56 protein-coding genes (2 of these 56 cut by a window edge) are annotated in these 56,054 nt (G+C 63.4%); 31 read left to right on the top strand and 25 right to left on the bottom strand.

Going from position 1 to position 56,054, the window contains the following annotated elements; translation table 11 throughout:
- The 3 genes from KQI17_RS06585 to KQI17_RS06575 form a co-directional block, all read right to left on the bottom strand.
- Positions 1-342, bottom strand: partial view of a sulfide/dihydroorotate dehydrogenase-like FAD/NAD-binding protein gene (locus tag KQI17_RS06585; RefSeq protein WP_022018501.1) — the 5' end (the start) only. It extends 501 nt beyond the left edge of the window; the window shows 342 of its 843 coding nt (coding positions 1-342); its start codon is at positions 340-342; its stop codon lies beyond the left edge, outside the window.
- A gap of 122 nt (positions 343-464) precedes the next feature.
- Entirely contained in the window at positions 465-1,112 is a 648-nt protein-coding gene (locus KQI17_RS06580) for a Crp/Fnr family transcriptional regulator (protein WP_216495413.1), read from the bottom strand.
- 124 nt (positions 1,113-1,236) lie between these two features.
- A complete protein-coding gene (locus KQI17_RS06575) occupies positions 1,237-2,172 on the bottom strand; it encodes a selenium metabolism-associated LysR family transcriptional regulator (RefSeq protein ID WP_216495412.1) in 936 nt (311 codons plus the stop codon).
- A gap of 161 nt (positions 2,173-2,333) precedes the next feature.
- On the opposite strand from KQI17_RS06575, the gene KQI17_RS06570 reads away from it, so the two are divergent.
- Positions 2,334-3,008 carry a GTP pyrophosphokinase family protein gene (locus tag KQI17_RS06570; protein ID WP_216495411.1) on the top strand — a complete coding sequence of 225 codons (675 nt, stop codon included), beginning with the start codon at positions 2,334-2,336 and terminating at the stop codon, positions 3,006-3,008.
- Between the two features lie 107 nt (positions 3,009-3,115).
- Here the strand turns inward: KQI17_RS06570 and KQI17_RS06565 are convergent, their stop codons facing one another.
- Together KQI17_RS06565 and KQI17_RS06560 are read right to left on the bottom strand one after the other, a co-directional pair.
- On the bottom strand, positions 3,116-3,382 hold the full coding sequence (locus KQI17_RS06565) for a TIGR03905 family TSCPD domain-containing protein (RefSeq protein ID WP_216495410.1): 267 nt from the start codon (positions 3,380-3,382) through the stop codon (positions 3,116-3,118).
- 9 nt (positions 3,383-3,391) lie between these two features.
- A complete protein-coding gene (locus tag KQI17_RS06560) occupies positions 3,392-3,739 on the bottom strand; it encodes a cupin domain-containing protein (RefSeq protein ID WP_216495409.1) in 348 nt (115 codons plus the stop codon).
- A 170-nt stretch (positions 3,740-3,909) separates the two neighbouring features.
- On the opposite strand from KQI17_RS06560, the gene KQI17_RS06555 reads away from it, so the two are divergent.
- The 6 genes from KQI17_RS06555 to KQI17_RS06530 all read left to right on the top strand — a co-directional run bounded on the left by KQI17_RS06555 (position 3,910) and on the right by KQI17_RS06530 (position 10,241).
- Complete coding sequence (locus tag KQI17_RS06555) at positions 3,910-4,290, top strand: RidA family protein (RefSeq protein WP_022018507.1); 381 nt, start codon at positions 3,910-3,912, stop codon at positions 4,288-4,290.
- A gap of 1 nt (position 4,291) precedes the next feature.
- Positions 4,292-4,870 carry a DNA-3-methyladenine glycosylase I gene (locus KQI17_RS06550; RefSeq protein WP_216495408.1) on the top strand — a complete coding sequence of 193 codons (579 nt, stop codon included), beginning with the start codon at positions 4,292-4,294 and terminating at the stop codon, positions 4,868-4,870.
- Between the two features lie 118 nt (positions 4,871-4,988).
- Positions 4,989-5,981 carry a choloylglycine hydrolase gene (bsh, locus tag KQI17_RS06545; RefSeq protein ID WP_022018509.1) on the top strand — a complete coding sequence of 331 codons (993 nt, stop codon included), beginning with the start codon at positions 4,989-4,991 and terminating at the stop codon, positions 5,979-5,981.
- Between the two features lie 231 nt (positions 5,982-6,212).
- Complete coding sequence (locus tag KQI17_RS06540; RefSeq protein ID WP_216495407.1) at positions 6,213-7,343, top strand: ABC transporter substrate-binding protein; 1,131 nt, start codon at positions 6,213-6,215, stop codon at positions 7,341-7,343.
- A gap of 108 nt (positions 7,344-7,451) precedes the next feature.
- Positions 7,452-9,161 (top strand): iron ABC transporter permease, encoded by a 1,710-nt coding sequence (locus tag KQI17_RS06535; protein WP_216495406.1) that lies wholly within the window; start codon positions 7,452-7,454, stop codon positions 9,159-9,161.
- Between the two features lie 3 nt (positions 9,162-9,164).
- On the top strand, positions 9,165-10,241 hold the full coding sequence (locus tag KQI17_RS06530; RefSeq protein ID WP_216495405.1) for an ABC transporter ATP-binding protein: 1,077 nt from the start codon (positions 9,165-9,167) through the stop codon (positions 10,239-10,241).
- An 87-nt stretch (positions 10,242-10,328) separates the two neighbouring features.
- Here KQI17_RS06530 and KQI17_RS06525 read toward each other — a convergent pair whose 3' ends face one another.
- Entirely contained in the window at positions 10,329-12,005 is a 1,677-nt protein-coding gene (locus KQI17_RS06525; protein WP_216495404.1) for a phospho-sugar mutase, read from the bottom strand.
- Positions 12,006-12,103: 98 nt separating this feature from the next.
- Between KQI17_RS06525 and KQI17_RS06520 the strand changes: the two genes are divergently transcribed.
- The 8 genes from KQI17_RS06520 (at position 12,104) to KQI17_RS06485 (ending at position 21,691) form a co-directional block, all read left to right on the top strand.
- Positions 12,104-13,141: an extracellular solute-binding protein gene (locus tag KQI17_RS06520; protein ID WP_216495403.1), complete on the top strand. Its 1,038-nt coding sequence runs from the start codon at positions 12,104-12,106 to the stop codon at positions 13,139-13,141.
- Positions 13,138-14,835, top strand: coding sequence for a sensor histidine kinase (locus tag KQI17_RS06515; protein ID WP_216495402.1), 1,698 nt, complete (start codon positions 13,138-13,140; stop codon positions 14,833-14,835). Before KQI17_RS06520 ends, KQI17_RS06515 begins: the two co-directional genes overlap by 4 nt.
- Positions 14,813-15,562: a response regulator gene (locus KQI17_RS06510; protein ID WP_216495401.1), complete on the top strand. Its 750-nt coding sequence runs from the start codon at positions 14,813-14,815 to the stop codon at positions 15,560-15,562. Before KQI17_RS06515 ends, KQI17_RS06510 begins: the two co-directional genes overlap by 23 nt.
- Before the next feature lie 178 nt (positions 15,563-15,740).
- Positions 15,741-17,000 carry an extracellular solute-binding protein gene (locus KQI17_RS06505; protein ID WP_216495400.1) on the top strand — a complete coding sequence of 420 codons (1,260 nt, stop codon included), beginning with the start codon at positions 15,741-15,743 and terminating at the stop codon, positions 16,998-17,000.
- A 132-nt stretch (positions 17,001-17,132) separates the two neighbouring features.
- A complete protein-coding gene (locus KQI17_RS06500) occupies positions 17,133-18,164 on the top strand; it encodes an ABC transporter ATP-binding protein (protein WP_216495399.1) in 1,032 nt (343 codons plus the stop codon).
- Positions 18,164-20,131 carry an iron ABC transporter permease gene (locus tag KQI17_RS06495; protein ID WP_216495398.1) on the top strand — a complete coding sequence of 656 codons (1,968 nt, stop codon included), beginning with the start codon at positions 18,164-18,166 and terminating at the stop codon, positions 20,129-20,131. The genes KQI17_RS06500 and KQI17_RS06495 overlap by 1 nt, the downstream gene beginning before the upstream one ends.
- The gene (locus KQI17_RS06490; protein WP_216495397.1) at positions 20,131-20,736 is read left to right on the top strand and encodes an HAD family phosphatase; all 606 of its coding nucleotides are present in this window, start codon (positions 20,131-20,133) and stop codon (positions 20,734-20,736) included. Before KQI17_RS06495 ends, KQI17_RS06490 begins: the two co-directional genes overlap by 1 nt.
- A gap of 34 nt (positions 20,737-20,770) precedes the next feature.
- Positions 20,771-21,691 carry a type I phosphomannose isomerase catalytic subunit gene (locus KQI17_RS06485; protein ID WP_216495396.1) on the top strand — a complete coding sequence of 307 codons (921 nt, stop codon included), beginning with the start codon at positions 20,771-20,773 and terminating at the stop codon, positions 21,689-21,691.
- Positions 21,692-21,745: 54 nt separating this feature from the next.
- Here KQI17_RS06485 and KQI17_RS06480 read toward each other — a convergent pair whose 3' ends face one another.
- The 11 genes from KQI17_RS06480 to KQI17_RS06430 form a co-directional block, all read right to left on the bottom strand.
- Positions 21,746-22,315, bottom strand: coding sequence for a hypothetical protein (locus KQI17_RS06480; protein WP_216495395.1), 570 nt, complete (start codon positions 22,313-22,315; stop codon positions 21,746-21,748).
- Positions 22,316-22,351: 36 nt separating this feature from the next.
- Positions 22,352-22,792: a cell wall hydrolase gene (locus tag KQI17_RS06475; RefSeq protein ID WP_022018801.1), complete on the bottom strand. Its 441-nt coding sequence runs from the start codon at positions 22,790-22,792 to the stop codon at positions 22,352-22,354.
- A gap of 193 nt (positions 22,793-22,985) precedes the next feature.
- On the bottom strand, positions 22,986-25,595 hold the full coding sequence (locus KQI17_RS06470) for a DNA translocase FtsK (RefSeq protein WP_216495394.1): 2,610 nt from the start codon (positions 25,593-25,595) through the stop codon (positions 22,986-22,988).
- Positions 25,596-25,606: 11 nt separating this feature from the next.
- Positions 25,607-26,437, bottom strand: coding sequence for an undecaprenyl-diphosphate phosphatase (locus KQI17_RS06465; RefSeq protein ID WP_216495393.1), 831 nt, complete (start codon positions 26,435-26,437; stop codon positions 25,607-25,609).
- 128 nt (positions 26,438-26,565) lie between these two features.
- Positions 26,566-27,243, bottom strand: coding sequence for a ribonuclease III (rnc, locus tag KQI17_RS06460; RefSeq protein WP_022018123.1), 678 nt, complete (start codon positions 27,241-27,243; stop codon positions 26,566-26,568).
- Between the two features lie 60 nt (positions 27,244-27,303).
- The gene (acpP, locus tag KQI17_RS06455) at positions 27,304-27,549 is read right to left on the bottom strand and encodes an acyl carrier protein (RefSeq protein ID WP_022018122.1); all 246 of its coding nucleotides are present in this window, start codon (positions 27,547-27,549) and stop codon (positions 27,304-27,306) included.
- 80 nt (positions 27,550-27,629) lie between these two features.
- On the bottom strand, positions 27,630-28,658 hold the full coding sequence (gene plsX / locus KQI17_RS06450) for a phosphate acyltransferase PlsX (RefSeq protein ID WP_216495392.1): 1,029 nt from the start codon (positions 28,656-28,658) through the stop codon (positions 27,630-27,632).
- Positions 28,642-29,985, bottom strand: coding sequence for a methylenetetrahydrofolate--tRNA-(uracil(54)-C(5))-methyltransferase (FADH(2)-oxidizing) TrmFO (gene trmFO / locus KQI17_RS06445; protein WP_216495391.1), 1,344 nt, complete (start codon positions 29,983-29,985; stop codon positions 28,642-28,644). The genes plsX and trmFO overlap by 17 nt, the downstream gene beginning before the upstream one ends.
- Entirely contained in the window at positions 29,985-32,348 is a 2,364-nt protein-coding gene (gene topA / locus KQI17_RS06440; RefSeq protein WP_216495390.1) for a type I DNA topoisomerase, read from the bottom strand. Before topA ends, trmFO begins: the two co-directional genes overlap by 1 nt.
- 13 nt (positions 32,349-32,361) lie before the next feature.
- Positions 32,362-33,570 (bottom strand): DNA-processing protein DprA, encoded by a 1,209-nt coding sequence (dprA, locus tag KQI17_RS06435; protein WP_216495389.1) that lies wholly within the window; start codon positions 33,568-33,570, stop codon positions 32,362-32,364.
- A gap of 16 nt (positions 33,571-33,586) precedes the next feature.
- On the bottom strand, positions 33,587-34,342 hold the full coding sequence (locus tag KQI17_RS06430) for an RNA methyltransferase (RefSeq protein WP_216495388.1): 756 nt from the start codon (positions 34,340-34,342) through the stop codon (positions 33,587-33,589).
- A gap of 221 nt (positions 34,343-34,563) precedes the next feature.
- Here KQI17_RS06430 and KQI17_RS06425 point away from each other — a divergent pair, with 221 nt between their 5' ends.
- From KQI17_RS06425 to KQI17_RS06405, 5 genes are all read left to right on the top strand, one after another.
- A complete protein-coding gene (locus tag KQI17_RS06425) occupies positions 34,564-34,893 on the top strand; it encodes a cupin domain-containing protein (protein WP_022017781.1) in 330 nt (109 codons plus the stop codon).
- Between the two features lie 232 nt (positions 34,894-35,125).
- Entirely contained in the window at positions 35,126-35,398 is a 273-nt protein-coding gene (locus KQI17_RS06420; RefSeq protein ID WP_216495387.1) for a TM1266 family iron-only hydrogenase system putative regulator, read from the top strand.
- Complete coding sequence (locus KQI17_RS06415; RefSeq protein WP_216495386.1) at positions 35,395-36,429, top strand: ABC transporter substrate-binding protein; 1,035 nt, start codon at positions 35,395-35,397, stop codon at positions 36,427-36,429. The genes KQI17_RS06420 and KQI17_RS06415 overlap by 4 nt, the downstream gene beginning before the upstream one ends.
- Positions 36,430-36,496: 67 nt before the next feature.
- Positions 36,497-37,270, top strand: coding sequence for an ABC transporter permease (locus tag KQI17_RS06410; protein WP_216495385.1), 774 nt, complete (start codon positions 36,497-36,499; stop codon positions 37,268-37,270).
- Positions 37,270-37,830 carry an ATP-binding cassette domain-containing protein gene (locus KQI17_RS06405; RefSeq protein WP_216495384.1) on the top strand — a complete coding sequence of 187 codons (561 nt, stop codon included), beginning with the start codon at positions 37,270-37,272 and terminating at the stop codon, positions 37,828-37,830. Before KQI17_RS06410 ends, KQI17_RS06405 begins: the two co-directional genes overlap by 1 nt.
- Before the next feature lie 53 nt (positions 37,831-37,883).
- Here the strand turns inward: KQI17_RS06405 and KQI17_RS06400 are convergent, their stop codons facing one another.
- From KQI17_RS06400 to KQI17_RS06390, 3 genes are all read right to left on the bottom strand, one after another.
- Positions 37,884-38,171 (bottom strand): hypothetical protein, encoded by a 288-nt coding sequence (locus KQI17_RS06400; protein WP_216495383.1) that lies wholly within the window; start codon positions 38,169-38,171, stop codon positions 37,884-37,886.
- Positions 38,172-38,184: 13 nt separating this feature from the next.
- Positions 38,185-39,135: a 3'-5' exoribonuclease YhaM family protein gene (locus tag KQI17_RS06395; protein ID WP_216495382.1), complete on the bottom strand. Its 951-nt coding sequence runs from the start codon at positions 39,133-39,135 to the stop codon at positions 38,185-38,187.
- 65 nt (positions 39,136-39,200) lie between these two features.
- Positions 39,201-39,524, bottom strand: coding sequence for a TfoX/Sxy family protein (locus KQI17_RS06390; protein ID WP_216495381.1), 324 nt, complete (start codon positions 39,522-39,524; stop codon positions 39,201-39,203).
- Positions 39,525-39,709: 185 nt separating this feature from the next.
- On the opposite strand from KQI17_RS06390, the gene sufC reads away from it, so the two are divergent.
- From sufC to KQI17_RS06340, 10 genes are all read left to right on the top strand, one after another.
- Complete coding sequence (sufC, locus tag KQI17_RS06385; RefSeq protein WP_216495380.1) at positions 39,710-40,459, top strand: Fe-S cluster assembly ATPase SufC; 750 nt, start codon at positions 39,710-39,712, stop codon at positions 40,457-40,459.
- A 15-nt stretch (positions 40,460-40,474) separates the two neighbouring features.
- Positions 40,475-41,890: a Fe-S cluster assembly protein SufB gene (sufB, locus tag KQI17_RS06380; protein WP_216495379.1), complete on the top strand. Its 1,416-nt coding sequence runs from the start codon at positions 40,475-40,477 to the stop codon at positions 41,888-41,890.
- 18 nt (positions 41,891-41,908) lie between these two features.
- A complete protein-coding gene (locus KQI17_RS06375; protein ID WP_216495378.1) occupies positions 41,909-42,853 on the top strand; it encodes a SufD family Fe-S cluster assembly protein in 945 nt (314 codons plus the stop codon).
- On the top strand, positions 42,850-44,064 hold the full coding sequence (locus KQI17_RS06370) for a SufS family cysteine desulfurase (RefSeq protein ID WP_216495377.1): 1,215 nt from the start codon (positions 42,850-42,852) through the stop codon (positions 44,062-44,064). Before KQI17_RS06375 ends, KQI17_RS06370 begins: the two co-directional genes overlap by 4 nt.
- On the top strand, positions 44,054-44,488 hold the full coding sequence (gene sufU / locus KQI17_RS06365; RefSeq protein WP_216495376.1) for a Fe-S cluster assembly sulfur transfer protein SufU: 435 nt from the start codon (positions 44,054-44,056) through the stop codon (positions 44,486-44,488). Before KQI17_RS06370 ends, sufU begins: the two co-directional genes overlap by 11 nt.
- A gap of 133 nt (positions 44,489-44,621) precedes the next feature.
- Complete coding sequence (locus KQI17_RS06360) at positions 44,622-45,647, top strand: BMP family ABC transporter substrate-binding protein (RefSeq protein ID WP_216495375.1); 1,026 nt, start codon at positions 44,622-44,624, stop codon at positions 45,645-45,647.
- A gap of 75 nt (positions 45,648-45,722) precedes the next feature.
- Positions 45,723-47,264 carry an ABC transporter ATP-binding protein gene (locus tag KQI17_RS06355; protein WP_253285718.1) on the top strand — a complete coding sequence of 514 codons (1,542 nt, stop codon included), beginning with the start codon at positions 45,723-45,725 and terminating at the stop codon, positions 47,262-47,264.
- On the top strand, positions 47,261-48,361 hold the full coding sequence (locus KQI17_RS06350; RefSeq protein ID WP_216495374.1) for an ABC transporter permease: 1,101 nt from the start codon (positions 47,261-47,263) through the stop codon (positions 48,359-48,361). The genes KQI17_RS06355 and KQI17_RS06350 overlap by 4 nt, the downstream gene beginning before the upstream one ends.
- On the top strand, positions 48,354-49,304 hold the full coding sequence (locus tag KQI17_RS06345) for an ABC transporter permease (RefSeq protein WP_253285717.1): 951 nt from the start codon (positions 48,354-48,356) through the stop codon (positions 49,302-49,304). The genes KQI17_RS06350 and KQI17_RS06345 overlap by 8 nt, the downstream gene beginning before the upstream one ends.
- A gap of 19 nt (positions 49,305-49,323) precedes the next feature.
- Positions 49,324-50,061 carry an acyl-[acyl-carrier-protein] thioesterase gene (locus KQI17_RS06340; protein ID WP_216495373.1) on the top strand — a complete coding sequence of 246 codons (738 nt, stop codon included), beginning with the start codon at positions 49,324-49,326 and terminating at the stop codon, positions 50,059-50,061.
- Between the two features lie 60 nt (positions 50,062-50,121).
- Here KQI17_RS06340 and KQI17_RS06335 read toward each other — a convergent pair whose 3' ends face one another.
- From KQI17_RS06335 to KQI17_RS06315, 5 genes are read right to left on the bottom strand one after another with little or no spacing between them, the layout of a single operon-like run.
- Entirely contained in the window at positions 50,122-51,792 is a 1,671-nt protein-coding gene (locus KQI17_RS06335; protein WP_216495372.1) for a dihydroxy-acid dehydratase, read from the bottom strand.
- A gap of 6 nt (positions 51,793-51,798) precedes the next feature.
- The gene (locus tag KQI17_RS06330) at positions 51,799-52,590 is read right to left on the bottom strand and encodes an SDR family oxidoreductase (RefSeq protein WP_216495371.1); all 792 of its coding nucleotides are present in this window, start codon (positions 52,588-52,590) and stop codon (positions 51,799-51,801) included.
- A gap of 39 nt (positions 52,591-52,629) precedes the next feature.
- Positions 52,630-53,544 (bottom strand): fumarylacetoacetate hydrolase family protein, encoded by a 915-nt coding sequence (locus KQI17_RS06325; RefSeq protein ID WP_216495370.1) that lies wholly within the window; start codon positions 53,542-53,544, stop codon positions 52,630-52,632.
- 25 nt (positions 53,545-53,569) lie between these two features.
- Complete coding sequence (locus KQI17_RS06320; RefSeq protein WP_216495369.1) at positions 53,570-54,505, bottom strand: hydroxyacid dehydrogenase; 936 nt, start codon at positions 54,503-54,505, stop codon at positions 53,570-53,572.
- A gap of 13 nt (positions 54,506-54,518) precedes the next feature.
- Positions 54,519-55,550, bottom strand: a complete 1,032-nt coding sequence (locus KQI17_RS06315) for an Ldh family oxidoreductase (RefSeq protein WP_216495368.1) — start codon at positions 55,548-55,550, stop codon at positions 54,519-54,521.
- A gap of 173 nt (positions 55,551-55,723) precedes the next feature.
- On the opposite strand from KQI17_RS06315, the gene KQI17_RS06310 reads away from it, so the two are divergent.
- Positions 55,724-56,054: the 5' end (the start) of a LysR family transcriptional regulator gene (locus KQI17_RS06310; RefSeq protein ID WP_253285720.1), read on the top strand. 638 nt of this gene lie beyond the right edge of the window; 331 of the gene's 969 nt are visible here — the first part of the coding sequence; its start codon is at positions 55,724-55,726; its stop codon lies off the right edge, out of view.

Below are 56,054 nucleotides of genomic sequence, written 5' to 3'. Positions count from 1 at the left end.
ATAGGCGATGGCGCAGCCGACGCCGCCGCCGACCACGCAGACCTTCTTCTTGCCCTCGGTCTCAGTCGGACGGCCGAGCGGGCCGACGAAGTCCTGAATGAACTCGCCCTGCTGCTTGTGGCTGAGCTTCTCGGTGGTCGCGCCGACGGTCTGCACGATGATGGTAACGGTGCCCTTCTCGCGATCGTAGTCATGGATCGTGATGGGGATGCGTTCGCCGTTTTCATCGACGCGCAGGATGATGAACTGGCCGGGCTCGGCCTTCTTTGCCACCATCGGCGCCTCGATCTCATACAGGATGACGGTCGGCTTGAGCGCTTCTTTTCTGACGATGCGATACATAGCGTAACCTCTTTTCTCCAAATTAGCGTTATGGATATGAAATGGTGGGTTGATTATATCATGAAGGATTCCTTGCGTCAATCATATAGTTTAATAATTTTGATGCAAGGTATCCTGCATTTCTACTGCATGATGGTGATTTTGCGATTCTCTGTCTGCACGAGACCCTCCTCCTTGAGCTTTTTCAGCTCGCGCATCATGGCGCTGCGGTCGGCGCTGATGTACTCTGCCAGCGCGCTGAGGGAAAATGGCAGCGTGATGGTGTCCGACTTCTCCCGCCGCGCAAGCTGCTCGAAGTAGCACAGCAGCTTTTCGCGGATGGAGCGGCGCGAGAGCACCTCCACCCGCTCGCTCAGGCGCAGCGTCTTGGTCGAGAGCAGGCGGAACAGGTTCTGCACCAGAATGCTGTGGTGCAGGCAGGCGTTTTCGCAGCGCTTGGTGATCTGGTCGTAGTCGAGATAGAGCACGCGGCAGTCCCGCCGGCACTCCAAAAAAATCGAGTCGCCGCCCGCGCCGGAGAACGCCAGCACCTCGCCGAACACACCGCCCTCCTCCAGCGTTTCGAGGATGGTGCGGTTGCCGTCGGCATCCAGCCGGACGAGGTCCGCGCTGCCGGAGAGCAGCACGCCCACGGCATTCTGTTCCCCGTCGAACTCGCTGATGAGCGCGCCGGCCTCATAGCCCGCCTCGCGCGCGCCGAAGCATTGGAACATCCGCGCGCACTCCTCGTTCGTGATGCCCTCAAAGAGCTGTGAGCGCACCGTCTGCATCGTATCTCTCCCCGCCTTCCCGCCGTGCCGTTTGTACGGCCTCTTTAACTTTTTTATTGTAACCTGTCGCGCGCAAAAAGTAAATCACTATTTTTCTATGCCTGCTATAAAAGGAAAAGCGCCCTCACTCGGGCGCTTTTTCCGGATGCTTTTCGTAATATTTCCGCGCGTAGTCGTAAAAGACCTGCGCAATGGGCGAGAGAATGCTGTTTTTGTGCTTGACGATGTAAAGCCTGCGCCGGAGCTCCTCTTCCTCAAAGGGAAAGGCGAGCACCTTTTCAAACTGCACATAATCACGTGCGGCGGAGAGGGAGATCAATCCGATGCCCAGCCCCTCGCCCACCATCTGCTTCACGCTCTCGCTCGAGCGGACCTCGATGGCCGTGCGCAGCTGCGCGATGTCAACGCCCATGCGCTCTAAAATTTCCCTGCCGGCCTGATAGGTGCCGCTGGATTTCTCGCGGCTGATGAAGGTCTCGCTCAGCAGAAGCTCCTTCGGGAGATGCCTGCCGGCATAGGCGCGGAATTTTTCCGTGTTCGGGGTGATGACCGCCATGCAGTCGCCGGCAAACTCCTGCGAGATGCACTTGTGGTTTTCCACCCGTGTGCCGCTGAAGCCGATCTCCACAGCGCGCGTCGCGACCATCTCGATGACCTTGGGGCTGTCCTCCATCTGAATGTTGAAGGCAATGTCGGGATATTTCTCGTGGAAATTCTGCAAAAGGTGCGGCAGATAATACTGGCTCGGCACCGTGGAGGCCGCGAGCGTGATGGTGCCGCGCATCTCCTGCGAAAAGCTCTTGATCGCCGCGGCGGCGTTCTCGCGCACCTGCAGGATCTCCTTGGCGTAGCGGTAGAGGAGCTTGCCCGCGTCGGAGGGGTAGGTCTCCTTCGTCGTGCGCACGACGAGCTTGATGCCGAGCTTACGCTCGAGCGCGGAGATGTGGGAGGAGATGGTCGGCTGCGTCAGGTGCAGCAGCTCGGCCGCGCGGGAAAAGCTGCAGTTTTCGACCACATAGACGAATGCCTCCAGCTCCTTGATGTCCATATCAATGTCCATTCCCCCGGCCTCCCTTCGCGCCTCTGTCAACAAAATCACAGCTTACAGTATATCCGCTTCCCGCCCGTTTGTCCAGTTCTTTTTCCCGCAAATTTGCCCTTGCGCGCACGCGCCGATGTGGTATACTGAGAGAAAGAGATCAACCGCTCAGGGAGGCCGCCATGGACAAGACCTTTGTCCCCATCCGCACGGACGTCGTGCTGCAGAATGAGACCGCACAGCTCTATCGCAGCTATCAGGATTTTCTGCAATTTGAACATCTCTACAGCTCTGCCGTGCGCGAGATCCAGACGCGGCTGGAGGTGCTGAACGAGGAGTTCAGCGTCCGCTACGACCACAACCCCATTCACCACGTCGAAAGCCGCCTGAAGTCCACCGGCAGCATCATCGAGAAGCTGCGGCGCAAGGGGCTGGAGATCTCGATGGAGTCCGCCAAGAAAAACATCAACGACATTGCCGGCATCCGCGTGGTATGCTGCTATATCGACGACGTTTACCGCGTGGAGGAGATGCTCCTGCGCCAGAGCGACATGGAGCTCGTCAAGCGGCAGGACTACATCGAAACGCCGAACTACAACGGCTATCGCTCGCTCCACCTCGACCTGCGCGTGCCCATCTATCTCTCCGACCGCACGGAGTCCGTGCTCGTGGAGGTGCAGCTCCGCACGGTGGCGATGGACTTTTGGGCCAGCCTTGAGCACGATATTCGCTACAAAAAGGACAAGGCCGCCCTCCCCACCGGCATCAACGAGCAGATGTTCGCCTGCGCCGACGAGATCGCCGACATCGACCGCAAGATGCAGGATATGTACCACCGCATCCAGGCCGCGGAGTGAGCGGCACGGCTTCCGCAGAGGATAAAAGGAACGGCTTCGCGCTGCGAAGCCGTTCCTTTTATGTTTTTCCTTTTCCATCCACACAAGCTCTTTTGGGCCTGTGGGATTCACTTTGCATCTTTTTCTTTCTCCAGCGCCTTTTCCAGCGCGATGGAAAGCTGGTCGGGGCAGGAGGTCGGCTTGAAGCCGCAGCGGATGCCGCGCATCCGCTCGATGGCGTCCGTGGCCTTCATGCCGCGCACAAGGCTCGAAATGCCCTGCAGGTTGCCGTTGCAGCCGCCGAGCACGCGCACATCCTTGATGACGCCGTCCTCCAGATCGACTTCCATCTGCTTCGAGCAGGTGCCCTTGGGATAATAGGTATAGGTCGTCATGGGGTCTCCTTACTTGGTCTTGATGATGGCCGCAAACAGCGACGCGGGCTTGTCCGTGCGGTTGGCGATGCCGTGGCTCTCGCCGTCACAGCAGATGGCGAAGTCGCCTGGGTGCATTTTGCGCTCGGTGCCGTTGTCGTTGAGCGTGACCTCGCCCTCATGGAAGAAGAACACCTCGTACTCGCCGGTGTGGGTGTGCGTGCCCAGCGAGCAGCCCGGCTCGAGCTTGATCTCAGCGAACATCTTCGCGTTCTCCGGCATATTCTCCAGCACATAGTCGCGCTTGTCGAGCGTACCGTCGCCGCCGCGGGCGTTGGGCGTCAGGATCTGCTTTCGGTCCTCTGCACGAATGATCATAAATTATCTCTCCTTTGCCATTTGGCTTTTATCGGGACAAGCATACCACAAAGCGCGGCGCGGTGCAAGCCCCCCCGCGCGGCACGGCAAAAAATCCAGCGCCGCCTTGACGCGGACGCCGCGCCGGTGCTATCATAGGCTCACCGAATCTTATTCAGGAGGCTTTTCCGATGAAAACTGTCATTGCCACCACTGCGGCGCCCGGCGCCATCGGTCCCTATTCGCAGGCCATTGAGGCCAACGGCTTCGTGTTCGTCTCCGGCCAGATCCCGCTCGATCCCGCGACCGGCGCGTTCGTCCCCGGCGGCGTGGAGGAGCAGGCCGAGCAGTCGCTCCGAAACCTCAAGGCCGTTCTCGCCGGCGCAGGCTGCACGCTCGGCGACGTGGTCAAGACCACCGTTTTCCTCACCGACATGGGCGCGTTCGCCGCGGTGAACGCCGTATACGCCAAATATTTTGAGGGCGATTGCCCCGCGCGCAGCGCGGTGCAGGTCGGTGCGCTGCCCAAGGGCGCGCTGGTCGAGATCGAAGCCATCGCCGTCAAGAAATAACATGGCGCAGCCGACACGCTGCGGCTGGGCCGGGCCGGAGCCGATCTACCTCGATTACCACGACCATGAGTGGGGCCGCCCCACGCACGACGATCGCGCGCTCTTTGAGCTGCTGTCCCTCGAGGGGATGCAGGCAGGGCTTTCTTGGATCACCATTCTCAAAAAGCGCGAGGCTTTCCGCGCGGCCTTCGCGGACTTCGAGCCTGCTGCGGTCGCCCGCTTCGATGAAGCAAAGGTCGCGAAGCTGATGCAGAACGCCGGCATCGTCCGCAACCGCCGCAAGATCGTCTCCGTCATCGAAAACGCCCGGCATTTTTTAGAGGTGCAGCGGGAGTTCGGCAGCTTCGACCGCTTTCTCTGGGCCTACGTTGACGGCAAGCCCATCGTCAACAGCCCCGAGACGGATGCCGACGTGCCCGCCTCCACCCCGCTCTCCGACCGCATCAGCCGCGACCTGAAAAAGCGCGGCTTTACCTTCGTCGGCACCACCATCGTCTACTCCCTGCTCCAGTCGGCGGGGCTGGTGGACGACCATCTGAGGGGCTGCGGCTGGCACGCCAGCTGCCGTCCGCCGGAATAACGCGAAACAGAGGAGAGCTCCGCGAGCTTTCCTCTGTCCGTTTTGAAAGACGCGCGGCGGCGGTTGATTTTCTCCTCTGCGCGGCATACTAATCAAAAATACTTTCAGGAGGTTTCCCATGTGTACCGCAGCAACGTACCAGACCAGAGACTTTTACATGGGCCGCACGCTCGACTATGAGTTTTCCTACGGCGAGGAGATCGTCATCACTCCGCGCCGCTTCCCCATCGCCCTGCGCCACGGCGGCGTGATGGACACGCATTACGCCATCATCGGCACGGCGCACGTCGCCGACGGCTTCCCGCTTTACTACGACGCGGTGAACGAAAAGGGGCTCGGCATGGCGGGGCTCAACTTTGTCGGCAGCGCGCAATACGCCGAGGTCGTCCCCGATCGGGAGAATATCGCGCAGTTTGAGTTCATTCCCCGGCTGCTGGGCCGCTGCGCGACGCTCGCGGAGGCCCGTGAGGCCCTGCGCACGCTGAATCTCACCGGCACGCCGTTCAGCGAACGCCTTCCCGCCTCGCAGCTTCATTGGCTTCTTGCTGACAAAAGCGGTGCGGTCGTGATCGAGTCCGTCGCGGACGGTCTGAAGGTCTACGACGATCCCGCAGGCGTGCTGACGAACAACCCGCCGTTTCCGCAGCAGATGTTCGCGCTCAACAACTTCATGCACCTCTCGCCGAAGCAGCCGGAAAATCTCTTTTCCGACGCGCTCCCGCTCACGCTCTACAGCCGCGGCATGGGCGCGCTGGGACTGCCCGGCGACCTCTCCTCCGCCTCGCGCTTTGTGCGCGCGGCGTTCACGCGGCTCCATTCCGTCTCCGGCGAGGGCGAAGCCGACAGCGTCGGGCAGTTCTTCCACATCCTCGGCGCGGTCGAGCAGCAAAACGGCTGCTGCGAGGTCCGCCCCGGCGAATACGAGCGGACCATCTACACCTCCTGCTGGAACGCCGACCGCGGCATCTATTACTACACGACCTACACCAACCGCCGCATTTCGGCGGTGGAGCTGCGCCGCGAGGACCTCGACGCCGCCGCGCTCATCCGCTACCCGATGCGCACGAGGGAGGACATTTTTTATCAGAACGCCCCCGGCACGGAGTCTTAGCGCCCCCGCCCGCAGCCCCTCCTTCCCCCGGCGATTTTGTCACATTTTTGACAATGTGGGACGATTCTGACAAGAACACCGGACAAATCTGATAAATTGCGTGTAAAACTGCTAAGTTCGGCAAATTTTCTTGCCATCGTTCCGTATAAGTTGTAATATTTTTGCGATCTGATGGGATCGGGAACGTTCCCGATGGCCCCCGGATAAATTTTGAATTGGAGGAAAATTTGCATGAAAAAGCTCATTGCTCTGCTCCTCTGCCTGGTGATGGCGCTCAGCCTGGTCGCCTGCGGCAGCAAGCAGGACGACACCCAGGCCCCCGCTGACGATCAGCAGGGCGCCGAAGAGACCAGCCTCGTCGACGCCGCCAAGGCCGAGGGCAAGCTCGTAGTCTACGGCTCCTGCGAGGAGGAGTACCTCGCCGCTGCCTGTGAGAACTTCGAGAAGATGTACGGCATCGAGGTCGAGTATCAGCGTCTGTCCACCGGTGAGGTGCAGGCCAAGATCGAGGAAGAGAACGGCAATCCGTCTGCCGACGTCTGGTTCGGCGGCACGACCGATCCCTACAACGTCTGCGCGGCCGAGGGTCTGCTCGAGGCCTATCAGGCGGAGAACGCCTCTCACATCGCCAAGCCCCAGTACAAGAACGCTGACGGCTACTGGTACGGCATCTACACCGGCATCCTTGGCTTCATGGTCAACACCGACGAGCTCGAGCGCATGGGTCTTGAGGCTCCTCAGGATTGGCCCGACCTGCTCAAGCCCGAGTACAAGGGCCTGATCTGGCTGTCCAACTACAACACCGCCGGCACCGCCAAGCTGGTTATCAACACCATGATCCAGAAGTACGGCCACGATGAGGGCATCCAGTACCTCGTCGACCTCGATAAGAACATTGAGGTCTACACCAAGTCCGGCTCCGGTCCGAGCAAGAACGTCGGCACCGGCGAGTGCGTCATCGGCATCGGCTTCCTGCATGACGGCATCACCCAGATCATCGACAACGGCTACGATAACATCGAGCTGATCATCCCGTCCTCCGGCACCTCCTGTGAGATCGGCGCTACCGCCATCTTCAAGGGCGCCGCGCACCCCAACGCCGCGAAGCTGTGGATCGAGTACGCGCTCTCTCCCGACTGCGTGAACCTCGCCGCTCAGAACGGCTCCTATCAGTTCCTGGTCATTGACAACGCCACCCAGCCCGAGGTTGCCGTGGAGTTCGGTCTGGACCCCGAGAACGTCATGGACTATGACTTCGACGACGCCACCAAGAACATCAAGACCTACGTTGAGGAGGTCATGAATGCTCTGGCCGCCTCCGGCGCGAACACCGGCGACGAGAACCGCTTCCAGGTGAAGTAATTCTTCCTACATCGTCTATCGCATCGACCCAACGATCCCGACGGGGCGGCGGCATGAGCCGCTGCCCCGCCTGCGTTTTCCTCCAAACCACCAAGAAAGGAGCTCCCTATGGCACGTTCTCAAAGCGCGGCGCTGGACCGGAAAAAGCTGATGGCCGATCCCATCATGGTCACCACCATCGTCGTGCTCATCACCTTTCTGACTCTGTTCATTCTCTATCCGCTGGCGATCCTGCTGGTGGACAGCTTCGTGGGCGACGGCAGCTTCGGCTTCGGCATCTTCGAGCGCATCTTCGCCATGCCCACCTTTACCAAGGCCATCACCAACACGCTCAAGGTCGGCTTCCTCGTCGGCATCCTCTCGGCGCTGCTCGGCCTGCTCTTCGCCTATGTCGAAGTCTACGTCCGCGTCGGTAAATTCGTCGGCGGCCTTTTCAAGGTCGTCTCGATGCTGCCGGTCGTCTCTCCGCCGTTCGTGCTGTCGCTTTCCATGATCATGCTCTTCGGCAAATCGGGCATCATCACCCGCTTCCTGCTCGGCATCTACGACAACAGCGTCTACGGCTTCTGGGGCATCGCCGTCGTGCAGACGCTCACTTTCTTTCCCGTGTGCTACATGATGCTCAAGGGTCTTTTGAAGAACATCGACCCCTCGCTTGAGGAGGCCGCGCGCGACATGGGCGCGAGCCGCTGGAAGGTCTTCACCAGCGTCACGCTGCCGCTGATGCTCCCCGGCCTCGGCAACGCCTTCCTCGTCACCTTCATCGAGTCCATCGCCGACTTCGCCAACCCCATGCTCATCGGCGGCTCCTACGATACCCTCGCCACCACCATTTATCTGCAGATCACCGGCTCCTACGATAAGCCGGGCGCGGCGGCGATGGCGGTCGTGCTGCTGTGCATCACGCTGGCGATGTTCGCGGTGCAGAAGTACTACCTTGAGCGCAAGACCGCCGCGACGCTGACCGGCAAGGCCTCCCGTGGCCGTATGCTCATCGAGGATAAGAGCGTCAAGATCCCGCTGACCATTCTCTGCGGTCTTGCCGCCACCTTCGTCATCCTCATGTACCTGTGCGTGCCCATCGGCGCGTTCTTCCCCACCTGGGGCTACAAGTTCTTCCCGCTCACCGGCAAATGGTTCAAGCTCATCTTTACGCGCTACCACGGTCTGCAGGCGTTCTGGGATTCCTTCCGCCTGAGCCTCATCTCCGCCCCCATCACGGCGCTGCTGAGCATGATCATCTCCTACCTCGTCGTCAAGCGGAGCTTTAAGTCCAAGGGCTTCATTGAGGCGGTGTCCATGCTCGCCATGGCCGTGCCCGGCACGGTGCTCGGCGTCGGCTACATCCGCGGCTTCTCCGCGGGCGTGTTCCGCACCGGCTTTCTGCAGGGGCTCTACGGCACGGGATTGATCCTCATCATCGTCTTTGTCGTGCGTTCGCTGCCGACCGGCACGCGCAGCGGCATCTCCGCCCTGCGTCAGATCGACAAGTCCATCGAGGAATCCGCCTACGACATGGGCGCGGACAGCTTCAAGGTCTTTATGACCGTCACGCTGCCGCTCATCAAGGACTCCTTCCTCTCCGGCCTTGTGACGGCGTTCGTGCGCTCCATCACCGCAATTTCCGCCATCATCCTGCTCGTGACGCCGCAGTTCCTGCTCATCACGGTGCAGATCAACGAGTTTGCCGAAAAGGGCTCCTACAGCCTCGCCTGCGCGTTCGCGACGATTCTCATCGTCATCACCTACGGCGCGGTGCTGCTGATGAATCTCTTTATGAACCATTTCGGCACCAGCAAAAAAATGAAGGAGGACTAAGCCATGGATAAGATCAAGAAGGGCGTTCGCCTCGACCATATCTCCAAAATCTATCAGGACCCCAAGACCGGCAAGGACTTCTATGCCGTCAAGGACACCTCGCTGACCATCGAGCCGGGTTCCTTCGTCACGCTGCTCGGCCCCTCCGGCTGCGGCAAGACCACCACGCTGCGCATGATCGCGGGCTTTGAAAGCCCCGACGAGGGCGAGATCTACCTTGGTGACGAGCCGATCAACGCCCTCACGCCCAACAAGCGCGACACCGCGATGGTGTTCCAGTCCTACGCCCTGCTGCCGCACTACAACGTGTTCGACAACGTGGCCTACGGCTTGAAGCTGCGCAAGGTGCCGAAGGACGAGATCCGCGAGCGCGTCATGCACATCCTTGACCTCGTCGAGCTGACGGGCATGGAGGGCCGCATGACCAACCAGCTCTCCGGCGGTCAGCAGCAGCGCGTGGCGCTTGCCCGCGCGCTGGTCATCGAGCCGAGCGTGCTGCTCTTCGACGAGCCGCTCTCGAACCTCGACGCCAAGCTGCGCGTTTCCATGCGCACCGAGATCCGCCGCATCCAGCAGGAGGTCGGCATCACCGCCATCTACGTCACGCACGACCAGAGCGAGGCGATGGCGCTCTCGGACCAGATCATCATCATGAACAAGGGCGTCGTCGCCCAGATCGGCACGCCGCAGGAGATCTACTATCACCCCGTGAGCGAGTTCGTCGCCGACTTCATCGGCGAGGCGAACTTCCTGCGCGGCAAAATGACCGGCACGGAGAACGGTCTGGCTGTGCTGGACGTCGAGGGCGATCGTCTGGCCGTCGCCCCGCGCGAGGGGATGCGCGTCGGCGAGGAGTACACCGTCGTGCTGCGTCCCGAGTCCGCGGCGCTCTCCGACGAGGGCGGGCTGCCCTGCACCGTTGAGCTTTCCTGCTTCATGGGCTCGTACCAGAACTATCACGTCCGCGTGGGCAACACGCTCGTCAAGCTCGCCGAGAACGATCCGCGCAACAAGCGCATCTACCGCGTGGGCGAGCAGTGCCATCTGACCTTCGCGCCCGACACCGTCCACGTTCTGTAAAACCTATCTGACTGCAAAAAAGGAGTCCGCTGTCCTCGGCAGCAGACTCCTTTTTTGCATCCTGCGGTCAGGTCGCGCAGCGCTTTCCTATTCCGCGAGCCTTGCGCTCATGTCCCGCCGCGCGGCGGCGCAGAGGGCCGCGGCCTCCGCCATCGTCCGCGCGTGCGCGGAGTAGTAGAGCTTGAGCTTTGGTTCCGTACCGCTCGGGCGGACGATGACCTTAACGTGCGCCGTGCGCAGCTCCAGCACGTCGCTTGCCGGCAGACCGTCCAGACCGCCGAGGTAGTCGCGCACCCGCGTGACGCGCTCGCCCGCGAGCGTGTGCGGCGGAGCCGCGCGCAGGGCCGTCAGAATGGCGCTCATGCGCTCCATGCCGTCCTCGCCGGGCAGGACGATGCTTTGCAGCTCATTGCGGTAATAGCCGAATTTTTCGTACAGCGCGTCCATCGCCTGCGTGAGCGTCATGCCCTGCGCGCGGTACCACGCAGCCATTTCGCAGCAGAGCAGCGCGGCGTTCACCGCGTCCTTGTCGCGGACGTGCGGGCCGGAGAGATAGCCATAGCTCTCCTCAAAGCCGAAGAGATAGCGCTCCGTCTCCCCCGCCCTTTCCAGCTCGCCGATCTGCTCGCCGATGAATTTGAAGCCCGTGAGTGTGCGGCGCAGCTCAACGCCGTAATGCGCGGCGACCGCGTCCGCCATGTCGGTGGAAACGATGGTCGTCACCGCCACAGGACGCGCGGGCATCGTGCCGTTTTCGCTCCGCCGGCGGCAGAGGTAATCGAGCAGCAGCACGCCCATCTCGTTGCCCGTGAGCAGGCGGTAGTCCTCGCCGTCGGGCACCGCCGCGCCCATGCGGTCGCAGTCGGGGTCGGTGCCGAGCAGCAGATCGGCGCGCGTCTTGCGCGCGAGCGCGAGGCCGCGCTCCAGCGCCGCGCGCTCCTCGGGATTCGGGTAGGGACAGGTCGGAAAGCTCCCGTCGGGCCACGCCTGCTCGGGCACGAGCGTCACATCCGTCACGCCGATGCGGCGCAGGATCTTTGTCACGCACTCGCGCCCCGTGCCGTTGAGCGGCGTATAGACCACGCGCAGCGCAGATCTGTCGCCATCCCAGACGCTCTGGCGCTCCACCGCGTCGAGGAATGCCTCCAGGCAGTCCTCGCCGATCATGCGGATGGTTCCGTCCGCCAGCGCGTCGGCAAAGCCGCACAGACGCACGCCGTCAAAATGATCTGCGGCCCCGATGTGCTTCGATACGGCATCCGCCGCCTCGAGCGTGATCTGGCAGCCGTCGGGACCGTAGACCTTGTAGCCGTTGTAGGCTGCGGGGTTGTGGCTCGCCGTAACGCACACGCCCGCCCCGCAGCCGTAATAGCGCACCGCCCAGCTCAGCGCGGGCGTCGGCTCCAGGCGCGGATAGAGATAGGCGGTCACGCCGTTGGCGGCAAGCACACGCGCGGTCTCGCGCGCGAAGCGCGCCGAGCCGATGCGGCTGTCGTAGGCAATGGCGCAGCGCAGCGGCAGTCCCGCCGCCTTGAGGTAAGCGGCAAGCCCCTGCGTCGCGCGGCGGACAACGTAAACATTCATGCGGTTCGTGCCCGCGCCGAGCACGCCGCGCAGTCCGCCGGTGCCGAAGGCAAGGTCACGGTAAAAGCGGTCCTCGATCTGTGCGGCGTCGCGCACCTCGTCGAGCGCGGAAAGCTCCGCGCGCAGCGCGTCGTCCTCCACGCGCGCGAGCCAGCGGCGGTAAGTGTTCAGAGCGGTCATAGTCTTCCTCCAGCAGAAAATTTTACTTTATTATTAAAGCACGCTTTGCCCGCTTCGTCCAGAAGAATGGATTGCAAAGTGCGCTTTTTCCTGTTAAAATGGTAAAGAAATTCGTCGAATCAGGAGGGATGCCCGTTATGCGCCGCTGCTGTCTGCTGCTCGTCTGCCTGCTTCTGCTCACCGGCTGCGGCCGCGCGGACACGCAGGACGTCTCCTCCTTCGCGCCCGCTGAGGGGGACCGTCTGGTCATTTTCACCTCGCACAAGGAAACGATCTACGAGCCCATCCTCAAGGAATTTGAGCAGCGCACCGGCATCTGGGTCGAGCTGGAGACCGGCGGCACCGTGACGCTTCTCGAGCGCATCGCCGCGGGGGAAAGCGGCGCCGACCTGATGTTCGGCGGCGGCGCGGACAGTCTGAGCGCGTACAGCGCGTGCTTCGCGCCCTATGTGAGCGAATACGCCGGAGACGTTGCGCCGGAATACGATCTCGGCGGCGGTATATGGACGCCCTTTTCCGCTCTGCCGGTCGTACTGATCTACAACACCAAGCTCGTGCGGCAGAATCCGCCCGGGCGCTGGGCCGACCTGCTCGACGCGGGCTGGCGCGGGCGCATCGCCTTTGCCGACCCGACCGTTTCCGGCTCGAGCTGCACCGCGCTCGGCACCCTTCTGCAGGCCGTCGGCGGCAACACCGACAACACCCTCGCCGCGTTCTTCCGCAATCTTGACGGACGCATCATCGCCGACAGCGGCGGCGTGGTCCCCGCCGTGGCAGACGGCAGCTGCTACGTCGGCGTGACGCTGGAGGAAAACGCCCGCAAGGCCATCGCCGATGGGCTCGACGTCGCCATCGTCTACCCCGCCGAGGGCACGAGCGTCCTGCCGGACGGCGCGGCCATCGTCCGCGGCTGCGCGCACGAGGAAAACGCGCGGAAATTCATCGACTTTCTGCTCTCGCCCGACGTTCAGCAGCTGCTGGGCACGGAGCTCAGCCGCCGCAGCGTGCGTGCGGATACCGCCTCCGACGCGCTACCCGAGCTGACCGTCCTCCCCTACGACCTGCGCCGCGCGGATGAGCGGCGGCAGGAGCTTTTCGACGCCTGGCAGGCGCTGTGCGGGGAGGTGGAAGCATGAGAGCATGGCTTGAGCGGTCCTTCCGAAACCGCATTTTTCTCACCGTCCTGCTCGTCGCGCTCGTGCCGCTGCTGCTGTGCGACGTGCTGATGACGCAGGTGATGATCTTCCGCAGCGAGCACACCCTGCGTACCGACGCGCAGGAGGAGATGGCGCTGCTCACCACGCAGCTCGACGCACTGCTTACCGACTGCGGCGACGTCACGCGCGCCCTGGCCGGCAGCACCGTGACGCGCAGCGCCCTGCGCCGCGGCGGCAGCGACTCGCGCACGCTCTATCAGCTTTTGAACCGCAGCACGGTCGCGCTGCGCGAATACGCCGACTTTGAGGTCTACGGCGAGGACGGCGACTGCCTCTATACCACGGCGAACGTATGGCCCGCCGCGCAAAGCACCGGCTGGGGCATACTCAGCGCGGCCCGCGCGGCAGACGGCATTGTGCTGCGCGCCGGAAACGGCGGGCTCGCCGGAGCCTGTCCTGTGACCGCGCGCGGCGGTGCGGTGCTCGGCTATGCCGTGTTCCGCATGGACGACGCCAACTTCGACGCCTTCTTCGCGCCCCTGCTGCGCGGTGCGGACGATCTGCTGCTCGTCGATGCGACGTGGCGGCTGCTCTACGCCTCCCAACCCCTGCGCGCCGACGATACCCTTGCCCTGCTGCGCGCGCAGCTGCTCTCCGGCAAGTCTCTCTCCGACGGGGACGGCGAGCGCAGCTACTACGTCGGCGCCTGCGCGGAAAGCGGCTTTTCGCTCATTCTGCAGCAGCCGCAGACCTATACCGCGCAGGTCGTCCGGTCGATCTATCTCGTCGCCGCGCTGATGGGCGCGCTGTGTCTGGTGCTCTGTCTCGTGTGCGCCTGGTGGCTCAGCCGCCGTCTCTTTGAGCCGGTCAACGAGCTCGACGGCGCGATGCGCCGCGTCGAGGGCGGTGATTACGATGTGCGCATCGAAAGCACACGGCAGGATGAAATGGGCCGCCTCGCGGCGAGCTTCGACCGCATGACGGCGGAGTACCGCCAGAACCTTGAGCGCAGCGTGCAGCGCGAGCGCGAGCTGAACGAAACGCGCCTGCGGATGCTCCAGTCCCAGCTCAACCCGCACTTTCTCTACAACACGCTCGACTGCATGAAGTGGCTGGGCGTGACCGGCGGCGTGCCGCAGGTGGCGGAGCTGGCCGCCGACCTCGCCGCGCTGCTGCGCGCGGGCATCTCCGGCAGCGAGTACATCACGCTTGAGGAGGAGCTCGAGCTGATCGGGCGCTACCTCGCCATTCAGGAGGTCCGCTTCGGCGACCGCTTCGTCTGTGAGCTTGATGTGGACGAGCGCTTCCAGCACTGCGTGGTGCCCAAGCTCATTTTACAGCCGCTGGTGGAAAACGCCATCATCCACGGCGTGGCCGACAGCGACGAGGGCTTCATCAAGCTCTGGGCGGAGGAGGACGCGGAGGGCTATCTGCTGCTCAAGGTGTCCGACAACGGCAGCGGCATCCCGCCGGAGGTGCTCGAACGGCTCAACAGCCATGAGCTTATTCCCGGCGGCCATCTGGGCCTGAACAACGTGGACCGCATCGTGCGCCTGAGCTACGGTGAAAGCTGCGGTCTGAGCGCGTATCCGAACGAGGGCGGCGGCAGCTGTGTGCAGCTGCGGCTCCCGATGCAGAAAGGAGAGGACCATGCTCAAGGTACTGATCGTTGACGACGAGGCCGTGGTGCGCCGCGGCATCGTGCTCGGCATCGACTGGGCCTCGCTCGGCTGTGCCGTGGTCGGCGAAGCCTCCAACGGCGAGGAGGGTCTGGCCGCCGCCGCGCGCTACAGCCCCAACCTCATCATCACCGACGTGCGGATGCCGCACATGGACGGCATCGAGATGATGCGCGTCCTGCGCGAGCGCGGCAGCACCGCTCACGTCATCGTGCTCACCGCCTACAACGACTTCGACTATGCCCGCTCGGCGCTCCGCTTCGGCGCGACGGACTATCTTCTGAAGCCCTTCCGCGACCAGGAGCTCATCGCCGCCATCGAGCGCGTGCGCGAGAAGGACGAGGCTTTCTCCTCCCGCAGCGCGCAGGACGATCTGCTGGCGCTGCCCAAGGGCGACAAGAGCAAATATGTGCTCCAGACGCTCGAATACATCGCCGCGCACTACGCCGATGCGGACATCAACATCACCACCATCGCCCGTTCCATCGGCATCAGCGAGGGCCATCTGAGCCATGTGTTCAAAAAGGAGACGAGCTACACCGCGCTCGGCTACCTCACGCTCTACCGCATCCACATGGCGCGCAGGCTCCTCGCCGACTGCCGCTACAAGGTCTACGAGGTCGCCGGCATGGTCGGCTACCGCGATGTCGCCTACTTCGGCTCGACCTTCAAAAAGCTCACCGGCCTCTCCCCCTCGGAGTATCAGGACCGCTGTCGGTAGAACGCGCAAGCTGCACAAAAAAGTACGGAACATACCGGACAAGCTCAGCGGACTTTCACAGCATTTCGCAGAAATGCCCGCATAATCGCAGACTTGTCCCGTTCCGCGCCGACGCCGCGGAAGGTATAATACGGTATGTGGTATTTTATGCCGCAACTACAAACGAAGGAGAACAACGATGAAAAGAAAACTCTTAGCGCTCCTGCTTGCCTCCGTCATGGTCCTCAGCCTTGCCGCCTGCGGCCAGAAGGAGACTCCGGACACGCCCGAGACGCCCGACGATCAGGAAGAGGTCAAGGACTACTCCGGCTACACCATCCGCATCTATTCCAACTCCAACTCCACTGAGCGCACCACCTGGCTCATTCAGGAAGCCAAGGACGCCGGCTTCACCATCAGCATTGACGATAACTCCGTCATCTCCGGTGATACCGCCGCCATCCAGGCCGCCAATGAGAACAAGGACGGCGACATCCTCTTCGGCCTCAACGAGACCCGCTGGAGCCAGGTCGTCGACGGCGTTTACGAGAACCTCAAGCTCGTTGACTGGACTCCCACCTGGGCAGGTGAGGTCGGCGAGTACGCCTATCCCGGCGCGGCCTACGGCCTCGTCATCCAGAACGTTCTGATGCTCTACCGCAACGACGAGCTCGGCACCAACGGCGAGAAGCTCCACTTCCAGCACTGGGCCGACATCGTGAACTGCGGCTACACCTGGTACCGTCAGAACAAGGTCGGCGGCACCACCAACGCCAACATCAACTCCGCGATGCTCTACGCCTTCGTCGATCCCTCCTCCCCTGCCGGCGGCATCTCCACCGAGGGCTGGGAGACGCTGTGGAAGTACTGCGCCGAGGGCAAGTACTCCTCCGACGACACCTATAAGTACGGCTTCGATCCTCTGAACAAGGGCGACGTCGCTGTTTCCACCTTCTACTCCTCTTCTCTCTACGGCAAGATCGACGCCGCAGCTGAGAGCTCCGAGCATCCCCTCAAGGGCGCTATGACTCCCGAGAACTGGGACCTCGTTGAGATCGACGACGGCACCTATTACATCGCCGAGTACATCGGCATCCTCGATAAGGCCGGCCGCACCGAGGAAGAGACCGAGGCTGTCAAGGCGTTCGCCGAGTGGTTCGGCTCCGCCGAGACGCAGGCGGCCTGGGGCGAGGAGTTCGACTCCTATCCCTGCAACACCGCCGCGGCTGACATCCTCTATCCCGACGGCATCCCCGCCATCTACACCCTCAAGAACTTCGCTCTGACCAAGGTCGACGGCACCGACATGACTTATGCCGAGTACGTTGCCGAGCACTCCAGCGAGTGGACCAACATCATGACCAACCTCGGCTTCTACTGGGCCGACGCCTCCGCCGCCGTGGCGGAGCCCGACTGGGCCAACCTCGACTGGGCGACCCTGACCCAGAAGGCCGCGTAAGGCAAGCCCCGCGCACCGCGTCCCGCGGAGAGGCTCAGCGGGATACCGACTGTTGTGTGTTTTCAGGCGAGCCGGGATCTCTCCGGCTCGCCTGATCTCTTTATTCCGAATACAAAAAGAGGAGAATCCATTATGATCCGGCTCAATGACATCGTTGTGAAGTTCGGCGACTTCACCGCCCTGCACAGCATCAACGTCCATGTGAAGGAGGGCGAATTCTTTACCTTCCTCGGCCCCTCCGGCTGCGGCAAGACCACCACGCTCCGCACCATCACGGGCTTCATCGAGCCGGCGGAGGGCTCCGTCGTGGTCAAGGGCCGCGACATCACGCGCGTCCCCATCGAGGACCGCAACATCGGCATCGTGTTCCAGAGCTACGCGCTCTTCCCGACGATGACCGTATACGACAACATCGCCTTCGGCCTCAAGGTCAAGAAGGCAAAGAAGGACGAGATCGACCGCAAGGTGCGCGAGATCGCACGCAAGGTCGACCTTTCCGACGAGCAGCTCAAAAAGGCGGTCTCTCAGCTCTCCGGCGGTCAGCAGCAGCGCGTGGCCATTGCCCGCGCCCTTGTCACCGGCCCCGCCATCATCTGCATGGACGAGCCGCTGAGCAACCTCGACGCCAAGCTGCGCGTGCAGCTGCGCAACGAGCTGAAGAAGATGCAGAAGGACTTCGGCATCACCACCATCTACGTCACCCACGATCAGGAGGAGGCGCTGACGCTCTCCGACCGCATCGCGGTGTTCAACAAGGGCTTCATCGAGCAGATCGGCACGCCCAATGAGGTCTACAACCACTCGCAAACCGAATTTGTCTGCAATTTCATCGGTGACATCAACCGACTGAATGACGATACCGTGTCCGCCCTCCGCGCTGCCGGTGCGGAGGTGGACGCAAGCAAGCACAACTACATCCGTCTCGAGCGCCTGCACGTCAACGTCGCCCCGCGCGGCGGCGAGATCGCGCTCGACGGCACGGTGGAGAACTGCGAATACTACGGACTCTACATCAAGTATTACATCCACGTCGGCACGCAGAGCCTCAAGGTCATTGAGAAGAACGACGGCGTAAACATCTACGACCCGGGCCAGCGCGTCAAGGTCATCCTGAATCCGAACGACATCATGGCCTACGCGCCCTCCGCGGAGGAGGTGGAGTGATGGGCGGCTCTCTTGCTAAGTCCCGCTTCGACGCGGCGTTTGTGGTGCGCATGATCGGCATCGTGCTCTTTGCCTACTTCTTCTTCGGCTTCATGCTCCTGCCGTGCCTCAATACGCTCACGAGCATTTTCACCACCACGAACGCCGAGGGCGTGCGCGATCCCTTCGCGGTCATCCGTTTCTTCTTCGCGGGCAGCATGGGCCGCTACGTCTGGAACTCCCTCAAGCTCGCCATCTGCCTGGTCGTCACGGTCAATGTGGTGGGCGTGTCCATCGTGCTGCTGACGGAGTATTTCGACATCAAGGGCGCTAACATCCTGCGCCTCGGCTACATGACCACGATGATCTACTCCGGCGTCGCGCTGGTCACGGGCTATCTGTTCCTCTACGCCTCCGACGGCATTCTCACCACTGCGCTCGTCAACGCCTTCCCGAGCTTTGATCCAAACTGGTTCTCGGGCTTCAACGCGGTGCTCTTCACCATGACCTTCGCCTGCACGAGCAACCACGCGCTCTTCCTGCGCAACGCCATCCGCGGCATCGACTACAACACCGTCGAGGCCGCGCGCAACATGGGCGCAAAGCCCTTCAAGGTTCTCTGGAAGGTCGTTTTCCCGACGCTCGTGCCCACCATGTTCTCGCTGACGGTCATGACCTTCATCACGGGTCTGTGCGCCATGTCCGCCCCCACGCTGCTCGGCTACGACTCCATCAATCCCGAGATCGTGCGTCTTGCCGGCTCGTCCACGGCGGACGAGGCCTTCCCGCAGGCACGCGCCGCGCTGCTGTCCATCATTCTCGCGATGTTCACCATCGTGCTGCTCACCGTGCTCTCCGCCTACGAGCGCAAGGGCCACTACCTCTCCGTCTCCAAGACCAAGGCGCGGCTGCAAAAACAGAAGATCACAAATCCCGTCTGGAATACCCTCGCGCACATCTATGCCTATGTTCTCTTCATCATCTACATGATCCCCGTGGTGATGATCGTCATTTTCTCGTTCCAGACCTACAGCGCCATCCGCATGAAGAAGCTCGACCTTTCCAACTGGACGCTCATCAACTTCTTCGGCACGCAGGACTATCAGTACCTCACCTCGCGCGGCACCTACAAGGTGCGCAAGGGCTCCATCTCCGGTCTGTTCGCCAACGAGGCGACCCTCGGCGGCATCAAGATGAGCTTCGTGCTCTCCATCCTCGCCGCGGCGCTCGCGTGCCTGATCGTCGTGATCGCCTGCAACTACATCTTCAAAAACCGCAACAAGAAGTCCGGCGTGGTGCTGGAATACTGCCTGCTTTTCCCGTGGCTGCTGCCGACCATTCTCATCTGCTATTCCTACCGCACCTACTTCAACGCCGAGAACATCTGGTACGTCGGCAATGTGAACCTCTACTTCGCCGAGCACGTCCGCATCCTGCTCGTGCTGGCGTACACGGTGGTCAAACTGCCGTTCTCGCTGCGCATGATCAAGGCGGCGTTTTACGCCATCGACGAGGAGCTGGAGGACGCCGCGCGCAACATGGGCGCGAGCGGCCTGACGACCTTCCTCAGGGTCAAGCTGCCCATCATCCTGCCGAGCGTGCTGGCGGTGTTCGCGCTGAACTTCAACGCGCTCTTTACCGAGTACGATATGTCCGCCACCTTCGCCAGCTCCTACGGCACGAGCTACGCCATGGTCATTCAGGCCATGTGTGCGGAGGAGGGACTGTACGGCTACAACGTCAATGCCTCGGGCCGCCGCTGCGCTTCGACCGTGTTCATCATGCTGGTGTCCGGCGTGATCCTCTATCTGGTCTACGGCGTGGGCGCGCGCGACCTCGGCGAGCGGCTGGAGGCCAGGGAGCGCCGCCGCAGACGCGTGGCAAAGCTGACGGGACTGTTCAAAAAGGAGCCCGCCGCCGTGGCGGCGGAAGCGGAGGAAGCGGCGGTCGCCGCCGCTGTCCCCGACGAGCCGGGAGAAAAGCTGTAATGAATATCAATACCATTGTTTTTGATATGGGCGGCGTGCTGCTGGACTTCGGCGCGGAGCTGTTTTCCCGCCGCCTGCACGTCGGCGCGGAGGGCGAAGCGCTCCTCAGGCAGCACCTGCTGTGCACGACCGACTGGGTGCGGCTCGACCGCGGCACCATCACCGAGGAGGAGGTCTATGCCCACGCCTGCGCCAGGCTCCCCGCGGAGCTGCACGCCGCGGCGGAGTATATCATCTACCATTGGAACGAGCCGATCGTGCCCATCACGGGCACGGCGGACGTGGTGCGCGAGCTGAAGGCAAGGGGCTATACGCTCTATCTGCTCTCCAACGCCGCCCGCCGCCAGCACACCTACTGGCACGACATTCCGGGCAGTGAGTGCTTTTCCGGCACGCTGATCTCGGCGGACGTTCACCTGCTCAAGCCCGAGGCCGCTATCTATCAGGCGCTGTTCGACAAATTTGACCTCACGGCGGCGAGCTGCCTGTTTATCGACGATTTCCCGCCGAACATCGAGGCGGCGGAAAACGCCGGTATGCAGGGCATCGTGTTCCATGACGCCGGTCAGCTGCGCGAAGAACTCAAAGCGCGCGGGATCCTCTGATCCCGCGCGTTTGCCTTGAAAGGAGACCGCTTCCATGTCCATTCTCAAGCTCACCCCCGCCTGTAAGGACTATCTCTGGGGTGGAACAAAGCTCATCACCGATTACAGCAAGCGGTATGACGGCGCGCGTCTCGCGGAAACGTGGGAACTGAGCGGTCATCCCGACGGTCCCTCCGTGCTCGCGTCCGGTCCCGACGCGGGCAAAACGCTCGCAGAATATCTCGCCGCGCACCCTGGGGCGCTGGGGGAGCACGGGCGGAAATTCGCGGAGCTTCCGGTGCTCATCAAGCTCATCGACGCGGCGAAGGATCTCTCCATTCAGGTCCATCCCGACGACGCCTACGCCCGCGCGCACGAGGGACAGAACGGCAAAACGGAGATGTGGTATGTCCTCTCCGCCGCGCCGGACGCCTTTCTCTACTGCGGCTTTTCGCGCGATATTTCCCGGGACGAGCTTGCGCGCCGCATCGCGGACAACACGCTGCCCGAGGTTCTGCGCCGCGTGAACGTCAAGGCGGGCGACACGGTGTTCATCCCCGCGGGCACCATTCACGCCATCTGCCGCGGCATCGTGGTGGCGGAGGTGCAGCAGAGCAGCAACGTGACCTACCGCGTGTGCGACTACGGCCGCCTCGGTCCCGACGGAAAGCCCCGCGCCCTGCACATCGCGCAGGCGCTGGACGTGACGCACCGGACCGCCGGCGTTCCCACGCCGGACTTCGGCGGACACCTTGCCCGCTGTGACTATTTTACCGTCGATCTGCTCGCCGCGCCGCAGGCGGCGCCGTGCGGCGCGGAGTCCTTCCTCTCGCTGCTGATCCTTGACGGCGAGGGCGAGGTCCGCTGCGGCGGTGAGACCGTCAGGGCGAAGAAGGGCGACAGCCTCTTTCTCCCCGCCGGCAGCGGTGAGGTACGGCTCACGGGCACGCTCCGCGCCCTCGTTACGCGCATCTGAGTGCAAACAAAAAAGGAAAGCGGGAGAAGCGCGCCGCGCTTCTCCCGCTTTTCCTTACGGCTGCTGTTGCTGCCGGGAATTGGTCTGACTGATCTCGGGCAGAAACTCCACGAAGCGGATGGAATAGAGGTCCGCGCTGATGTAGCTCTGCTCGTCGGGCTGGTAAAGCGCAATGTAGTCGTTGCCGACCTCGTAGAGGATGCCGTGGGTGACGATGGTGTTCTGCGTGCCGATCAAAAAGCTCACGATCACGCTGCGGCCCACGTTGCGCGCCATCAGGCTCTTCCACGAGCTGTGCAATATCTGCTCCGCCACGCTCATGCCGTTCGGAGTGGCAGGCAGCGGGCCAAGACCGGGTGCGATCTGCTGCGCCCCCATCACAGCGTCGGGCGCGGCCGGCGGCGCTCCTCCCTGCACCGCGCTGGGCGCCATGCCCTGCTGCTGGTCGTTCTGCGTTGTGCCGCCCTGCGCGGAGCCGAAGGCGCGGCCCACCATCTGCTGCGACCTTGTCTGCATGGTGCTGTTGTCGATCATGGTCTGGTATGTGCTCGCGTCTCCCTGCGTCATCACGGCGGGAAGATAGCGGTCGTTGTCCGGCGCGCCGCAGCGCGTGAGCTCGATCATAGCGTCCATTCCTTTCAGAGCCTTGGATTTCGTCTCCTATGTATCGTAGTAGGCTTCCGTGGGGTCGTAGAAGCAGTGGTCGCCGATGCGCACGCGGAACACCCCGACCTGCGAGGGAAAATTCTGGCGGCAGGTATCCGAAAAGGGATTGAAAAACCACAGCGCATCCCCGAGCCCCGTCAGGCGGTTGCCCGCCATCGCCCAATCCGCGATGGAGTAGTGGACGTCCGTCGGGCGCATATTGTAGATGTTCTGCGGGTTGTAGGCCCCCCGCTCCGTCTCGCTCGCACAGACGAACTGCCCCGGCTGCATGATGATCTTTCGGATGCTGCCCTGCCCCACGCGGGCGTATTCGCCGCCCGAGGCGGTCACGCGGTTCATCACGACGCTCGCCACCGCCTTCATGCCGTTCTCCCCCTCGCCGCCTGCCTCGCACTCGATGAGCCGCGCCAGCAGCTCGCGGTCGGAGTAGGCCATCGCCTCGCCTCCTTGCCTGCTGTTTTGTTCATCTCAGCCTATGCGCCGGCGCGCGTCCGCGTGAAAATTTTTTTGAAAATGCAGGAACTTTTTTCCGCGCTTTTCGTCAAAGCCTATTGTGCGAGGACGAAAAAAGCCCCCGGCCGAGAACGACAGCGCCCCACGGAAGCTCCGTGAGGCGCTGTTTTTTGTTTTATGGGATCTCTTCCTCGACCGGCGGGTTTTCCGCCGCCGCGTCCTGCGCGGCCATCGCCGCAGAACTCATCGCGCCGAGACCGCCGCGCATCTTGATCTCCTCCCACTTTTCGCGGGTGATGAGGAGCTGTCGCGGCTTGGAGCCCTCGAACGGCCCCACGATGCCGCGCTGCTCCATCTCGTCGACGATGCGCGCGGCACGGGAATAGCCGAGCTTCAAGCGCCGCTGGAGCATGGAAACGGACGCCTGTCCGGTCTCCATCACCACGTCGATGGCGGCGGGAAGCAGCTCGTCGCCCTCGTCGGCGACCGGCTCGGGAGCCGCGCCGGAGGACGCGCCCTTGCCGCCCTTTTCCCTCTCGGCGACCGCCTGCTCGATCTTGTCGATCACGCTCTCATCGTACTGCGCGGCGCCGTTCGCCTTGACGAAGCCGACCACGCGGTCGATCTCCTCGGCGGAGATAAAGCAGCCCTGCACGCGGCGGGGCTTGCCCTCGCCGAGCGGGGCGTAGAGCATATCGCCGCGGCCGACGAGCTTTTCCGCGCCGGTGGTATCGAGAATGATGCGGGATTCGAGCGAGGACGCGACCGCGAAGGCGATGCGGCTCGGGATGTTGGCCTTCATCAGACCCGTGATGACGTCCGCCGACGGACGCTGCGTTGCAATGACCAGGTGCATTCCGGCGGCGCGGCCCATCTGCGCCACGCGGCAGATGGACTCCTCGACCTCCTTCGCCGCGACGAGCATGAGGTCAGCCAGCTCGTCAATGACGACCACGACGCTCGGCAGCTTCTTGAGCGTTTCGTCCGCTGCGGCAAGGGCGTTATAGCCCGCAAGATCCTTGACGTTGCGCTCGGAGAAGAGCTTGTAGCGCTTCATCATCTCGTAGACCGCCCACTGCAAGGCGCCCGCCGCCTTCTTCGGGTCGGTGACGACCGGAATGAGCAGGTGCGGGATGCCGTTGTAGGGCGCAAGCTCGACCATCTTCGGGTCGACCATGATGAAGCGCACCTCGTCCGGCGTGGACTTATAAAGGAGCGAAACGATGAGCGAATTGGTGCAGACGGATTTGCCGGAGCCGGTCGTGCCGGCGATGAGGACGTGCGGGAGCTTGGCGATGTTGCCGATGATGTTGTTGCCCGCAATGTCCTTGCCGACGGCGAAGGCGACACTCGATTTGTGCTGTGTAAACTCGTGGGACTCCAGCACGTCGCGGATGTGGACGGCGGAGACGAGCTTGTTCGGCACCTCGATGCCGACGACGGAGATCTTATCGGGGATGGGCGCGATGCGCACGCCCGACGCGCCGAGCGCAAGGGCGATGTCGTCGGCAAGGTTCGTGATCTTGGAGAGCTTCACGCCCTGATCGAGCGTAAATTCGTAGCGCGTGACGCTGGGGCCGCGCACCACGTCGCCCGCGCGGGCGTCCACGCCGAAGCTCTTGAGCGTTTCGGCAAGACGGCGGGAGTTGTTGCGCAGCTCCGCGCCCGCCTCCACGGCGTTGCCCGCGCCGCCCTCGTCGAGCAGCGTGATGGGCGGGAAGGTGTACTCGGGAATGTCCTGCTCCAGCTCGGATTCGATCTCACCGGCGACCTTCTCGGCCTCGGCGGCGACCTCCTCCGGCGCGGAGGACTTTGCGGGCGCATTGACCGCGGGTGCTGCAGACGCTGCCGCGGGCGCGGCGGATACGACCGGTGCGGCAGGTGTGCGAGCGGGCGCGGAAACCGTCTCGGTGAGAGGCGCGCCGGCGACCACCGTGTAGGTCGGCTCCGGCGCGGGAGCGGGAGCGCTCCCGCCCGCCGGGGCCTTGGCGGTCAGCAGCTCGTCCGGCGTGCGGACGGCGTCGGATTTATGGGTGAAGAAGCCGGAGAGCTTGCCCTCCTTTTTCGGTGGCTCGCGCGTCTCGCCGTCGAGCGGAATGTCGATGCACGCCTTGGACTTCTCCGCGCTCTTCGTCGCGGCGGCACGAGTGGGCGGTGCTTCCTCCTCGTCGTCCTCCGGCTCATAGGGCACGCGCTCATGCGAGCGCACCGCCTCGAGCACGGCGGCGGGCGTCAGGCGGAAGGCCAGCATCAGGCAGGTGACGAGCAGCACCGCGAGCAGGATCATCGCGAGCGTCTTTTTCACCAGCTTGACGAGCATGATGGCAAGCGTCGCGGAGAGGACGCCGCCGGATTCCATCGAAAGGCCGCTCTGCCAGAGGAGCTTTGCAATGCCGTCCACGCTGTTGTAGTCCGTCTTGCACAGTACGAGGTGGAGCATTGCGCCGAGCAGCACCGGCAGCAGCGCCGCGCCCACCACGCATGCGGTGACGTTCCGCCCGCGGTGGAAGAGCAGGATATAGCTCACGAGCAGCAGCGCGGGCGCGACCGTATAATAGCCGTAGCCGACGAGTCCGCGGCACAGCGCCGCGGGCTGGTCGAGCAGCCAGCCGCCCTGCTGGAAGTAGCTGAACGCGATGCACAGCGCCAGCACAAGGCACACCACGCCGCCGACCTCGCGGCGGATGGGACGCTTCTTCGGCGCGGCGGTGCGCTTGCCGCCCGCCGTCGTCTTTTTGCCTGTCGTCGTCCGCTTGCCGGACGAGGATCTTTTCTGCGTTGCCATAGCTTACCCCTTTATACGATCGTAAAGATGAGCACCAGCGCGCCGACGGTCCAGCAGTAGTAGGCGAACGCGCCGAAGCGGCCGCGGTCGGCGATCATTTTCAGCAGCCGGATGCAGAGATAGCCCGTGACCGCGGCAACGGCTACGCCGATGAGATACATCGGCATTTCCGACCAATTGATCCCCGCGTCGACAGCGTCCTTGATGCTCAGGATATTCGCGCCGAGGATGGCGGGAATGGAGAGGATGAAGGAAAAGCGCACGGCGAATTTCCGCTCAAAGCCCACAAAGCAGCCGGTGGTAATAGTCATACCGGAGCGGGAGACGCCCGGGCAGAGCGCGATGGCCTGCCCGATGCCGACCACGAGCGCGTCGCTCAGCCTGGCGGTCTTTTCCGTCTTGCCGCCGCGGCGCACGCGGTCGCTCACGAAAAGGAGAACGCCGGTGAAGAGGAGCGCGCCGCCGATGAAATACATATTATCGCTCAGGCCTTCAAAAAAACGACGGAACGGCACCATGACGAAAAGCGGCAGCGTGCCGACGATGACGAGCAATATCATGCGCCGCGCGGGCGGCACGGCCCTGGGCGTCGTGTGGTGGACGAGATCGCCGACGCCCGCAAAGAATTCCACGATCATATCGTAGATCTCATCCCAGTAGGCGATGAACACAGCCACCAGCGTGCCGAGGTGCAGCAGCACGTCGTAAAACTGCGGGATCTCCGAGGCCCCCTGCATATTCAGCAGATGCTCGGCAATGGCCAGATGACCCGAGGACGAGATGGGCAGAAATTCGGCGATGCCCTGCACCAGTCCCATGATGATGGCGGAAAGCCAGGTCATAGCATTCACGCTCCTTTACACAAAAATACAGATACGGTATAAGTATAGCATGGACGGGCAGAAAATTCCAGTAGGAATTTGACGTTATGTAAAGGAAAACCGTCGGGCTCCGCCCGACGGTCGTTTTCTTATTCCAGCCGCTCCAGCGCCGCGCGGGCGGCCATCTGCTCGGCTTCCTTTTTGCTGTGCCCCTCGCCGCGCCCGACGACCGCGCCGTTGAGCAGGACCTCAAAGGTGAAGGTCTTGTCGTGGTCGGGGCCGGACTCCTCCGCCATGCGGTAGACAAGCGTGCGGTTCGGCTCGCGCTGCACCAGCTCCTGCAGCACGGTCTTATAATCGCGGCGGCGCTCCTCCACGACCTCCTCGCGCTCACAGTCGAGCAGCACGCGGTGGATCAGGCTGCTTGCGGCGGCAAGCCCGCCGTCGAGATAGACCGCGGCGATGACCGCCTCGGTCGCGTCCGCGAGGATGGACGGACGGGTGCGTCCGCCGCCGGCCTCCTCACCGTTGCCGAGCTTGAGGTAGCGGCCCAGCTCCAGCTTCTGCGCGACCTCGTGCAGGCTCTCCTCGCAAACGAGCGCCGCGCGGATGCGCGTCAGCTCGCCCTCGGGCGAGTCGGGATGCCGCGCAAAAAGATACTCCGCCGTGACGAAGCCGAGCACGCTGTCGCCCAAAAACTCCAGCCGCTCGTTGCTCACGCTCTCCGCGCCGCGGTGCTCGTTGGCATAGGAGCTGTGGCGCAGAGCCTCGGCGAGCAGGGCTCCGCTGCGGAAGCGGTAGCCCAGCTTACGTTCCAATTCCTGCAAGGCGTTTCGCCTCCTTTTTCATAAGTCCGCCCCGCCGGAAGCGGGGCGTTATCCGTTATTTCAGTTGAGCTTGGCCGTCAGGTAGCGCACGCAGTCGCCAACGGTCTTGAGCGTCAGCAGATCCTCCTCGGGGATCTCGTCGATCTCAAATTCCTCCTCCATCGCCATGACCAGCTCGACCAGGTCCACGGAGTCGGCGCTCAGATCATCCTCAAAGGAGCTGTTCATCGTCACATCGTCCGCATTCACAGCGAACTGCTCCGCGATCAGGTCCTGCATTGTCTTGAAAATTTCTTCCGAAGTCATCTCATCCAGTCCTCCTCAGGAAACGTTTGGCAAAATGATACGGCAAGATAGCCGGTCTGTCAATAGGCTTTTTTGTAAAATCAGTCCTTTTCGGGCGTGACCTTCATCTTATCCACGTTTTGCGTGATGTCGGCGATGATGCCGCTCTCCGCGACGGCGATGGTCTGACGCACCGCATTGCAGAAGGCCGCGGCGTTCGACGAGCCGTGCGCCTTGACGACGGGCCGGGAGATGCCGAGCAGCGCCGTGCCGCCGACCTCGTTGGGGTCGAGCATTTTCTTGAAGTCCGCAAGGCCGTCCTTGAGCAGCAGATACGCGAGCTTCGTCTTGGCGCTCTTTGTCAGCATTTTCTTCAGCTCGCCGCTCATCAGCTTTGCCGCGCCCTCGACGCTTTTGAGCATGATGTTGCCGCTGTAGCCGTCGGCGACGATCACATCGCAGCCGCCCGCGAGCGCGGTGTTGGCCTCGATGTTGCCGATGAAGTTGAGGTGGCCCTGCCCGCCGGCCTCCTTGAGGCGGGCGTAGGTCTCATGGCGGAGGGTGTCGCCCTTGCTCGGCTCGGCACCGATATTCAAAAGTCCGACGCGCGGTTGCACGATGCCGAGCACCTTTTCGGCATAATAGCTGCCTAAGTAGGCAAATTGCAGCAGGTACTCGCTCGTGCATTCGGCGTTTGCGCCGCAGTCGATCAGAACGGCCTTGCCGGTCATGGTCGGGATGGTCGGCGCGAGCGCCGCGCGGCGAAGCCCGCGGATGCGCTTGACCACGAGCGTCGCGCCCGCGAGCAGCGCGCCGGTGGAGCCGGCGGAAATAAAGCCGTCCGCCTGTCCGTCGCGCAGGAGGTTCAGTCCCACGGTGAGCGAGGAATCCTTCTTCTGCTTGAAGGCCGTCGCGGGATCGTCGCAGATCTCCACGACCTCCTCGGCGTTGGCGATCTCGATGCCCTGCGGGACCTCCTTGCAGCCGGCCTTCTCCAGCTCGCGCAGGATGTCCGCCGTGCGGCCGGTGAGAATGATGTCCGCGCCGTATTTCTCGCGGGCGAGCAGCGCGCCGCGGACGGGAGCCTCGGGGGCGAAATCGCCGCCCATCGCGTCAATGATGATCTTCATGGCTTTCCTCCTTTACGCCGTCGAGGACGCTCTCGCGCAGGCTGTCGATGATCTCCAGCGAGCGGCGGGAGAGCTCCGCGTTCTTGTTGCGCTTTCCCTTGATGCGGCAGCCGAGCGGCGGCATGATGCCGAAGTTGACGTTCATCGGCTGGAAATTGGCGACCGTCGTGTCGCTCACATACAGCCCCAGCGCGCCGATGGCGGTCTCGCGCGGGAAGTCGATGGGGGCCTGCCCCAGCAGCCGCCGCGCGGTCTCCACGCCCGCAAGGAAGCCGGACGCGGCGGACTCGACGTAGCCCTCCACGCCGGTCATCTGCCCGGCAAAGGAAATACGGTCGTCCGCGATGAGGCGGTAATAGCGGTCGAGCAGGCCGGGGGAATTCAGATAGGTGTTGCGGTGCATGACACCGTAGCGCACGAACTCCGCGTTCGCGAGCGCGGGGATCATGGAAAAGACGCGCTTCTGCTCCGGAAAGCGCAGATGCGTCTGGAAGCCGACGAGGTTGTAGATGCTGCCCTCGGCATTGTCGCGCCGGAGCTGCACGACGGCATACGGCTCGTGCCCGGTCTTGGGGTCCTTGAGTCCGCGGGGCTTGAGGGGACCGTAGCAGAGCGTATCGTGTCCGCGCCGCGCCATGACCTCAACGGGCATACAGCCCTCAAAGACGTGCTTATCCTCAAAGCCGTGGACGGGAGCCTCCTCCGCCGTGGTGAGCGCGTGCCAGAAGGCGTCGTACTCCTCCGCCGTGAGGGGGCAGTTGATGTAGTCCGCCGTGCCCTTATCGTAGCGCGAGGCGAACCATGCGCTCGACATATCCACGCTCTCGTAGGTCACGAGCGGGGCGGCGGCATCGTAGAAATTCAGCGTGTGGCCGTCGCCGAGCTTCTCCGCGATGGCGGCGGAGAGCGCGTCGGAGGTCAGGGGGCCCGAGGCGATGATGACCGTCCCCTCGGCGGGGATCGACGTGACCTCGCTCTCGATCACCGTGATGTTCGGATGGCTCCGCACGCGCTCGGTGACGAGACGGGAAAAGCCGTGGCGGTCGACGGCGAGCGCGCCGCCCGCCTCCACGCGCGTTTCGTCCGCGCAGGCGAGGATCAGCGAGCCGAGGCGGCGCAGCTCCTCCTTGAGCAGTCCCACCGCGTTTTCCAGCTGGTCGGAGCGCAGGGAGTTCGAGCAGCACAGCTCGGCAAAATCGTCGCTGTGGTGCGCCGGCGTTCTCTTCGCCGGTTTCATTTCATAGAGCGTGACCGCAATGCCGCGCCGCGCGAGCTGCCACGCAGCCTCGCAGCCGGCAAGGCCCGCTCCGATGACGGATACCTGCATCAGTTCTCTTCCTTCTTTGCCGTCTTTTTGGCGGCGGTCTTTTTTGCCGCGGCCGCTTTCGCGGACTTGGCGGCGGGCTTCGCCGCCGTCTTTTTCACGGCAGTCTTCTTCGCGGCGGTTTTCGCGGTCGTTTTCTTCGCGGCGGACTTCTTTGCCGGCTTTTCCTCCGCCGCGCTCTCCTCCGCCGCGTTCTCCTCCGCCGCTTCCGCGTCCGCGGTCTTTTTGCGCACAAAGCCGCGCTTGTCCTCGGGCAGGAAGTTCTCACACGCGGGGTTGATGCAGAACGGCTTCTTGAAGCCCTTGCCCGCCTTCTTGAACATCGTCTGTCCGCAGACGGGGCAGTCGTCCTTGGTGGGTACGTCCCACGTCATGAAGTCGCACTTCTTCTCCTCGTCGCGGCTCGTGCCGAACTCGCAGCAGTAGTAGGTGTACTGCTTGCCGGTCTTCTGACTCTTGCCCGTGCGCTTCATCAGCCGTCCGCCGCACTTCGGGCAACGGCCCGGCATCTCGACCACGAGCGGCATGGTGAAGCTGCATTCGGGATAGCCGGGGCAGGCGAGGAAGCGGCCGAAGCGGCCGGACTTGATGACGAGCTTGCGTCCGCATTCGGGGCAGACCTCCTCCGTCTCCTCGTCGGGCACCTTGAGATGGACGCCCTCGAGCTCCTTTTCCGCCTTTTGGAGATTGGATTCAAAGCCGCCGTAAAATTCACGCAGAACGTCCTTCCACGCGATCTTGCCCTCCTCGACGGTGTCGAGCTCCTTTTCCATGCGGGCCGTGAACTTCGTGTCCACGATGTCGGGGAATTTATCCTCCATCAGCTTCGTCACGACGCTGCCGAGCGGCGTGATGCGCAGGAATTTGCCCTCCTTGACGACATACTCACGGTCGATGATGGTCGAGACTGTGGGCGCGTAGGTCGAGGGTCGGCCGATGCCGTTCTGCTCAAGCGCGCGGATGAGCGTCGCGTCGGTATAGCGCGTGGGGGGCTGGGTGAAGTGCTGCTCCTCGTCGAAGCCTTGCAGCTCCAGCGTCTGGCCCTCGGTCAGCGGCGGCAGCGGGGAGGTCTTTTCCTCCTTGTCATCGTCGCGGGCTTCCTCATACACGGCGGTGTAGCCGGAGAACTTCAGGCTGCTCGCGCTCGCGCGGAATTCATGCACGCCCGAGGCGATCTCGACGGCGACGCTGTCGTAGACGGCGTTCGCCATCTGGCTGGCGAGGAAGCGGCTCCAGATGAGCCGGTAGAGGCGGTACTGCTCGCCCGTAAGGTCGCCCTTGAGGCGCTCGGGCGTGAAGTCCACGTTGGAGGGACGGATGGCCTCGTGCGCGTCCTGCGCACCGGCCTTGGCCTTGAAGCGGCGGGTCGCGGCGGGATAATAGTCCTTGCCGTAGCGGCCGAGGATGAAGCTCTTCGCGGCGGCAAGCGCCTCCTCGCTGATGCGCAGCGAGTCGGTACGCATATAGGTGATCAGGCCCACGGTGCCCTCGCCGGCGACGTCCACGCCCTCGTAGAGCTGCTGGGCGATCGCCATGGTGCGGCGCGGGGTCATGTTGAGCTTGCGGCTGGCCTCCTGCTGGAGCGTGGAGGTGGTGAACGGCGGGGAGGGCGAGCGCTGCTTGTCCGCGCGCTTGACGCTCTTGACCGCGAACACCGCGCTCTTTGTGTCGGCGATGACCGCGTCGATCTCCTCGCGGGAGGAGGGCTCGAACTTCTTGCCGTTTTTGCCGTAATAGTGCGCGGTGAAGGTCTTATGGCTCGGCTCGTCGAGGAGCTGCGCGTCGAGCGTCCAGTATTCCTCGGGCTTGAAGCTCTCGATCTCCTTTTCGCGCTCGTCCACCATGCGCGTGGCGACGGACTGCACACGGCCCGCGGAAAGGCCGCGGCGCACCTTTTTCCAAAGGAGCGGGGACAGCTCGTAGCCCACGATGCGGTCGAGCACGCGGCGCGCCTGCTGCGCGTCCACGAGATTCTGGTCGATCTCGCGCGGGCGCGCGATGCTCTCCTGCACGACGTTCTTCGTGATCTCGTTGAAGGTCACGCGCCTGGCCTTCTGATCGTTCAGGTCGAGCAGATACTTGAGATGCCACGAGATGGCCTCGCCCTCGCGGTCCGGGTCGGTTGCGAGATAGACGGTGTCGCTCTCTTTCGCGGCCTCCTTCAGCTCGCGGATCAGGGCCTCCTTGCCGCGGATGGGCTTATAATCGGGCTCGAAATCGTGCTCGATGTCGATGCCCAGCTTGCTTTTGGGCAGGTCGCGCAGATGGCCCATGCTGGCCTTGACCGTGTAGCTCCTGCCGAGATATTTTCCGATGGTTTTCGCCTTGGCCGGAGACTCGACGATCACCAGATTTTTTTCTGCCATGTATTTGACTCCTTCATTCCTTTAGTTCCACCTGAATGGAAAAGCGCTTGCCGCCGCTCTGGGCCACATAGCCGTCGAGCTCGAGCATGGTGAGCGCCGAAAGCACGCGCCGCGTGGGGATCTGCGTCAGCTCGATCAGATCGTCCACCTGCTTTTCTCCCTGCGCGAGCTCGCGCAGGAGCTTCATCTGATCGTCCGTCAGGCCGTGGTCGCCGGTCAGGTCGAGCGCCGGCAGCGCTTCCGCTTCCGCGGGCGTCTCGGCCGCCTTTGCCTCCGCCTGCTCCGTCCGCGCCTGATAGCCGAGCGCGTGGGGCAGCTCGACCCGCTCGCCGAGAATTTTATGCGGATACATCGCCTGATACTCGCGCAGAATGTCCCAGCTCTCGCTCACAAGACCCGCGCCGTCGGCGATGAGGCGGTTGCAGCCGCGGCTCGCGCTCGCGTCGATGGGGCCGGGGACCGCAAACACGTCGCGTCCCTGCTCGAGCGCCGTATTGGCGGTGATGAGCGCGCCCGAACGCTCGAGCGGCGCTTCGACCACCACGGTCGCAAGACACAAGCCGCTGATGATGCGGTTGCGGATGGGAAAATGCCAGCCCTCCGCCGCCGTTCCCGGCGGGTATTCGGACAGCAGCGCGCCCGTGGCGGCAATGTCGCGGTAAAGGCCCGCGTTTTCCTCGGGATACACCACGTCCAGACCGTTGCCGAGCACGGCGACGGTCACGCCGCCCGCGCGGAGTGCGCCGCGGTGGGCCGCCGAGTCGATGCCCCGCGCCGCACCGGAGACAACGAGCGCCCCCTGCTTGGCCAAGCCGTAGGCGATCTTCTCCGCGCTCTGCGTGCCGTAGGGCGTACAGGCGCGGGTGCCGACCATCGCGACGGCGACCTCTTCATCGAACGCCGGCAGCGTGCCCTTGACGTACAGAAGGCAGGGCGGCTCGAAGATGCCGCGCAGCCGCGCGGGATAGTCCGCGTCCTGCATTGTCAGGATGCGCAGGCCGAGACGCTGGCAGTCACCGAGAATTTTGTCCGCACCGTCCGTCGATTTGTCGGCGAGCAGCTCGATCTGCTTTTTGGATAAGCCCTCGACCAGCGCATACTCCGCCTCGTCGGCGTAGTAGACATCCTCGGGCGAGCCGAAGTGGTCGAGCAGCAGCGCGCGGGAGCGATTCGTCAGCCCCCGGCATTCGTTCAGCCAGACCCAGTATTTGAGTCCCGCCATGTCCGCTCCCTCCTCTCTATCGGTACATTTCCCACAGCACCACGCTCGCGGCGACCGCCGCGTTGAGCGATTCGCAGCGCGGCGACATGGGGATCTTGATGGTTTTCTCACATTTTGAAAGGATCTCCGCACTCAGCCCGCGCCCCTCGCTGCCGATAGCGACCGCCGCGCGGGAAAGCTCCGCATCGCGCAGGCTCACGGTGTCGTTCCGCAGCGCCGTGCCGTAAAGCGGCAGATTGCTTTTTTGAAGCAGCGCGCACAGCTCGTCCGCCGTGCATTGGTACACATCGCGGCGAAAGACCGCGCCCATCGTGGCGCGCGCCGTTTTGGGGCTGTAGGGGTCGGCGCAGGCGTTGACGAGAAACACACCGTCGCAGTCAAAGGCGTCCGCCGTGCGCAGGATGGTGCCCACGTTGCCGGGGTCCTGCACGCCGTCGAGCACAAGGTAGTGCGCGCCGGTCAGCATTTCGGGCAGCGCGGTGTCCGGCAGGCGCACGGTAAAGAGCGCGCCCTGCGGCGTTTCCATCGGGCTGATCGAGCGCATCACATCGGCGGGCACCCGCACGGCGCGCACGCCGGAGGGAAGTGCGGGAGCGTCCACGCCCTCGGAAAGCACGACCGTTTTGAGCGGCGCGTTCCACCGAAGCGCCTCCTCGAGCAGCTTCACGCCGTCGCAGAGGTATTCGCCGCTCGCGCGGCGATAGGCGCGGGAGGCGTTCAGCTTTCGGATGTGCGTCATCAGCACGTTCTGACGGCTGGTAATGTGCTCCATGCTCTGCTCCCCTCGCTTTCCGGTATATTTTTGGCAACACTTCCGCATGATAAGTGTGGCTTTATAATATAGGTATCGTTTCCAAATGTCAAGCCGCAGTCTTCGACGGGATGCGGCAAAATTTTTGATTCGCGGTGTTGCGTCCGCAACAGACGCTTTTCCATTTTTCTGCTATAATTCTCCATAAACTAAGGCACGGCATAACAAGGAGGTTTGTTTCCATGACCGGTTTGAAGAACATTTCCAAGGCAGAGGTCCTGACGCTCAAGGACGAGGTCGCCTATCAGAAGGGGCAGGTCGTGAGCAAGACGCTCGCGCAGAACGCCGCGCTGAGCGTGACGCTTTTCTCCTTCGATAAGGGTGAGGAGATCAGCACGCACGAGTCCGGCGGCGACGCCTTCGTCACCTGCCTCGACGGCATGGGCCGCATCACCATCGACGGCAAGGAGTATCTGCTCCGCGAGGGCGAGAGCATCGTCATGCCCGCCAGGCATCCGCACGCGGTGTATGGGCAGGAGCCATTCAAGATGCTGCTCGTCGTGGTGTTCTGAGCGCCGCGCTTGACAGCGCGAACGCTCTGTGCTATCATCGCTTCGTCCCCGGGAAGTACGCTCTGACCGGCGGACCGTATCATTTATTCTGCCGTTCTGCCGGCGAGGGCAAGCCCGAGCCGAAAGAGGAGGAAAAGCAAGGCACAGCCGGCGGCTGTGTCCGGTACCGGTTTTTCCATCCCTCCTGCCGTGCGGCGGGAGGGATACTCTTATTTTTCGGGAGGTCATGTCTATGGAAACGCGCGTCGCCGTGCTGGCCGTCATCGTGCAGGAGGGAAGCTCCGTGCAGGCGCTCAACGAGCTGCTGCACCAATACAGGCCGTACATCATCGGACGGATGGGAGTTCCCTACCGGGAGCGCGGCGTGAACATCATCAGTGTGGCGCTCGACGCGCCGAACGACGTCATCTCCGCCCTGTCGGGCAAGCTGGGCCGACTCGACGGCATCACCACCAAGACCGTCTACGCCCCCGACGCCGCTATCAGAAAGGAAGCTGCTAAATGAAATCACTGAAATCACTCAAAAAGTTTTTTGCCCTGTGCCTGACGCTGGCGCTTGCTCTCTCGCTCGCTGCCTGCGCGCAGAAGCCCGCGGAGACCACTGACCCGGCCGAAACACCGGATACGCCCGCGCAGGAGACCGAGGCCCCTGTCACCGCCCGCATCGCCGCGCTCAAGGGTCCCACGGCGATGGGACTTGTCAAGCTCATAAGCGACGCGCCCTCCTCCGCGAACGGACCGCTCTATGACTTCACGCTCGCCGGCTCCGCCGACGAGGTGACGCCCGCGCTCATCAAGGGCGAGCTGGACATGGCTTGTGTGCCCGCGAACCTCGCCGCCGTGCTGTACAACAAGACCGAGGGCGCGGTGCAGGTGCTGGCGGTCAACACGCTGGGTGTGCTCTACATTGTGGAAAACGGCGAGAGCGTACAGTCCCTCGCCGACCTCAAGGGCAAGACCGTCGTGGCCGCGGGCAAGGGCAGCACACCCGAGTACGCCCTGCGCTATCTTCTCAGCGAAAACGGCATCGACCCCGACGCCGACGTGACGCTCGACTGGAAGAGTGAGCACAGCGAATGCGTCGCGGCGCTGGCAAGCGGTCAGGCGAGCATCGCCCTGCTGCCCCAGCCCTTTGTCACCGTGGCGCAGAGCAAAATTGACGGTCTGCGTATGGCGCTTGATCTCACCGAGGAGTGGGATAAGCTGGACAATGGTTCCGCGCTCATCACCGGCGTGATCGTCGCCCGCAGTGACTTTGTCGAGGCGCACCCCGCCGCCGTCGGCACCTTCCTCTCCTATTACGCCGCAAGCGTGGACTGGGTCAACGCCAACACCGCCGACGCCGCCGCGCTCATCGGCGAATACGGCATCGTGGATGCCGCCGTAGCGGAAAAGGCCCTGCCTTACTGCAATATTGTCTGCATCACAGGAGCGGAACTTCTTGAAAAGCTGCCCGGCTATCTCTCTGTGCTCTACAACGCCGATCCCGCCGCCGTCGGAGGCGCGATGCCGGACAACAGCTTCTATTTCGCGTGATCTTTTCTGCGGCGGGCGCTGTCCCACCACCGTCACACAGTAAGGCCGACACCCCATTGGAAAGGAGATGACCGCCGTGAAGCCGAAGAAAAAAAGCGTCCGCCTTTGGGCGGTCGTGTTCTGGCTGCTCGTATGGCAGGGCGCGAGCATGGCGCTCGCCGCCCTCTATCCACACGGTGCTCTGCTGCTGGCCTCGCCCCTTTCGGCGCTCGTGCGGCTCGGGGAGTTGGCAGTCACCGCCGCGTTCTGGCGGACGGTACTCACCTCGGCCGCGCGCATCCTCGGCGGCTTTCTGCTCGCCTGCGCGCTGGCGGTCGTGCTTGCCGCACTTGCCGCGCGGTACCGCCGCGCGGAGGAGCTGCTCGCGCCGCTCGTGTCCGCCGTCAAGGCCGTGCCGGTCGCGTCGTTCATCATCCTCGCGCTCGTGTGGCTCGAGAGCCGCCGACTGCCGCTCTTCATCACCACGCTGATGGCCTTTCCCGTCGTGTACCGCAACGTGCTTGAGGGCATCCGCGGCACGAGCCGCGAGCTTCTTGAGATGGCGCGGGTGTTCCGCGTGCCGTTCTCACGGCGGCTGCACGGCGTTGATTTGCCGCAGGTGCTGCCCTACTTCCGCGCGGCCGCCGATACGGCGCTGGGCCTTTCGTGGAAGGCCGGCACGGCGGCGGAGGTCATCGGCCTGTGCTCCGGCACCATCGGCGAACGGCTCTACACCGCCAAGGTCTACTTCCAGACCGCCGACCTCTTCGCGTGGACGGCGGTGATCGTGCTGCTCTCCGTTTTGTTTGAAGGACTGTTCCTGCGCGGCGTGGACGCGCTGACGGAAAGGTGGTGCGCCTGATGGAGCTTCGGGTGGAAGATCTCCGCAAAAGCTACGGCGGCACAGCGGTGCTGCAAGGCGTGAGCTTTACCGCCGAAACCGGCCTCACGCGCGTCACGGGCAGCTCCGGCATCGGCAAAACGACGCTGCTGCGCATTCTGCTGGGGCTGGAGAGTCCTGACGGCGGCGCGACGAACGCGGGCCGCTTCCGCTGGGCGGCGGTCTTTCAGGAGGACCGCCTGCTCGAGCAGCTCGACGCCGCAGGCAACCTGCGCTTCGCGCTCGGCGCGGCTTACGACGAGACCGCCGCGCGCGCCCTGCTCGCGGAGCTGGGGCTCGGCGAGGTGGGAGGCAAGCGGGTGCGGGACTGGTCCGGCGGCATGAAGCGCCGCCTGGCCCTCGCGCGCGCCCTGCTCGCGCCCTCGGACGCACTCGCGCTCGACGAGCCGTTCACCGGACTCGACGCGGACAACCGCGCCGCGGCGCAGCGCTGCGTCGCGCGGGCCGCACGGGAGAAGATCGTCCTTCTCGTCTCGCACGAGGACGACGCCCTCACCGGCGCGGAGGTCCGCCTGCAATGACCGAAAAGGAGAGCCGCTTTCCGACGGAAAGCGGCTCTCTTTTTTATCATGCTTCATGCCTCATGCGCGGCGAGGAATTTTTCGTACTGCGACTGATACCACGCCTTCAGCGCCTCCACGCCCTCGTCCGTCCAGGGGAAGATCTCCTCCTCCACGTCCTGTGCCAGCTCGTAGCAGAGGTCGGAGTAGGTCGAAGCCTTGAGCGCGTCGCCGTCGTCGCCCTTGACCTGCTCATAGCGATAGCGGAAGTCAAGGTTTTTTTCGCGGTCGGTCACCGAGCCGGTGTAGACGAAGGCGCGGTGAAACCAGCGCTCGTCCATGACCGAAAAGTATGGATGCATCCCTCTTTCCTCCTCATTCGTGGTGATAGAGCTTCTTGCCGTCGAGTGCGAACACGCGGTCGCTGAAGCCGCCGAGCGGCGTGGCGCCGAGCACCTCGCGGTAGATCTCCATGCGGCTGTCGATCATGTCGATGTAGCTCAAAAGCTCGCTCTCGGCGCAGACCGGGCGCACCGCCGCACCGAACTCCGGCTCGCCGTGGTGGGAGAGAACGAGGTGCCGGAGCAGAACAGACTTCTCCTCCGAAACGTCCAGCTCCTTCGCGATCTCCGCAATCTCCTGCGCGCCCATGACAAGGTGGCCGAGCAGCTGGCCCGGCACGGAATAGTCCGTCACCAGGCCGAGGGCGGAGAAGCGGAACTCGCGCTCCTTTTGCAGATCGTGCGCGAACGTGCCCGCGAGCAGCAGGCTGCGGTCCACCGTGTCGGCATACATACCGGCGAGGAAGTCGGCGAGCTGCATCATATTGCCCGTGTGCATCAGAAGGCCATACAGAAAGCCGTGGTGGACGCTCTTGGCGGCGGGGATGGTGCGGAAGCTCTCGCTGTGGCGGCGCAGCAGCTCACGGCAGACCGCCTTATAATCGGCGTCCGTGATGGAGTCGAGCAGTGCTTCGACCGAGGCGTACATCGCCTCCCCGTCGATGGGCGCGGTGGGTACGAGCGCGGTCACATCGTAACGGTCGTCCTCGCCTGCGAGGCGGATGCGCTCCACCGTCACCTGCAAGGCCCCGCGGAACTCCGACACGCTGCCGCGGATCTTCACGACCTTGCCCTCGTCCGCCGCGCCGATGGGGCCGGGGTAGTCCCACACCTTCGCGTCGACCGCGCCGGTCCGGTCCGAAAGGGTCAGGTTCAAAAAGGGCTTGCCGTTGTTCGCCACCTTGGAAAAGGCGGATTTGAGGACGTAAAAGCCCTCGATATCGTCGCCGCGCGCCATCTGCGCGACGGGCAGATCGTATTCCATGGTTCGCTTCCTCGCTTTTTCTGATTTTCCCGCCTATTGTAGCACACCGGCGCGGCGCTGGCAAGCTACTCGGCCTTCTTCTTTTTCGGCTTCGGCAGCGGCGTGACCGTCTCCAGCACCGCGACGACCTGCCGTGCGAGGTCGGTATCGTCGATATCGAGGATATAGTGCTCCTTCGCGCCCTCATAGGGCAGGCCGCGCTCCGCGTCCGCCATGAGCGCGGCAAGCTCCGGCACGATCTTCACGAACACCGTGTTGTCGCACACGAGCAGCACGGGCTTATCGTTGACATAGACCATGTATTCCCCGAACATTTTGCGGTAACGCAGCCCGCCCGCGCCGTGCAGGCGCTCGCAGACGTATTCAATGTAATCCTTTGTTGTTGCCATATTCTCACCTCGCTTTTATGATACCAGCGCGGCGCGACCTGTGCAAGTGTTCAAATAGGTGTGGACGGCCTGAAAATTTTCATAATCCCTATTGACATTATAGGTTTATCGTCTTATAATCCTATCAACTTGATAGGATTATAGAGCTGTCCGATCGGGCAGACGCAGAAACGAGGGCAAGCAGCATGAAAAACAAAGCACTTTTAGAGGTCAATAGCCTGCACGTCAGCGCGGGGGAAAAGGAGATCCTTCACGGCGTTGACCTCACGGTCGGGCGCGACGAGACGCACGTTCTCATGGGGCCGAACGGCACGGGAAAATCCACGCTCGGCTACGCCGTCACCGGCAATCCGGTCTACACCGTGACGAGCGGCAGCATCGTATTTGACGGCGAGGACATCACCGCCCTGCCGGTCAATGAGCGCGCCAAGCGCGGCATCTTCCTCTCCTTCCAGAACCCGCTGGAGGTGCCGGGCGTGACGCTCAGCGCCTTCATCCGCAGCGCGCTGGAGCAGAAGACCGGCGACCGCCTGCGGCTTTGGGACTTCAAAAAGTGCCTGAGGGAGACCATGAGGCTGCTGAGCATGGACGAGAGCTATGCCGAGCGCGACCTGAACGTGGGCTTTTCCGGCGGCGAGAAAAAGAAAGCCGAAATTTTGCAGATGCTTATGCTCGAGCCGAAGCTCGCCATCCTCGACGAGACCGACTCCGGTCTGGATGTGGACGCCGTGCGCACGGTGTCCGAGGGCGTGCGGCTCTTTCGTGAGCGCACGCACGGCTCGCTCCTCATCATCACGCACTCCACGCGCATTCTGGAGGCGCTGCACGTCGACGCCGCGCACGTCATGGAAAACGGCGTCATCGTGAAAAACGGCGGGGCCGAGCTGGTCGAGGCCATCAACGAAAAGGGCTTCGGCAGCCTGAAAACCGAGTAAGGCGGTGACATCGGCATGGCAGAGAACAGAGAAAAAACCTACGTCGCGGATGTGGACCGCAGCATTTACGACATCCGCGACGCGGAGCACGACGCCTACCGCATGGAGTCCGGTCTGACGCCGGAGATCGTGGACAAGCTGTCCAAGGAAAAGGGCGACCCCGTGTGGATGCAGCAGTTCCGGCTGCAATCGCTCCAGATCTACAACGAGCTGCGCCTGCCCGACTGGGGCCCCTCGCTCGAGGGGCTGGACATCGACCACATCGCCACCTATGTCCGCCCGAACACGAAGATGCAGAACGACTGGGCGAACGTGCCGCAGGACATCAAGGATACCTTTGAGCGTCTGGGCATCCCGCAGGCGGAGCGCAAGTCGCTCGCCGGCGTGGGCGCGCAGTACGACTCCGAGCTGGTTTACCATAATGTGCGCGACGAGGTCGCCGCCGAGGGCGTAGTCTACACCGATATGGAAAGCGCCCTCAAGGGCGAGTATGCCGACATGGTGCGCAAGTATTTCATGAAGCTCGTCACCCCGCGCGACCACAAGTTTGCCGCGCTCCACGGGGCGGTGTGGTCCGGCGGCTCGTTTGTGTATGTCCCCAAGGGCGTACACCTCTCCATTCCGCTCCAGTCCTACTTCCGGCTCAATGCCAAGGGCGCGGGCCAGTTCGAGCACACGCTCATCATCGTGGACGAGGGCGCGAGCCTGCACTTCATCGAGGGCTGCTCCGCTCCCAAGTACAACGTGGCGAACCTCCACGCGGGCTGCGTGGAGCTTTACGTCAAAAAGAATGCCAAGCTGCGCTACTCGACCATCGAGAACTGGTCGAAGAATATGTATAACCTCAACACCAAGCGGGCGCTGGTGGAGGAGGGCGGCACGATCGAGTGGGTGTCCGGTTCCTTCGGCTCCCATGTGGGCTGCCTGTACCCCATGAGCATCCTCAAGGGCGACGATTCCCGCATGGAGTTCACCGGCGTGACCTTTGCCGGCGCGGGACAGGACCTCGACACGGGCGCAAAGGTCGTCCATGTCGGCAAAAACACCAGCAGCTATATGAACACGCGCTCGATCAGCAAAAGCGGCGGCGTGAGCACCTTCCGCTCGAGCGTCGTAGTGGAAAAGAGCGCAAAGGGCGCGAAAAGCGCAGTTTCCTGCCAGTCCCTGATGCTGGACTCCGAATCGCGCTCGGACACCATTCCCGCCATGGACATCAAGACGCGCGACGCCGCCGTGGGCCACGAGGCCAGGATCGGCGCGATCAGCAACGACGCGGTCTTTTACCTGATGAGCCGCGGCATGAGCGAGGAGGACGCCCGCGCCCTGATCGTCAGCGGCTTCGCGGACAACGTGTCCAAGGAGCTGCCGCTGGAATACGCCGTGGAAATGAACAACCTCATCCGCCTTGAGATGAAGGGCAGCATCGGCTGAGCGAAAGGAGCGAACGATATGGAAAAAACGATTTATGTCAACCGTCCCGCTTCGCGCACCTGGAACCGTCTCGGCGTGAACGAGGCCGCCGTCCGTTGGGACACGGACGCGGAGACGCTGCTCTCGAACGAGCGCTTCACCGCCGTTTCCGGAAAAAACGCCCCTCTCCGCATCGAGGCTGCGGACGGCGGCGCAGCCTACGGCCGCCGCGTCTATACCGTGACCGCCGAGGCGGGCGCGGAGCTGACCGTCTTTGAGGTCTGCACCGCCGCGCAGCCCCTTGCCGCGGAGCTCAGGCTCACAGCAGCGGAGGGCGCGCACCTTCGCGTCGTGCAGCTTCTGAATCCCGCGCAGGGCGCGGTGCTGCGCCACGAGCTGAGTGCGCAGCTCGCCGAACACGCGAAGCTCGACCTCATCTCCCTCCAGCTCGGCGACGGCGCTGTTTATGCCGACCACCAGATCTCCCTTGCGGGCGACGGCGCGGCGCTGCGCGCCGACCTCGGCTACCTCGCCCGCCGGAGCGACACGGCGGACATTGATCTGACCGTTGAGCAGCTCGGCAAAAGCACCGTGAGCGAGATCCACGCTTCCGGTGCGCTGATGGAGCGCGCGAAAAAGGTCTTCCGCGGCACCATTGACTTCAAGCGCGGCTCCGCCGGCTCGGTCGGCAGTGAAAACGAGACCGTCCTGCTCCTCGGCGAGGACGCGGAAAACAAGACTGTCCCTGTCATCCTCTGCGCTGAGGAGAACGTCGAGGGCAGCCACGGCGCAACCATCGGCGAGCTGGACGCGGACACGCTCTTTTACTTTGCCAGCCGCGGCATCGACCGCGCCGCCGCCGAAGCCATCCTCGCCCGCGCCGCCGTGGAGCGGCTCGCGCGCATGGCGGAGGACGAAGCCTTTTCCGCGCGCGCCCTCGGTGCGCTCGCGCAGGTCCTGTGTACGAAGGAGGAACGCGAATGAGCACGAATTATAAAGCCGATTTCCCTCTGCTCGCGCAGCGTGATGTCGCCTATCTCGACAGCGCCGCCACCGCCCAGCGTCCGCAGTGCGTGCTGGACGCGGAGCGGGAGTTCTATACGCGCCACAACGCCAATCCCCTGCGCGGGCTCTACCCGCTGAGCATCGAGGCGACCGACGCGCTCGAGAGCGCCCGCGCCGCCGTCGCCCGCTTTCTCGGCGCGGCGCAGAGCGAGGAGATCGTCTTCACCCGCAACACGACCGAGGGGCTGAACCTTGTGGCCTACAGCTACGGGCTCAGCCATGTCAAGGCGGGCGATGAGATCCTGATCTCCACGATGGAGCACCACAGCAACATCCTTCCCTGGCAGATGGTCTGCCGTCAGACCGGCGCGCAGCTCAAGTTCATGGAATGTGAGCCGGACGGCAGTCTGGACCTCAACAAGGTCGAAGCGCTCATCACGGCAAAGACAAGGGTCGTCGCGCTGCAGCAGGTCTCGAACGTGCTCGGACGCGAATACCCCATCCGCGTGGTCGCGGAGCTGGCGCACCGCGTGGGTGCGGTGCTGGTGGTGGACGGCGCGCAGAGCACGCCGCACCTGCCGGTCAACGTGCAGGAGCTGGGCGCGGACTTCCTCGCCTTCTCCGGCCACAAGCTCTACGGGCCCATGGGCATCGGGGCGCTGTACGGGCGGCGCGAGCTTCTGGAGCAGATGCCGCCGTTTCTCACGGGCGGCGAGATGATCGAGTCCGTCACGCGCGAGGGCGCGGTGTTTGCCGAGGCGCCGCACAAATTTGAGGCCGGCACCGTCAACGCCGCGGGCGCGGCGGGCCTGCACGCCGCCATCGACTATGTGGAGCGCGTCGGCTTCGACACCATCCACGCGCGTGAGCTGGCCGTCACCGCCGACGCCCTCGCGCGGATGCGCGTGCTGCCGCACGTCCGCATCCTCGGCTCGGACCAGGCAGAGGAGCACAACGGCATCCTGACCTTTGTGGTGGACAACGTCCACCCGCACGACGTGAGCGAGCTGCTTGCCGCCGACGGCGTAGCCGTCCGCGCGGGGCATCACTGCGCCGAGCCGCTCCATCGCTTCCTCGGCTATCACGCCACGGTGCGCGCGAGCTTCGCATTCTATAATGACAAAACCGATGTGGACCGGCTGGTCGGCAGCCTATCCACCGTCAGGGGGCGCATGGGCTATGACGACTAATCCTTTCTACAACGAGATCCTCACCGAGCACAACGTCCGCCCGGAGTTCAAGCACGATCTGCCGGACGCCGACCTCGTGCTCGACGGCGTGAACCCGAGCTGCGGCGACGAAATTCAGCTCAAGCTCAAGCTCGATGGCGATACCATCGCCGACGGGGCCTTTGTCGGCGACGGCTGCGCCATCTCGCAGGCCTCTACTGACATCATGCTCGGCATGATCGTCGGCAAGAGCCGCGAGGAGGCTCTGCGGCTCGGCGACCTCTTTCTGCGCATGATCCGCGGCGAGGCGAGCGAGGAGGAGATCGACAGCCTCGAGGAGGCCTCGGCTCTGCGCGACGTCTCCCATATGCCCGCGCGCGTGAAGTGTGCCATGCTCGGCTGGCGCACGCTGCGCGAAGCGTTGGGCGAAAAAGCGTCCTCCTGAGCATAAAATACAACGCGATTTTTGCGATATGGTCTTGCAAAGCCGCGCGGGAATGCCTATAATAGAGCATACCTGCGCGGCTCTCCTGCATCCGCCGCGCAGAGACTACAATGTTTTGAAGAGGTAAATTGGAATGAAAAAGCTACTCTCTGTGCTGCTGTGCGCCGTCATGGTGCTCAGCCTTGCCGCCTGCGGCAAGAAGGACGACGCGCCCATCGACGATGCCGGCAACGGCGGCGACGCCGACGGTCTGACCGTCGCGCTGGTCGTAGCCGGCAAGCTCGGCGACCGCAGCTTCTACGACTCCTCCAAGGAGGGCCTGGACCGCATGGTCGCCGACCTCGGCGTGAAGCCCATCGTCATCGAGTGCAACAACGAAAACCACGACATCCAGATGAAGAACGCCGCCGAGAAGGCGAACATCGTGGTCTGCGTCGGCTGGGAGTTCTACAACGTCGAGACCATTGCGCCCGACTATCCCGAGGTCAACTGGATCTGGGTCGATAACGCCACCAGCGCGCCCGTATCCAACGTGCTCAACATCACCTACGCCCAGAACGAGGGCAGCTTCCTCGCGGGCTACATCGCCGCCGCGGTCTCCGAGACCGGCGTGGTCGGTGCGGTCGGCGGCGACGATGTCGATACCATCAACGACTTCATCGTCGGCTACACGCAGGGCGCCGAGTATTACGGCACCGAGAACGGCAAGGAGATCAGCGTGGTGAAGAACTACTCCAACACCTACGACGATCCCGCCGTCGGCAAGGACTGCGCCATCGCGCTCAACGATCAGGGTGCGGACGTCATCTTCCAGATCGCCTCCGCCTGCGGCGACGGCGTGTTCGAGGCCGCCAAGGAGAAGGGCTTCTACGCCATCGGCGTGGACAGCGACCAGAAGTACATCGACCCCGAGGTCATTATCTGCTCCATGAAGAAGGAAGTCGGCAGCTCCATCTATGACGCCGTCAAGTCCTATCTCGCGGGCGACAGCCGCTTCGGCACCACCTGGACCGCCGACATGGCGACCGGCTACGTCGGCATCGGCTACGGCGACAGCGGCATGACGCAGCAGGTCCCCGACGAGGTCAAGGCCGCCGTCGAGGAGCTGGCCGCGAAGATCGCCTCCGGCGAGATCGTCGTGGAGACGACGCGCGCGTAATTTCATGCACTTCCCTTGCGGCGCGGCAAAAGCCGCGCCGCTTCCTCTATTCCAAAGAAAGTGAGGTAACGAGCCTTGCAGGAAAATGCAGTCGAATTCCGCCATATCTCCATGGAGTTCCCCGGCGTGCTCGCCAACGACGACGTATCGCTCGACATCCGAAAGGGCGAGGTCTTTGCCCTCGTCGGCGAGAACGGCGCGGGCAAGACCACGCTGATGAACATTCTCTACGGCATCCACGAGCCGACGAACGGCGAGGTGTATATCCGCGGGAGGAAGGTCGAGCGCTTCTCGCCCAAAACCGCCATCTCTATGGGCGTCGGCATGGTGCACCAGCACTTCATGCTCGTGCCCAGCTTCACCGTGGCACAGAACATCGTTATGAGCCGCGAGCCGCGCAGGCTCGGCGTGCTCTTTGACAACAAGGCCGCCGAGGCCGCCGCGCAGAGGCTGGTGGAGGAGTACGGCCTTGCGGTCGATCCCGCCGCCGTGGTGCGCGAGATCGGCGTGGGGCTTCAGCAGCGCGTGGAAATTCTCAAAACGCTCTACCGCGGTGCGGACATTCTCATTCTGGACGAGCCGACCGCCGTCCTCACCCCGCAGGAGACGGATGAGCTGTTCGCCGTCATCCGCCGCGTGGTGCGCGAGCTGGGCATGACGGTCATCATCATCACGCACAAGCTCTACGAGGTCATGGCAATCAGCGACCGCGTGGGCGTGATGCGCAAGGGACGGCTCATCGGCGTGGAGAACACCTGCGACGTGGACGAAAAAAAGCTCGCCTCGATGATGGTCGGCCGCCCGGTGCTCTACGACCGGCTGGAAAAGGCCGGCGAAGCGGGCGCGGAGCAGATTGCTGTCCATGACCTCACGGTCTGCGATGACCGCGGGCTGGTCGCCGTGGACGGTCTGAGCCTGTCCGTCCGCGCGGGCGAGGTGCTCGGCATCGCCGCCATCGAGGGCAACGGCCAAAGCGAGCTTTTGGAGGCCATCACCGGTATGCGCCGCGTCGAGCGCGGCACGGTGGAGGTCTGCGGGCAGAACGTCACCGGAAAAACGGCGGGCGAGATCCGCAAGGTCGGTCTCTCCCACATTCCCGAGGACCGTCTCGCCACCGGCGTGAGCCGGAGCGCGAGCGTGACGGACAACCTCCTCATGGGCAAGCAGCGCGACAAGGCCTTCAGCGGCTTCGCGTTTCATCAGCGGCGCAGCTCCATCGAGCGCTACGCGGAGGAGGTCTATGAGAGGTTCGATATCCGCGGCGCGGGCATCGACACCGCCGTCGGCTCCATGTCCGGCGGCAATATGCAGAAGGTCGTCGTCGCGCGTGAATTTTCGTTTGATTCCCCCGTGCTCATCATCGCCCAGCCCACGCGCGGCGTGGACGTGGGCGCCATCGAATTCATCCACACCCGCATCATCGAAAAGCGCAACGCCGGCTGTGCCATTCTCCTCTGCTCGGCCGACCTCGACGAGGTGTTCCGCCTGTCCGACCGCATCATCACGATGTACGAGGGGCGCATCACCGGCGAGTTCCGCACAAGTGACATCACCAAGGAGGAGATCGGCTGGTACATGACCGGCCACCGTGAGGGAAAGGAGGCGGCAAAGGCATGAAAAAGCTCGCAGGCGCGGTGAATTACCGCTATCTGCTCTCGCTGCTGCTCTCGATCCTCTTCGCCTTCCTCATCGGCGCGGGCATTCTCGCCGTCTCCGGCTTCCATCCGCTCGAGGCCTACGGCGCGATGCTCTCCGGCGCGTTCGACAGCGCGCGCCACATCGGCGACTTTCTGGAGTACGCGATGGTGCTGTGCGTGTGCGGCCTTGCCTGCGTGCTCGGCGCGCGCGTCGGCATCTTCAACGTCGGCGGCGAGGGTCAGCTGCTCCTCGGCGCGATCTTTGCCGCGCAGGTCGGCGTGTGGATGGATGGGCAGCCCCGCTTCCTTGTCATCGTCTGCGCGGCGCTCGCCGCGATGGCGGTCGGCGGCCTGTACGCTTTCCTCCCCGGCGTTCTGAAGGTGAAGGTCAAGGTCAACGAGGTCATCACCACCATCATGCTCAACACCGTTGCCGCTTACCTCTGCCAGTATCTTGCCAAGGGCCCGTGGAAGAATGCCAATAAGAACATGGTCGCCGCGACCGAACAGCTCGGCGCACAATACTGGTTCGGCAATGTCATTCCCCGCTCCAATCTCACCAGCGCCGTGTTTGCCGCGGCGGTGATGGCCTTCCTTGTGTGGTATGTGATGGAGCGCACCTCCATCGGCTACGAAATGCGCATCACCGGCGAGAATCCGCGCTTCGCCTTCTTCTCCGGCCTGCGCACCGATCAGATCGTGCTGCTCTCCATGGTCGTCTCCGGCGCGATGTGCGGCCTCGTGGGTATGTTCCGCGTCTACGGCGTCGAGCATCTTTACCGCGACAGCGTGAGCAAGGACTACTACTTCGAGGCCCTGATGGTCGCCATGATCGCGCAGTATAAGCCTGTGACCGTCATCCTCCTCTCGCTCTTCTTCGCCGTGCTGAAGATCGGCGCGCAGGGCATGGAGCTCATCGGCATTCCCTCGCAGATCTACCTCATCATTCAGACCGTTATCATCTTCTGCATGGCTGCCGAGAGCGGCATCACCCGCTCGCTCACCGCGGCGCACGAGCGCCGCAGAGCCAAGCGCGCCGCCGAAGAACGCTTAAAGGAGGAACTGAAACATGGATGACCTTTCCGCGATCCTCGCCAGCATTTTCTCCTCCGGTACCTTTAACGAGATGCTCCGCCGCGCCACGCCCGTGGCGCTCGCCGCCATCGGCGGCTCGCTCACCGAGCACGCCGGCATCATGAACATCGGCATGGACGGCATGATCCTCATGGGCGCGTTCTTCGGCGTGTTCGGCAGCTATCTCTTTACCTCCGCCTGGGGCGGCGTGGGACTGGTGCTTCTTATGGGGCTGCTCGTCGGCCTGTTCTTTGCGCTCTTCGTCGTGAAGTTCCGCTCAGACGAGTTCATCATCGGCTGCGCGCTCAATACCTTCGCGCTCGGCCTGACGACCTATCTCTCCCGCTCCGTGTTTGGCACCTCCGGCGCGAAGGGCTTCCCCTCCCTGCCGACGGTGGACCTTCCGCTGCTGGATAAAATTCCCTTCCTCGGCGCGGTGCTCAATGGTCACTCGCTGTTTGTGTATCTCACCTGGCTCTTCGTCCTCGTGCTGTGGGTGTTCATCTACAAAACCCCCTACGGCTTCTGGCTGCGCGCGAGCGGCGAAAAGCCCGAGACGCTGCGCACCGCCGGCATCGAGCCGGAGAAGATGAAGTGGCTCGCGAGCATCCTCTGCGGCGTGCTGTGCGCGCTCGCGGGCGCTCACCTGTCGCTCGGCTACCTCAACGGCACCTTTGCCGAGAATATGTCCAACTCCCGCGGCTACATCGCCTTTGCCTGCGTGATCTTCGGCGCGGCGAACCCCGCCAAGGCCTACCTCGCGGCGCTGATGTTCGGTTTCTTCGACGCCATCGGCCTGAGATTGCAGGACTACGTCAGCTCTGACCTCACCGGTATCATCCCCTACGCCATCACCATCATTATGATGGTCTACGTTGTGGTGAACGCGCAGCGTCGCCGCCGCCACGCGGCGCAGCAGCAGCTGAGCCGCCGCGCGCGGAGCTGAACGCACATCGGAGGCAGCTATGCAGCAGGGCATTTTTGAAAAAAGCATCACCGTCACGCCCGACTACTGCGACGCCGCGGCGCAGCTCTCGCCCCTCGCGGCCTTCACCATCTTTCAGGGCATCGCCGCCCAGCACGCCGAGCTCATCGGTGTCGGCGGCGCAGCGATGGCGAAGCGCGGCGAGTTCTGGCTGACCGTCCACACGCGCGTGGACTTCCTGCAACGCGCAGGTCTCATGGATGAGCTTACCGCCGCAACGTGGCCGGAGCCGTGCGACGGCAAGGCCATACGCTGCTACCGCAGCTACAGTCTGCGCCGCGGCGACGCGCTGCTCGCCCTCGGGCGCACGCAGTGGGCCGTCCTCGGCCCGGAAAAGAAGCTGATGCAGTTTGCGCAGACCGGCTTTCCCGCCGATTTTCCGTTCTCCGACCGCACCGGCATCACCGATCACCCCACCCGCTTCGCGGACGACCTGCCGCAGGCGGAGCTCGTGCGCGGCTATACGGTCCGCTCAACGGACATCGACTTCGGCCGTCACATGAACAACGTCGCCTACGTCCGCGTGCTGCTCGACTGCTTCTCCGCCGCCGAGCTGGCCTCGGGCCGCATCGCGTCGATGGAGGTCCACTACGCCGCTCCCTGTCTGGAGGGCGAGGAGCTGGACGTCTACTGCCGCCGTGAGGAGAGTGGCTGCCGCCTCGCCATCAAAAAGGCGGACGGCAAGGCCGCCGTGCTCGCCGCGGTGAAGCTCCGTTGAAGCAGCAAACGATCACAATACAAGCGCCGCGGTCGGGTGACCGCGGCGCTTGCCGTTTTCTTATTCTTCCTTGCCGTAGAGCCAGGTGCAGCCCTCGTTCACGCTGTCGACCGCTTTGCGGTAAGCTCCGAGCACGCCGGGCGCTGGATGCGCGGGACGCTTGATGTGTCCCAGCCGCTCCGCGAGCTCCTCGTCGCTGACCTCGAGGTGGATGGTGTGTTTGTCGATGTCGATCTCGATCATGTCACCGTCGCGCACTGCGGCGATGGGGCCGCCGTCCCACGCCTCGGGCGAGACGTGGCCGATGCAGGGGCCGCGCGTCGCGCCGGAGTAGCGCCCGTCGGTGACCATGGCGCAGCTCGTGTGCAGGCCCATGCCGACGAGCATCGCCGCGGGAATGGACATCTCGCGCATCCCCGGCCCGCCCTTGGGACCCTCGTAGCGAATGACCAGCACATCGCCGGGCTTGACGGACTTCTCCGTCATGGCCGCGCGCAGCGCGTCCTCGGAGTCGAAGCAGACCGCAGGGCCGCGGTGGTGGAACATCTCGGGCACCACGCCGCTCTTTTTCACGATGCAGCCGCCGGGGGCAAGGTTGCCGTGCAGCACGGCGAAGCAGCCGTCGGGGTAGAGCGGCTCGTCGGCTGTGTGGATGATCTCGGGATCGACCCTGCGGCGGAAGCGGGCGAGGAACTCGCCCACCGTGCCGCCCGTCGCCAGACGCGCGTCGGGGTCGAGATAGCGCTCGATGGCCTTCATCGTCGCGCCCACGCCGCCAGCCTTATAATAGTCGTACATATTGAATTTTGAGGACGGCTTGAACTTCGCGACGCAGGGCACGTCGCGCTGGATCGCATCAAAGGCCGCGAGGTCCATCGGAATGCCCATCACGCGCGCGAGCGCACAGATGTGGAGCTGGGCGTTCGTCGAGCCGCCGGTCGCGGCGACGTGGCGCAGACCGTTCTTGAGGCTCGCCTCGGTGACGACATCGGAAAAGCGCACACCCTCCTTCGTGAGCGTGACGATGCGCTCGCCGACGTCGCGCGCCTGCTTGTACTTGGCGGACGAGCAGAAGAGCATGGTCGTGCTATCGATGGGGCAGAGGCCGATGACCTCGGTGAATACGCCCATGGTGTTGGCGGTGCCGTACATCGAGCAGGTGCCGCAGGAGAAGCAGATGTTCTCACGGAAGCGGGTGAAGGTCTCCTCGCTGATGGCGTCGATGTTGCGCTGACCGATGGATTCCTTGAGGTCAGGCGTGACATAGGTGCCCTCGTCCGCCTCGTAGGGCAGCATACTGCCTGCCGTGAGGAACATACAGGGCTTATTGAGCGCCGCGGCGGCCATGAGCATACCGGGCACGATCTTGTCGCAGGAGCACAGGAACACCAGACCGTCGAAGCCGTGGGCGCTCGCCATCGCCTGAATGCTGCCGGCGATCAGGTCGCGCGAGGGCAGGATGAAGTGCATCCCCTCGCCCTGCGCCATGCCGTCGCAGGGGGCGGGAACGTTGAACTCCGCCGGCGTACCGCCGGCCGCCCACACGCCCTCCTTGACGTAGCCCACCAGCTCCTTGAAGGCGCGGTGCCCCGGGTTGACGTCCGTAAAGGAATTGACGATGCCGATGACGGGCTTTTCCAGGTCCTTTGTGCGGTAGCCGCAGGCGTTCATCAGGCCGACGTAATAGCCCTCCTGCGGGTTCGAGGGGGTGCGGTTTCCCTTCCAGCCCATACAGCCTTAGTACGCGGTGGTCATGGCGCCGTCGACGCAGATGACCTGACCGGAGATCGCGCTGTTCGCGGGCGAGCAGATGAACACCACGGAGCGGGCGTACTCGTCCGCCGTCTGGTAGCGCTTCTGCGGGAAGCTCGCGGCGTCGCGGGTGTTGTACTCCTCGAGCGTGATGCCCGCCTTCTCCGCGCGGATGGTGTTGAGGTACTTGATGCGGTCGGTGTAGATGCGGCCGGGGCCCATCGTGTTGACCATAATGTTGTACGGACCGAACTCGCGCGCCATCGTCTTGCTCATGCCGACCACGCCCATGCGGAACGTGTTGGAGAGAATGAGGTTATCCAGCTCCTGCTTGATGGAGGACGAGGTGGAGTTGACGATGCGTCCGCCGCCCTGCTTCATATAGGGCAGCGCCGCGCGGATGGCGGTGGTGTAGCTGTACAGGCATTTCTGATAGCCGTCCGCCCAGTCGGCCTCGGTCAGCGCCTCGAAGGTGCCCGCCTTGGGGCCGGGGCAGTGGTTCACAAGGCCGTAAATGCCGCCGAGGTCCGCTGCGACCTTGTTGATCATCGCGGTGATGCTCTCGTTGTTGAGCACGTCGTACATATAGGGGTGGGGGCGGTTGCCGGTCTCCTTCTCGATGTCGACGACCGCCTGATCCAGCTCCGCCTTGAACGCCTCGCTGGTGCAGATGACCACCTTCGCGCCCTCGCGGGCGAACTCCGTCGCGATGCCCTTGCCGAAGCCGGACGCGCTGGACATACAAACGACGACCTTATCCTTCAAACCCAGATCCATGATAATTTCCTCCTGATATGTTAAAATTTTTGATCTTCCTTAGTGCAACTTGAGATCCACGACGGGATTCTTCAGCGGCTCCATCTCGAAGCCGTCGGGGCCGACGATGCGGCACTCGGCAATGTCGCCATCCTGAATGTGGAACGCGCGCGGGGTGCCGGTGGAGAGCACGTCGCCGGCGTACCAGCCTTGGATGCTCGAGTGCAGGGAAACGAGGCGGGACGGAACGTGCGTCATGTGATCGACCGTGTTCTTCGCGTGGATCTCGCCGTTGTGGACACTCTGGACCTCAAGCTTGAGGACGTCGGGCACCTCGTCGGGCGTGACGAGCTGGGGACCGAAGGAGAAGAACGTCGGGAAATTCTTCACGATGGTCAGATAGCGGGGATTGCCGGGCACGAAGTCGTTGCCCTTGAGGATGGATTCCTCGGTCATGTCGAGGATCGTGGTGTAGCCGACGATGGCGCTCTCCCACTCCTCCTCGGGAACGTCGCGGCAGTCGCGGCCCATGATGATGCCGAGCTCCGCCTCCGCCGTGGTCTTCTGCGCCTCCTTGAGCTTGGGCAGCAGGATGTCGTCGCCGTAGCCGACAAGGGTATCGGCCATTTTGAAGAAGCTGCCGGGGAAGCCCGTGGGCGCGGCGTTGCCGATGTCCTTGGCGTGGTCGGCGTAGTTCAGACCGATGCCGAAGATGCGCTTGGGGTTGCGGTAGAGCGGGGCGTAGACAACCTCCTCCGCCGGCACGACGCCGGGGATGGTCTCAAGCTCCTCCTTGCCGCCCTCGTTGTACCACTTCGTCAGGCCGGGGATGTGATTGGCCTGAATGAGGCTCATCATGTCCTCCTTCCAGCCCGTGCCCTTGTAGGCGTTGAGCGCTGCGACGGGCAGGATGCCCTTCCCGGTGACGATGCCGGCGACCTCCGCGCCGTGCAGCTTGATCGTTGCGAGTCTCATGGTTGCGTCCTCCTCTTAATCTTGTTCAGATGATGCGGCCCACCGGCTCTTGACCGGCAAGCACCGCGTTGATGTTTTCGGCTGCGATCTTGGAAACGCGCGTGGCGGATTCGACCGTTGTGGGCGCGTAGTGCGGCGTGACGATGACGTTCGGCAGCTTAAAGAGCGGGCTGTCCGGCGCGACCGGCTCGGGGTCGGTGACGTCAAGACCGGCGCCGGCAAGTCTGCCATTCTCCAGCGCCTCGATGAGCGCGGCTTCGTCCACGATGGGGCCTCGGGCGCAGTTGATAAGCAGCGCGGTGGGCTTCATCAGCGCGAGGCGCTCGCGGTCGATGAGCTTGCGCGTCTCGTCGGTGAGCAGACAATGGAGCGTCACGACGTCGGCGCGGCGCAGCAGCTCGGAAAGGTCGTCCACCCTCTCGACGCCCTCGGGGACCTCGCTGATGTAGGGGTCGTAGACGATGACGTGCATATCCAGGCCGTCCTTACACATGTGCAGGATGTGCTTTCCGATGCGGCCCATGCCGATCAGACCCAATGTCTTGCCGGTCATTTCAATGCCGGGGGCGTGGTTCTTCGCGGCAAAGCCAACCGTGCGGTACTCGTTGGAGACGGGAATGATGTTCTTCGCCAGCGTGAGCATCAGCGTGAAGGCGTGCTCGGCGACGGAAAGGCTGTTCGCGTTCGGGGTGATGGTCACGGCGACGCCGTGGCTCTTGCAGTAGTCGAGGTCGATATTATCGTAGCCCACGCCGTGCTTGGAGACGATCTTGAGGTTCTTCGCCGTCGCGAGCAGCGAGCCGGGCAGCTCGATGATGCGCACAAGCACGGCGTCCGCGTCCACGATCTCGCGACGGATGACATCCATGTCGCGGTCGGCGTAGACGACGGTGTGGCCCGCCGCGGTCAGCAGCTCGGGTCCGATGGGGTGGACCGATTCGGTGATGAGAATTTTTGCCATAATGCTTCCTCCTTTACAGGCTCAGGCCGTAGGGCTTGCCGAGCTCCAGCAGCTCTTCGTAGACCGGCTGCGGCACCTCAATACCGTTTGCAGCATTTTCTTCCGCCTTGCGGCCGGAGCGTTCGCCGGGCAGGAAAATTTCCTCCACACCATCGGCCTTTTTCAGCGCCTTGATCTCCCGTGACATGGCGGAAAGAGCCGACTTGAACGCTGCCGGTTCGATGAAATGCGCAATGTCGATGGCGCCGAGAAAATGGCTGACGCCCTGCGGCTCGTCCATCACATAGAGGTCATGCAGATGCGGACCGTAGAGGCCGCCGCTGAGAATGCCGCAAAGCACATCGACCATGATGGCGAGGCCGCTGCCTTTCGCGCCGCCGATCGGCACGAGCGAGCCGGCACGACCGGCCGCGGGGTCCGTGGTGGGTCTGCCGTCCTTATCCAGTGCCCAGCCCTCGGGAATAGACTTTCCCAGCTTCTGCGCCAGAATGAGCTTGCCCAGCGCCACAACGCTCGGCGCCATATCCAGCACGACCGGAAGGTCGTCGGACGGAGCCGCCACGGAGATGGGGTTTGTGCCCATGTAGGGCTCAGCGCTGCCGAAGGGCGCGATCTTGCCCTTGAGATTGGTGCAGGCAAATCCGATCATATCCTGCGCGGCAGCAAGCCTTGTATAATAGGCGGCGGTGCCGAAGTGGTTGGAGCTGTGCACGCTTGCAAAGCAGCAGCCCGTCTCTTTTGCCTTGGCGATGCACCGCTCCATCGCAAATTTTGCCGCCGCCGCGCCCAGCGAGTTGCCGGCGTCCACGACCAGCGTGGAGGTCGATTCCCGCACGATGCGGATGTTGTTTTCACGCGACATCACGCCCGCGTCCATGCGCTGCATATAAACGGCCAGACGGCTCACACCGTGGGTGGACACGCCTGTCAGCTCCGCGTCGATCAGCGCGTCAGCCACCGCTTCCGCGCAGCTCCTCTCCACACCGGAGGCCGTCAGGACCGACACGCAGTAGCCCCGCAGCGCAGATGCTTCAAACCTTGGCATAATCTCACTCTTTTCCGATGGTTTTTTGATTTCCCTGTTTGACTCTATCATAGTGCATCGCCGCGAAAAGGTCAAAGACTTAAATGTGACTATCCCTATAGCATTTTTACTATACCGTGCTTGACGGCGTCGTATTTTTTGCTATAATCAAAGAGGAAACCGAGGTGATCTGGATGGTACAGGACCGGAATCCGGAATATTTTCTTGCCATTGCGTCCGAGAAAAGCATTTCCAAGGCCGCAGAGCGGCTGCACATCTCGCAGCCCTACTTGAGCCAATACGTCATCCATTTGGAAAAGGAATTCGGCGTCCGCCTGCTCGACCGCACCAAGTCGCCGCTGGCGCTGACCGCAGCCGGCAAGGTCTACGCCAACTATCTCGAGGACAGCTCGCAGCTCTATGAGCAGCTTTTGCAGGATTTCACACGTTTGAACGCCAGCCGCCGCCAGACGCTCCGCGTCGCCATGAGCAACTGGCGCGCCAGCACGCTCCTGCCGAGCATCC

This window comes from Oscillibacter sp. MSJ-31, from assembly GCF_018918025.1.
Lineage (GTDB): Bacteria > Bacillota > Clostridia > Oscillospirales > Oscillospiraceae > Hominicoprocola.
Note: the sequence above shows the minus strand (reverse complement) of the source record. Positions and strands in the feature narration are given on the sequence as shown.

Coding starts and splice junctions, on each gene's coding strand:
- KQI17_RS06580 (WP_216495413.1), bottom strand. CDS start 1,112: ATGCAGACGGTGCGCTCACAGCTCTTTGAGGGCATCACGAACGAGGAG.
- KQI17_RS06575 (WP_216495412.1), bottom strand. CDS start 2,172: ATGGACATTGATATGGACATCAAGGAGCTGGAGGCATTCGTCTATGTG.
- KQI17_RS06570 (WP_216495411.1), top strand. CDS start 2,334: ATGGACAAGACCTTTGTCCCCATCCGCACGGACGTCGTGCTGCAGAAT.
- KQI17_RS06565 (WP_216495410.1), bottom strand. CDS start 3,382: ATGACGACCTATACCTATTATCCCAAGGGCACCTGCTCGAAGCAGATG.
- KQI17_RS06560 (WP_216495409.1), bottom strand. CDS start 3,739: ATGATCATTCGTGCAGAGGACCGAAAGCAGATCCTGACGCCCAACGCC.
- KQI17_RS06555 (WP_022018507.1), top strand. CDS start 3,910: ATGAAAACTGTCATTGCCACCACTGCGGCGCCCGGCGCCATCGGTCCC.
- KQI17_RS06550 (WP_216495408.1), top strand. CDS start 4,292: ATGGCGCAGCCGACACGCTGCGGCTGGGCCGGGCCGGAGCCGATCTAC.
- bsh (WP_022018509.1), top strand. CDS start 4,989: ATGTGTACCGCAGCAACGTACCAGACCAGAGACTTTTACATGGGCCGC.
- KQI17_RS06540 (WP_216495407.1), top strand. CDS start 6,213: ATGAAAAAGCTCATTGCTCTGCTCCTCTGCCTGGTGATGGCGCTCAGC.
- KQI17_RS06535 (WP_216495406.1), top strand. CDS start 7,452: ATGGCACGTTCTCAAAGCGCGGCGCTGGACCGGAAAAAGCTGATGGCC.
- KQI17_RS06530 (WP_216495405.1), top strand. CDS start 9,165: ATGGATAAGATCAAGAAGGGCGTTCGCCTCGACCATATCTCCAAAATC.
- KQI17_RS06525 (WP_216495404.1), bottom strand. CDS start 12,005: ATGACCGCTCTGAACACTTACCGCCGCTGGCTCGCGCGCGTGGAGGAC.
- KQI17_RS06520 (WP_216495403.1), top strand. CDS start 12,104: ATGGTAAAGAAATTCGTCGAATCAGGAGGGATGCCCGTTATGCGCCGC.
- KQI17_RS06515 (WP_216495402.1), top strand. CDS start 13,138: ATGAGAGCATGGCTTGAGCGGTCCTTCCGAAACCGCATTTTTCTCACC.
- KQI17_RS06510 (WP_216495401.1), top strand. CDS start 14,813: ATGCTCAAGGTACTGATCGTTGACGACGAGGCCGTGGTGCGCCGCGGC.
- KQI17_RS06505 (WP_216495400.1), top strand. CDS start 15,741: ATGAAAAGAAAACTCTTAGCGCTCCTGCTTGCCTCCGTCATGGTCCTC.
- KQI17_RS06500 (WP_216495399.1), top strand. CDS start 17,133: ATGATCCGGCTCAATGACATCGTTGTGAAGTTCGGCGACTTCACCGCC.
- KQI17_RS06495 (WP_216495398.1), top strand. CDS start 18,164: ATGGGCGGCTCTCTTGCTAAGTCCCGCTTCGACGCGGCGTTTGTGGTG.
- KQI17_RS06490 (WP_216495397.1), top strand. CDS start 20,131: ATGAATATCAATACCATTGTTTTTGATATGGGCGGCGTGCTGCTGGAC.
- KQI17_RS06485 (WP_216495396.1), top strand. CDS start 20,771: ATGTCCATTCTCAAGCTCACCCCCGCCTGTAAGGACTATCTCTGGGGT.
- KQI17_RS06480 (WP_216495395.1), bottom strand. CDS start 22,315: ATGATCGAGCTCACGCGCTGCGGCGCGCCGGACAACGACCGCTATCTT.
- KQI17_RS06475 (WP_022018801.1), bottom strand. CDS start 22,792: ATGGCCTACTCCGACCGCGAGCTGCTGGCGCGGCTCATCGAGTGCGAG.
- KQI17_RS06470 (WP_216495394.1), bottom strand. CDS start 25,595: ATGGCAACGCAGAAAAGATCCTCGTCCGGCAAGCGGACGACGACAGGC.
- KQI17_RS06465 (WP_216495393.1), bottom strand. CDS start 26,437: ATGACCTGGCTTTCCGCCATCATCATGGGACTGGTGCAGGGCATCGCC.
- acpP (WP_022018122.1), bottom strand. CDS start 27,549: ATGACTTCGGAAGAAATTTTCAAGACAATGCAGGACCTGATCGCGGAG.
- plsX (WP_216495392.1), bottom strand. CDS start 28,658: ATGAAGATCATCATTGACGCGATGGGCGGCGATTTCGCCCCCGAGGCT.
- trmFO (WP_216495391.1), bottom strand. CDS start 29,985: ATGCAGGTATCCGTCATCGGAGCGGGCCTTGCCGGCTGCGAGGCTGCG.
- topA (WP_216495390.1), bottom strand. CDS start 32,348: ATGGCAGAAAAAAATCTGGTGATCGTCGAGTCTCCGGCCAAGGCGAAA.
- dprA (WP_216495389.1), bottom strand. CDS start 33,570: ATGGCGGGACTCAAATACTGGGTCTGGCTGAACGAATGCCGGGGGCTG.
- KQI17_RS06430 (WP_216495388.1), bottom strand. CDS start 34,342: ATGGAGCACATTACCAGCCGTCAGAACGTGCTGATGACGCACATCCGA.
- KQI17_RS06425 (WP_022017781.1), top strand. CDS start 34,564: ATGACCGGTTTGAAGAACATTTCCAAGGCAGAGGTCCTGACGCTCAAG.
- KQI17_RS06420 (WP_216495387.1), top strand. CDS start 35,126: ATGGAAACGCGCGTCGCCGTGCTGGCCGTCATCGTGCAGGAGGGAAGC.
- KQI17_RS06415 (WP_216495386.1), top strand. CDS start 35,395: ATGAAATCACTGAAATCACTCAAAAAGTTTTTTGCCCTGTGCCTGACG.
- KQI17_RS06410 (WP_216495385.1), top strand. CDS start 36,497: ATGACCGCCGTGAAGCCGAAGAAAAAAAGCGTCCGCCTTTGGGCGGTC.
- KQI17_RS06405 (WP_216495384.1), top strand. CDS start 37,270: ATGGAGCTTCGGGTGGAAGATCTCCGCAAAAGCTACGGCGGCACAGCG.
- KQI17_RS06400 (WP_216495383.1), bottom strand. CDS start 38,171: ATGCATCCATACTTTTCGGTCATGGACGAGCGCTGGTTTCACCGCGCC.
- KQI17_RS06395 (WP_216495382.1), bottom strand. CDS start 39,135: ATGGAATACGATCTGCCCGTCGCGCAGATGGCGCGCGGCGACGATATC.
- KQI17_RS06390 (WP_216495381.1), bottom strand. CDS start 39,524: ATGGCAACAACAAAGGATTACATTGAATACGTCTGCGAGCGCCTGCAC.
- sufC (WP_216495380.1), top strand. CDS start 39,710: ATGAAAAACAAAGCACTTTTAGAGGTCAATAGCCTGCACGTCAGCGCG.
- sufB (WP_216495379.1), top strand. CDS start 40,475: ATGGCAGAGAACAGAGAAAAAACCTACGTCGCGGATGTGGACCGCAGC.
- KQI17_RS06375 (WP_216495378.1), top strand. CDS start 41,909: ATGGAAAAAACGATTTATGTCAACCGTCCCGCTTCGCGCACCTGGAAC.
- KQI17_RS06370 (WP_216495377.1), top strand. CDS start 42,850: ATGAGCACGAATTATAAAGCCGATTTCCCTCTGCTCGCGCAGCGTGAT.
- sufU (WP_216495376.1), top strand. CDS start 44,054: ATGACGACTAATCCTTTCTACAACGAGATCCTCACCGAGCACAACGTC.
- KQI17_RS06360 (WP_216495375.1), top strand. CDS start 44,622: ATGAAAAAGCTACTCTCTGTGCTGCTGTGCGCCGTCATGGTGCTCAGC.
- KQI17_RS06350 (WP_216495374.1), top strand. CDS start 47,261: ATGAAAAAGCTCGCAGGCGCGGTGAATTACCGCTATCTGCTCTCGCTG.
- KQI17_RS06345 (WP_253285717.1), top strand. CDS start 48,354: ATGGATGACCTTTCCGCGATCCTCGCCAGCATTTTCTCCTCCGGTACC.
- KQI17_RS06340 (WP_216495373.1), top strand. CDS start 49,324: ATGCAGCAGGGCATTTTTGAAAAAAGCATCACCGTCACGCCCGACTAC.
- KQI17_RS06335 (WP_216495372.1), bottom strand. CDS start 51,792: ATGGGCTGGAAGGGAAACCGCACCCCCTCGAACCCGCAGGAGGGCTAT.
- KQI17_RS06330 (WP_216495371.1), bottom strand. CDS start 52,590: ATGGATCTGGGTTTGAAGGATAAGGTCGTCGTTTGTATGTCCAGCGCG.
- KQI17_RS06325 (WP_216495370.1), bottom strand. CDS start 53,544: ATGAGACTCGCAACGATCAAGCTGCACGGCGCGGAGGTCGCCGGCATC.
- KQI17_RS06320 (WP_216495369.1), bottom strand. CDS start 54,505: ATGGCAAAAATTCTCATCACCGAATCGGTCCACCCCATCGGACCCGAG.
- KQI17_RS06315 (WP_216495368.1), bottom strand. CDS start 55,550: ATGCCAAGGTTTGAAGCATCTGCGCTGCGGGGCTACTGCGTGTCGGTC.